Raw genomic sequence first — 45,699 nt, 5'->3', positions numbered from 1 at the left:
TGTAGCTGATAGCTGATAGCTGATAGCTGATAGCTGATAGCTGATAGCACCGTAGGTTGGGTTGAGTGAAACGAAACCCAACATTAACCAAGCACTAACCCAAAATATAAAATTGTTCTTATTACTGATTACTATTAATTGCCTGACCTTACTTACCCACATACGCTTTAATAAACAGAGAAGGATTTGTTTATGAAACTCGAAGACATCCGCCGTGAATACCTGCAAGACGCGCTAAGCGAAGATAACTTGCAAGATGATCCATTCAAACAATTTGAAACCTGGCTTGAGCATGCTGTGGGCAGTAATATCCCAGACCCAACGGCCATGGTTGTAGCAACGGTTGATGAAACCGGCCAACCTTCACAGCGTATTGTATTGCTAAAACATTTAGATGATAACGGGTTTGTATTTTTTACTAATACCGGCTCACGTAAAGCGCAAGAGCTAAAAGGCAATAACAAAATATCGCTGCATTTTCCGTGGCATCATATGGAGCGCCAAGTGATTGTATACGGTGAGGCAAAACCATTACCGACGGCTGCAGTCGCTAAATATTTTTTATCGCGCCCTAAAGAAAGCCAATTAGCAGCATGGGCCTCAGCGCAAAGCAGGCCAGTCTCATCGCGTAAAGTGCTTATGGAAACCTTTGCCAATATGAAGAGTAAATTTGCTAATGGTGAAATTCCATTGCCTGATTTTTGGGGCGGTTACTGCGTAGTGCCTACTAAAATAGAGTTTTGGCAAGGCGGCGCACACCGTTTACACGACCGCTTTATATATCAGCGCCAAACCGATAATAGCTGGCAAATAACACGTTTAAACCCTTAACCGGTTTACGCTGTGAAGTTTATAGACTCCCACTGCCACCTCGATTTTACTGAGTTTGACGCAAACCGCGGATCACTCATAAAAGAGTGTATGGCTAAAGGTGTTGAGCGCTTTGTTGTGCCAGGTATTAGCTTGGCGCAATCTCAGCAGCTAATTGAATTTAAAGCTAAATACCCACAAGTACATATTGCCGCAGGGCTTCACCCTTACTTTTTAGATGAGCATAAAGATGCTCACTTAGCGCAGTTATTCGATTTTGCAAAAGCCAATAAAAAGCAGCTGGTGGCAATAGGGGAGTGCGGGCTTGATAGAAGTATTGATGACCTTGAAAAACAAACCAGCCTATTTGAGCAACACATCACCCTTGCTAACGAGCTCCAGCTGCCGCTTATTGTGCATCACAGGCAAAGCCATGATTTAATTGCGCATGCGTTTAAGCGCTGCAAGCCAAAATATGGCGGCGTGATACATGCATACTCAGGCTCCATGCAACAAGCACAGTATTATATTAAACAGGGCTTTAAATTAGGTGTAGGTGGCGTTATTACTTATGAACGAGCAGCAAAAACCCGTGATGTAATTGCTCAAATAGAACCGCAGCATTTAGTGCTTGAGACGGACGCGCCCTCAATGCCATTAAGTGGCCATCAGGGAGAAATTAACACCCCTGCGCATATTCCTGCTGTATTTGAAGTTTTATGCAGCTTAAAGCCAAATAGTAATAAAGCCGAACTTGTTCAGCAGCTTTACGATTCTTGCTCTGAGGTTTTTTGCATATAGCGATTTACCTGCCAACGTTTTAGGCCTCGCCCTAGCTGCCATGTAAAAATACAGGCTATTACTAGCATTAATAAAACTTGCCTGCCTAAATCATGAAAGTGATTGTGGCTGTCAGATATCGCCGCGCGGGTTAAATAAGTAATAGATACAAAGCCTAAAGGCTTATCTATGTCGCTTATAACAGGCTCAACAAATGGGGTTTTTAGTTTACTAATCCCTGGGGTGGACTCTGGCAATTGGCCAAATATATGGTGCGATTGCCAGTGATCGCTGCTGGCTATAAGTACGCCTTGCTGATCGTATATTGTGGCTGAAAGTACAAACTCGTCTTTGCTTATATCATTACACAAAGCTCTAAGCTGAGGCTTATTTTTAGCAAGCAATGGCTCTTTAGCATTAAGAGCCATAAATGAGGTTAAGCTTTTGGCAGTATTATCGGCACTATTATAAAGTAGTTGGTGGCTTTCAAAGCTACTGTTAACACCTACAAAACTCAGTAATACAAAACAGCCCGCAGCCAATAACAAGCGAACGATTCGCTTTCTTTGTGATGCAGACAAAGGGCTTTTTATATGGTTATTTTTCATAGTCACCGTATATGCTACTGACAGCATTTTGATTTGATGTTACAACTACGCTAACTATAACCTTAAATCTACCCCGATGGCGAATTTAGCGTTATGAATACCCTAATTGATACGCCAAATTAGAAAAATAAATAACAAACACGGAGAACCCATGTCGCAAATGAACATGGCACAGCCAGCTGCTGAGCAAGCATTACATTCTTTAACGCTAAACACATGGTTTGATTACAAAGAAGGGAGTTTTACTCCTGCTCAAACAATACCAGATAAAACCGTTGGGTTATTTAGTATTGCGTTTGCGGGCGATTTTGAACTGAAGCATGTAACGAGTATTATCGACTTTCTAAAAACGCACGCGCTTAAAGTAACCGCTGTATGTCAATATCAGCCCGACTTAGGGTTAGCCCCAGCTCTGTGTTTTTATAGCCCAGAGGCAGAGCAAAAAATTAACCCGCTTGCGCTAAGAGAGTTTGCAAACACGCTTGATTTTCAGCTAGTGCAAGTTACAACGCCACCTAACCTATATGAGCCAGGGTTGCTGGTTATGGATATGGACTCTACCGCCATCACCATAGAGTGTATTGATGAAATTGCACGTTTAGCAGATGTATATGACGATGTGGCTTCGGTGACCGCGCTTGCAATGGCGGGCAAACTAGATTTTAGCGAAAGTTTAAATCAGCGTGTAGCAAAGTTAGCCGGCATAGAGCAAAGCTTAATTGAAGACTTAAAAAACACCTTACCATTAATGCCAGGTATTAAAGCGTTATGCCAAATTTTAAAGCAGCATAATTGGTATCTTGCTATAGCATCAGGCGGGTTTGTACCCTTTGCCGAGCGTGTGCAGCAGCTGATTAATTTAGATGAAGTACACGCTAATGTGCTTGAATTTGCAAACAATAAACTCACAGGAAAAGTCTCTGGTGCCATTGTTGATGCGCAGCAAAAAGCGGTTGTTTTAGAAACACTGCAGCAAAAGCTGGGCTTAGCAAATACGCAAACGGTAGCCATTGGCGATGGTGCAAACGATTTGCTAATGATGGAAAAAGCAGGGTTAGGTGTTGCCGTACATGGTAAACCAAAAGTGGTGGAGCAAGCTCAAGCGGCTATATGTCAGGGCTCGTTACTGCAATTGTTGTATATGTTGGCTATTCCCTTAAAGAAGTAACCTGAGAATAACCACCAAAATAAGTTATACCAATCGGGTTAAGTTATTTAGAGCGACAGATAAATAGCGTGATAACAAGGCATAAATTTCGACATGTAGTTGTTCTACATGAGAAATTTATAACGCCGCTAACGCTTTATTTAGCACGCTATAAACTTTTAAGTCGATTGGTATTAAGCCGCTTAGCGCAAGCGGTTTAACCATAACAGCTTTCTGCGGCCCATTTGAGCGACCTGCTTTTGATCTAACTCTAAATGGCTAAGCGCTTCGTCGGTTATATCTACAATATCACCCACCCCAGATACTGCCCACAGCGCTTCTTCTATGTCTTTTGCTTTGTGCATTGCATATTGGCTTACATATTTAAGTTCGTTTGATAGGTAGTCTGTATCTGGGCGACCCGTTCGCGATAAGTACAAGCGCATAACAAATACCAGCTCAGATTTAACGCCTGCGCTAATTTGCTCACTAAAGCTTGAATAGTTTTCGCCTAGTACGCATTGGCTCGTCACAGCCTTTTCAATGTTATCTTGTTTAGGGTCAAAATTAATTGCGAGTGTAAACGGCAAAGGCGGGTCTTGTCGGCTACGATCTTTAATGCTTGGAGTGATCACATCAATAATTTGTTGCTGCGTTAAAATATGGCTTAGGTCAGTTTTATTATTTAATAAGCCAAAATTTTGTAAAATCACGTGAATTGGGCTGGCATATAAACCAAAACCTATGGCTCCTGGAATAAAGTGGTTTGCTTCTTTATGTAAATAAAGCGGGAATTGGCACACACTTTTGGTCACCATATTTCTCAGTGCGGTAGAAAGGCCTTCTATTTTAGGGGCTTCTTCAGACACTTTTAATTTATCTTTATTACTTTGAATTAATTGGGTAAAAAAGTTAACCCCTGCATGTGGTAAGTCAGCAACTCTGTTGGCTTTTAAATTAATGGTCGTTAACGACTTACTAATTGCCATCACTTCGTATTTAAGCTCACTTAAATTATGCTTTTTAGTTATTTTTTGTAAATCGGGGAAAGACAGTAAAACAATATCGCCTTTTTTAAAGCTAACCGGCGAGGCTGACTCTAATTGCAAACCCATAACCGAAAAATCCCGAGTATGAGCCTGATACTGCTTATCCTCAAACGAAAGCTCGGCAGGTGTTTTATATAAGTATCGTTTGTGAGAGCGTAAGTTTACATACTCTAGTGGCACAATATCTAAATAAGGAGGCTTATTATGCTTAGCGTGGCCAAAATGTTTAAGCTGGTTAACTAACGCCCTATCGTAGGGATGCTTCTTATAATGCGCTTGTTCTTCACTGTTGCCAATGGCGGTTAAAACCGCAATATATTTTACATCTTTTATAAGGCCTGCCACTCTTGGAGAAGGTGGCTTATTAAGCTTTTCTATGTTTTTACCCGCCGAATTAGGCAACGATAATGGAATAAACGAATCATCAGGGTGGCTTGGCATAACTTGTAACTTAAAGCATTGCCAGCTGTCTTTTTGGCTACCAAACCCTAAAAACAGGTTTCTTAATTTAGGGTTGTTATTAAGCTCTGTACGCGTGGCTGAGTAGTAATAAGTTTTTCCTGCAGAAACATGTGTAAACGTATATAAGTAATCTTCTTTTACTGCGTTTACTTGGGTAAGCATTTGGCTAATACGTTGATTATTTAAAATGCTATATAAGCAGGGCACTTTTCGTTCATCAGTAAAATAGCGCTGAATAAAAATATTATTTTCAGTGGTTAGGCTTAAACTAGGAACAATTTGTTCGCCTTTTTTACTTAAAAACACGTATAAAGAGGTAACGCGCGGAATATAATATTGCTCATAACCCTTTGAAACAACAGCATCTAGGGTGTTATCTAAGTTCACTTTATAGCGGCGTTTATTACCGTTTATAAAGCTATCTAAAAAATTATCGAATGCTTCATTTTTTTCTATAAAAGTACGCTTTAAACGAATGTGGTTATATTCACGAGATATGTTTTCAACTGCAACTACTTCATATTGAATGCCATTTTTAAGGCCTAGCTCAAAATCTTGCTCAAGCCCTACTAGCCGCATGGCAATTAGCTGCCCTTTTTTTATAGTTTGGCGGGTAGGAAGCTTAATTTTACAACCACTCAAAGAGATATCTGAGGTACTCGCGGCAATGTTTTTCTTATCGTTGTACTCAATTTTAACTTTAATCGAGTAGTTCATTCGCTCCTCAGAGCGGCTTTCATAAGAGGCAAATTTTATTACGCTGGTAGTCAGAGTGTCGTTTTCAACTTGTGTATCACTTTGCTCTTGTGCTTGTTTTTGTAGTACGCGATGGTTGTTTTCGGTATTCATTACCGCTTCGTATACCGCTAAAGTATAACCGCCGTGTTGTTTTAAGGCTGCCTCAAATACTTCTATGGCGGTGTCATCCATAAAGTGTTGTTTACCATTGTGCTCATACGGGCGAACTTGGCCTGTTACTAAGCCTCGCAGGTCAACAAAACGGGCAACTGGCTGAGATAGGCGCGACATTTCCATTTTCATTAAAAACTGCTCAGGCTTTGTTAAACCTGCCGTTTTAGATTTGAAAATTAGGTCGAACTTTGCGTTACCTAAATAGGTTTTTAGCTCATTTACGAGGTCTTCGTGTTTGAGCAGTATGTCTTCAGCCATTTATAAATCGTCACCGTCTAATTGAAAAGTAGGTATACTGTAAAGTCCATTTATTTGAAAAATTCAATAAACGTAACATCGTGCTATGTTATTAATATAGGTACGATTTTTCGTGTAAGTACAGTTTAACTCTTGTTATTATGTGTTAAATGCCAATTTGTTGGCAAGTTACTTTAAAGTATTTAAAAGCAATAAGTATGCCCTAACTTAAAGTAAAAGAGAAAATTACATGTGTTTGTTTCTAATATAGATCCTTGATTGGCTTTAGCAATGTAGCGCTGCTATGTCGTTCTCCCCATGATAAAATAAACAACTAAATGTATGCATTTTAAATTAAAGAATAGTAGGTAAGGTTATAAATGGCTAAGGCGGCAAAAGTAGAATTTGTTTGTACAGAGTGTGGTATGAACTACCAACGTTGGCAAGGTCAGTGTCGCTGTGGTGCGTGGAACACGTTGGCAGAATTTAAACCCTCTGCAGGGCAAAGTAAAAAAGCCGCTGCGCGAGCAACCGTTGGTGGTTATGCAGGTGGCATTGGTGGCGGCTCTAAAAAAATTGATGATGTAGCCACCACCGAGGCCGAAAAGCAGCTAACAGAAATAGGCGAGCTTGACCGTGTACTAAGCGGCGGCGTAACCACGGGCTCGGTTAATATTATATCGGGCGACCCAGGGGCGGGTAAAACAACGCTGTTATCTGATTTAGTAGCCAGAATGTCGCAGCGTATGCCATCACTTTATTGTACTGCTGAGGAGTCGTTGTCGCAGTTTAAAAACCGTGTAAACCGCTTAAAGCTTAACTATAACGCCGATGAGCTTTATTTACTTTCTGAAACTAGCGTAGAAACCATTATTGAAGAGCTTGATAAAAATAAAATTAAGTTTGCTGTTATCGACTCTATTCAAGCTGTTGTAACCGACACTGCAAATGGCAGCCCTGGTTCGCCTTCGCAAGTAAAAAGTGCCGCGCAAGCGCTTACTCAGTATTGTAAGCAAAACGATGTCACTATGTTTATTATTGCCCATGTAAATAAAAACAACGAAATTGCAGGGCCGCAAACATTAGTGCATATAGTGGATGCCTTATTGCACATTGACACGAATGATGGGCAGGTACGTACGCTTAGAGCTAACAAAAACCGTTTTGGTGATATTGATACCGTAGGCATTTTTAAAATGTGCGAACGCGGCATGCTAAGTGTTGATAACCCCAGCGAGATTTTTTTATCGGGATCAAGTACTGAATCACCAGGCTCTACTATTACGTGTATCCGAAAAGGTAACCGTAATTTATTGCTCGAAATTCAATGTTTAACCACCGAAACTGAAGCCGAATTTCCGCAGCGTGTGTGCGTGGGTTTAAACATGAACCGAATAAAAATGCTCACTGGTATTTTACGCAAACACACCAAAACTAAAATATTTCACGATACGTTTTTTAATATTGTGGGCGGCTTACGAATCGATGAAACCGAAACCTGTATTGATTTAGCGTTAGTAACTGCGCTTTTAAGCAGCTTAAACGAGTTTGTTGTACCGCGTACAACCTGCATTATGGGAGAGCTTAGTTTAAACGGCGATGTGCGCCCAATCGACAGCGGTGTACCACGGGTTAAAGAAGCGGCTCAGCATGGGTTTACTGAAATATTTATCCCGTTTCGTAATTACCATAAATCGATGGAAGGACTAGGGGCTAAAATTACGCCAGTAAAAACCGTGCACGAGTTACTGAGTTTAATTAATTAACGCTTACAGCGGCTGCTGTGCAATGTTACTCTTGAGCAAACACAATTTATATACAGAACAAAATAAGGAAATAGCATGAAAAAACTCGTAATAGCCATAGCCATTGTTGCAGCTGGCGTAGGCGGTGTTAGCTACGCAAACTATGTAGCAACTCAAGAAGTACGTACCGAAGTAGACAAGCAGCTTGCTTTAGTGAGCGATCAAACCGGTGCGACATTTAAATACGCGGGTTTATCGGCAAGTGTTATTTCTCAAAGTGTTGAAATTACTAACATGGAAGTAATTAGCCCTGAAGGTGATAACGTAGCGCATATTCAAAGTATTGAAGTAACCGGTTACGAAACCGATAAAATATCGCCACATACATCGTTTACAGTAAAAAGCTTTCAGTTCGATAAAGACTTTGTAGCAAAACTACCTGCTGATACAAACGAAATGCTTGCCTCTGCAAGTTACGACTTAAGCTCATCGCTCGATTACGATGAACAATCTGGCGACAGCGACGTAGTTTTAAAGCTTGATGCAAAAGATATTGCTAGTTTTAATATGGATGTAGGCCTTGCCAATTCTAAAGCATTAATGGACGCATCCCTTGCGATAAGCAAAGCACAGCAAGAAGCAGGTGACACGCCGCTTACGTACGAGCAAGAGTTACAACAGCAAACCTTAGTTATGCAAGCTATGAGTAAGCTTGAGCCACGAAATATTAATTTAGTACTTAATAACCAAGGCAAATTAAAAGAGCTATTTGTGAGCGAGCTTGAAAAACAAGGAATGACGCTTGAGCAAATGCAAATGACGCTACAGCAACAGTTACAGCAAGCTCCCGTAACTGAAGAAATTGCACAGGCGCTGACTGATTTTGCCAAAGGTTTAAACTCATTAAGCATATCGGCAAAATTGCCTGAAGGTAAAACCATGATGGAAGTAAACCAGCAAATAATGATGTTAGCTGGCCAGCCTGAAGAGCTAGTTAAATTTGTTAATTTAGAAGTTAAAGGCGAGTAATAGCGAACAGCTCTCACCAGCCAGTTTAATACAAAAAAGCCGTACTTGATTAATCAAGTACGGCTTTTATTATTTTAGCTGATAGCTTAGTGAAGAATACGCGCTCTAATTGTACCTTCTACTGCACTTAGCTCTTTAAGTGCAACTTCTGACTGATCGGTATCTACGTCAATAACTACATAACCAATTGATTCATCAGTTTGTAAGTACTGAGCGGCAATGTTAATACCGTGCTGGGCAAATGCTTGGTTAATTTGCGTAAGTACGCCAGGGCGGTTGTGGTGTACGTGCAATAAGCGGCTACGGTTAGCAAGCTCTGGTAGCGAAACCTCAGGGAAGTTAACCGCTGTAATAGTTGAACCATTATCTGAGTATTTAGCTAATTTACCGGCTACTTCAATACCAATGTTTTCTTGCGCTTCTTGGGTTGAACCACCAATGTGCGGCGTTAAAATAACGTTGTCGAATTCACGCAGTGGCGATACAAATTCTTCTTCGTTAGATTTTGGCTCAACAGGGAATACATCAATAGCTGCGCCGCTTAGCTTTTTCTCGCTAAGTGCTTCGGCAAGTGCATCAATATCCACTACAGTACCGCGTGAAGCGTTAATTAGTATTGATCCTTGCTTCATTACGGCAAGTTCTGCTGTGCCAATTAGGTTTTTAGTTTGCGGTGTTTCTGGTACGTGTAAACTAATAATATCAGCGCGCTGTAAAAGCTGTGTTAGGTTATGAATTTGTGTTGCATTACCTAAAGAGAGCTTATCTTCAATGTCGTAATACTCTACGTTCATACCTATGTTTTCAGCCATAATACCAAGCTGGGTACCTATGTGGCCGTAACCAATAATCCCGAGCGTTTTACCGCGCGCTTCAAACGAGCCGGTTGCTGTTTTTAACCAGCCGCCACGGTGCGCTGCTGCATTACGCTCTGGAATACCACGTAATAGTAATAGTATTTCGCCAAGTACAAGTTCAGCCACTGAACGAGTGTTTGAAAACGGTGCATTAAATACTGCAATACCGCGCTCTCGAGCTGAGTTTAAGTCAACTTGGTTAGTACCAATACAAAAACAACCAATGGCTACTAGCTTTTCAGCTGAGTCTAAAACTGCTTGGTTAATATGAGTACGAGAACGAAGCCCTACAAAGTGCACATCTTTAATACGCTCTTTAAGTTCGTCCTCAGGTAGCGATGTTTTTACGTAGTCGATGTTGCTGTAACCATTACGTTTAAGCGTTTCTACAGCGCTTTGGTGAACACCTTCAAGCAAGAGAATTTTAATTTTGTCTTTTGCTAACGATACCTTACTCATAACCTCATCCTATTTAATTTGTGGCCCATTTTTAGTGCCGATAATCACTTTATCAGCGCCGCGCATCGCAAATAGGCCGTTGGTAACTACGCCAACAATTGAATTAATTTGTGTTTCAAGTTGTTTGGCATTACTAATACTTAAATTGTGTACATCTAAAATAACGTTACCGTTATCGGTTACTACGCCTTGGCGGTACACAGGGTCGCCACCAAGTTTTAATAATTCACGCGCTACGTAGCTGCGTGCCATGGGTATAACTTCTACCGGAAGCGGAAAATCACCCAATGTATCTACTAATTTTGTGTCATCAACAATACAAACAAATTGTTTTGCAACGGCTGCGACTATTTTTTCGCGGGTAAGTGCTGCGCCGCCGCCTTTGATCATTTCGTTTTGGGCATTAATTTCATCTGCGCCGTCTACGTATACATCAAGAGCATCTACATCGTTTAGCTCAAACACTTCAATACCTAACGCGTGTAAACGCGCTGTTGAAGCCTCAGAGCTAGATACCGCACCCGTTATGGTGTCTTTTACTGTGCCTAGGGCATCAATAAAATGATTTACGGTAGAGCCTGTCCCCACACCAACAATGGTGTTTTCTTTTACAAACTCGAGTGCAGCCCACGCAGCTGCTTTTTTTAATTCGTCTTGCGTCATTGTTATGCTCATATTTCAAATGTGTAGTGGGTGTTTATTACCAGTGATAAATTTTATCGGGAGTAATAATGGTTTTAAGTGGAACATCCCACGATTCAATTGGCAGTGCATCTACTTTTTGGCAGCTATGTGCTAAGCCTATAAGTTGCGGTTTTTGCCAATTGTAAGCGTGTAATTGCGCCAGTGTTTTATCGTAAAATCCACCCCCCATTCCTAATCGATTACCTTGATTATCAAATGCTACAAGTGGCATCAGTAAGTAATCTAAATCAGTTAATGGGCATATTTGAGAGCAGTTCAGCTTAGGCTCCAAGATACCATAGCGATTTGCCCTCATGGGTGAGTTTTTTTCATAGCGTTGAAACAGCAAAGTAGCCCCATTAAATGGGTGTATAACGGGTAAGTAAAGGGTATGGCCTTGTTGCCATAACTCATTAATTAACAATGATGTATCTAATTCTCCATCGTTACTAAAGTAAATGGCTATATGTTTTTGTGAGGCTGTTTTATCGCTATTTAGCTGTTGAGTAAAATTCAACTTTAACTGTGCCGCGGCTTTTTCTTGCTGTTTTTTTGATAGATTATTGCGTAATTGGCGAATAGATTGGCGTATGTGTGTACGTTTATTGCTCATTGTAATTACGCACCTTTGATTAAATAGACACTAAATCAGGAAAAGCTAAGTAAACAGCAAGCACAATAAGTAGTAAAACGGCGGTGGCAATCAGTGAATATAACAAAATATTGCTACGCGTTTTAACAGGTTCATCGAGCTGCTCGTCAAGCATAAGCTCATCTTCTTGCCAGTCATCGCTTTCGTCTGTAGGGCTTTTTAGCTCATTGGTTGGAAGCCTTTGTTCTAGCTCTTCTAGCTTTTCTTCTAGGCGGATCAGGCTGCTCGTTATGTAATCAAGGGCATCAAAAATCCGTTCATCACGCTGACTAGCTGCGCTAGGGCTTTGAGTGGGTAGCTCACCAGTGGCTTGTAACTTACTTTTAATGCCTAGGCTTGCCAGTAATTTGGCCTGCTTTAAGGCTTTGTCTTTATTGCTAGGTGCAAAGAGTGCTTTGCCATTAAAAAACTGAGTTACTTTATCTTCAGACGTTTTTAGCTTACTTGCTAAATTTACGCAGGCCGTTTTAGCCTCAGTGCCCTCGGCGAGTCCTACAAACATAACGCGAAAATTATTGGCCATTTACTTATCCCTTAAGCTTTTATTATACAAAGAGTATATACCTAAAACCGTGCGAAATTCGAGGGCTAGCTAATACCAATTTAATTCAAAACACGATTAGTTTAGCGTATTAAATAGCGCACTGACTGCGTTAAAATTATTTATATAAAATAACTGTACGCCGTAAATTGCTTTGTTATTGCACTATTTTTTGGGTGCTATCATAAACAACTAAATTAATGCAATTGATATAAAGCGCATAATTAGTCTTTGCTTTAGATATAAAAACGGCCCTTAAAAGGGCCGTTTATTATTTAATGCATTTTGGCTTATAGGCCAGCAGCTGCGCGAAGTGCGTCTGCTTTATCTGTACGTTCCCATGGGAATTCGTCACGACCAAAGTGACCGTATGCCGCTGTTGGTTGGTAAATTGGACGCTCTAAATCAAGCATTTGAATTAAGCCGTAAGGGCGTAGGTCAAAGTGCTCACGAATAAGCTCAATTAAACGACCTTCTTCAAGCTTGCTTGTACCAAAGGTTTCAACGCTGATAGAGGTAGGCTCTGCTACACCAATTGCGTAAGATACTTGTAGCTCACACTTATCAGCAAGGCCTGCAGCCACTACGTTTTTAGCTACGTAACGTGCAGCGTATGCAGCTGAGCGGTCAACTTTTGATGGATCTTTACCTGAGAAAGCACCACCACCGTGACGTGCCATACCACCGTATGTATCTACGATGATTTTACGACCCGTTAAACCACAGTCGCCCATTGGTCCGCCAATTACAAAGCGACCCGTTGGGTTAATGAAAAATTTAGTCGCGCTAGTAATAAGCTCGGCAGGAAGTACTGGCTTAATGATGGTTTCCATCACGGCTTCTACTAAGTCATTTTGCGAAATTTCTTCTGCGTGCTGAGTAGAAAGCACAACTGCATCAATACCTACTGGCTTGCCGTTTTCGTATGCAAAAGTTACTTGAGATTTTGCATCTGGGCGTAACCAGTTAAGCTCGCCGCTTTTACGTACTTGCGCTTGGCGCTGTACTAAACGGTGTGAGTAAGTAATTGGCGCAGGCATTAGTACTTCTGTTTCATTACATGCATAACCAAACATAAGGCCTTGGTCGCCAGCACCTTGTTCTTCTGGGCTAGTACGGTCAACACCTTGGTTAATATCAGGAGACTGCTTACCAATTGTGTTTAAAATTGCACACGAGTCTGCATCGAAACCCATGTCTGAATGCGTGTAGCCAATTTCACGTACTGTTTTACGTGTAATTTCTTCAATATCAACCCATGCGCTAGTGGTAATTTCACCACCAACCATAACCATACCGGTTTTTACGTAAGTTTCGCACGCAACACGGGCATGAGAGTCTTGCTCTAGGATAGCATCAAGTACCGCATCAGAGATTTGATCGGCGATTTTATCCGGATGACCTTCAGAAACAGATTCAGAAGTAAATAAATGTTTTGCCATTGTATTTCTGCTCACAAATATTGCGCTTCACAAACGTCGGTATTAGCGCTAAAAAATTAAGGGGCGTATTTTATCTAAAACAAAACACCTTGCATAGTGTTTTTACGCCTAGACGTCTAAATAAAATGAGTAATAACTTTTTGGTCTTAAAAAATATTCATAATAGCCCATTTTTATAGGGTTTTTAATTGCACACTGCACCTACATTAAGTAAGAATGGTTGCTATAACAGCTCTTAAGTTACTTAAGGGTATTAACGAACACATAAGTACCCGCGCAAATACACATAAAGGTAGGAGAATTCATGCCATCTCGCAAAGAACTTGCAAATGCTATTCGCGTCTTGTCAATGGACGCAGTACAAAAGGCCAAATCTGGCCACCCTGGAGCCCCAATGGGCATGGCCGATATCGCAGAAGTATTATGGCGCGATTATCTAAAGCATAATCCAACTAATCCAGAGTGGGCTGACCGTGACAGATTTATTCTTTCAAATGGCCACGGTTCAATGCTTATCTATTCTCTATTGCACCTAACTGGTTACGACTTACCACTTGATGAAATTAAAAACTTCCGTCAAATGCATTCTAAAACGCCAGGCCATCCTGAGTACGGTTATGCACCAGGAATTGAAACTACTACGGGCCCACTAGGTCAGGGGATCACAAACGCGGTAGGTATGGCGATTGCTGAAAAAGCGCTTGCTGCACAATTTAACCGTGAAGGCCACGACATTGTTGATCACTACACGTATGCATTTATGGGTGATGGTTGTTTAATGGAAGGTATTTCTCATGAAGCATGTTCACTTGCTGGCACATTAGGCCTTGGCAAGTTAGTGGCTTTTTGGGATGACAACGGTATTTCAATCGATGGTGAAGTAGAAGGTTGGTTTAGCGACGATACACCGGCACGCTTTAAAGCATACGGCTGGCATGTAATAAGTGACGTTGATGGCCACGACAGCGATGCTGTTAGTGCTGCAATAGCAGAGGCTCAAAGTGTTACTGACAAACCATCACTAATTTGTTGTAAAACAGTGATTGGTTACGGTTCACCTAATAAATCTGGTAGCCACGATTGTCACGGCGCGCCATTAGGTGATGACGAAATTACAGCGTCTCGCGAATTTTTAGGCTGGTCTGGTGGTGCATTTGAAATCCCTGATGATATTTACGCACAGTGGGATAGCAAAGAAAAAGGTCAACAGCTTGAATCTAGCTGGGACGAAAAATTTGCAGCATACGCAAAAGCATACCCAGAGCTTGCAGCTGAATATAAGCGCCGTATTAACAACGAACTTCCAGGCGATTGGGCTGAAAAATCTCAAGCATACATAGAGCAACTACAAGCAAACCCTGCAAATCCTGCATCTCGTAAAGCGTCGCAAAATGCATTAAATGCATTTGGCCCGTTATTACCAGAATTCATGGGTGGCTCAGCCGATTTAGCTGGCTCAAACTTAACAATTTGGGATGGCTCTAAAGGGCTAACTGCAGACGATGCAAGCGGTAACTACGTTTACTACGGTGTACGTGAGTTTGGTATGTCGGCAATTATGAATGGTATTGCCCTTCATAAAGGCTTTATTCCTTACGGTGCAACGTTCTTAATGTTTGTTGAATACGCAAAAAATGCGGTACGTATGGCTGCACTAATGAAGCAACCAAGCATTTTTGTTTACACGCACGATTCAATCGGCCTAGGTGAAGATGGTCCAACTCACCAACCGGTAGAGCAAATTGCGAGCATGCGTTTAACGCCAAACTTATACAACTGGCGCCCGTGTGACCAAGTTGAGTCGGCAATTGCATGGCAACAAGCTATTGAGCGTAAAGACGGTCCTACGTCACTTATCTTTACTCGCCAAGGTCTTGAGCAACAAGCGCGTGACGCTCAGCAATTAGCAGATGTTAAAAAGGGTGGTTACATCCTTAGCTGTGACGGCGAGCCAGAGCTAATTATTATGGCAACAGGTTCTGAGGTGCAACTAGCACAAGACTCTGCAACAGAGCTACGCAGCCAAGGTAAAAAGGTACGTGTTGTATCTATGCCATGTACTGATGTATTTGAAGAGCAAAGCGCACAGTACAAAGAAAGCGTACTACCGGCAGCCGTTACACGCCGCGTAGCAGTAGAAGCAGGTATTGCTGATTACTGGTACAAGTACGTGGGCCTAAATGGCGCAGTAGTAGGTATGACTACCTTTGGTGAGTCGGCACCTGCTGGTGAGCTGTTTGAGCACTTTGGCTTTACAGTAGAGAACATTGTAAATAAAGCAAACGAACTGTTTTAATAGTTAGCTTTAATATTTAAAAGCCCGCCCTGTGTAAAACAGGGCGGGCTTTTTTGTTTGCTAACTGAGTTATAAAGTGGCGTAGTAGCCTTAAGATACTTGAATCACACTGCTTGAAATACGTAGTACTTTTTTGGCTTAAAGCCTTTTGAGTTTTAATTTCAGATGAGTAATTTTCACAGCGCTTTTCTTGCAAGGCTATGACCTATCAGGCAAGGTGGTGGCCGATTAAATAAAATAATACAACAGGAGTGAGGATGTCTCAGTTTGAAAATGTAAGCGTAATTAAAAAAGCGAACGTGTATTTTGACGGTAAAGTATCAAGCCGTACCGTGGTATTTAACGATGGCACAACCAAAACGCTAGGTTTTATGCAACCAGGTGAATTTGTATTTGACACCAGTAAAAAAGAATTAATGGAGCTATTAGGCGGCCAGTGGGACATTTTATTACCTGGAGAAACGCAGTGGAAAACATTTATCGCAGGCGAATCATTTAATGTTGATGCCAATGTGAGCTTTAAAGTAAAAGTGAGTGATTTTGCTGACTATTGCTGTTCGTACACAGACTAAACGCTAAAGGCTAGACGTCTGAAAGCCCATACTTTATGGGCTTTGCATAAACTTTGCACAACTTATAATTTAAATCAGTTTAAGTAACAAATTAATTTCAAAAATCAGTGCTTTTTCCTTGTGTTAATCTAAATAGCCCCCAATACTATTTATGAGGTAACAAATAAAAGGATACCCTATGAAAATTAATCTTTCTGGTCACCATGTAGACGTTACTAACTCTATTAGAGAGCATATCAACGAAAAGTTTTCAAAAATCGAGAGCCACTTTCCATCACTTATCGCACTCGACATTATATTGTCTAAAGAGCATCACAAAATCCAAGCAGAAATTAGCACAAATTACGAAGGTGCGCGTATATCGGTAAAAGGGGAAAACGAAGTTATGTACCCGGCGATTGCAAGCGCAGCTAAAAAACTCGATGCAGCACTAAAACATCGAAAAGGGCAAATAAAAGCAAATTTACACGAAAAGCCTGTAAGCACAACGCCAGAGATAGCGCACGAAATCATCCAAGAGATGGAACTAAAATAAGATTTAGTCCCAAAGTACTATAAAAAAGAGCCTTACGGCTCTTTTTTATTGCCTTTAATTTAGGTAAGTTATGCAGCCTTCGGTGTTATTAATTATGAAAATTAATAACCAGAGCGAATAACACACATAATTTGAGAAGTTAATGCAGCAAACACACACCTCTTGGAAATCTCGATTGGGCGCACTAGGCCCTGGTATCTTAATGGCAACCGCAGCAATTGGCGGCTCTCACTTAGTTGCATCTACTCAAGCTGGCGCGCTATTTGGCTGGCAACTGTTTTGGCTAATTCTCGTTGTTAACGTATTAAAGTACCCATTTTTTCGCTTTGGTATGGAATACACCCTAGCAACCAAAAACAGTTTAGTAGAAGGTTATAAAAATAAAGGCCCTGTCTATTTTTATAGTTTTATTGGCTTAAATATACTGGCCGCCATAGTTAATACCGCAGGGGTGTTATTACTGACTGCAAGCTTGCTGCATTATGCGCTGCCAATAGTGATAGAAGTCACGCTACTGTGTTGGATATTGCTCGGCGTGTGTTTAGCTATTTTATTACTTGGGCACTTTAAAGCGCTCGACAGCGTTGCTAAAGGCATTATGGGGCTATTAACGCTTGCTACTGTTATTGCGCTGGTTATCGCGTTTAGTAATGGCCCAATGGCTCCTGCTGACTATATTGGCCCATCACCTTACGAGTTGGCTATGCTGAGCTTTATGGTCGCGTTAATGGGCTGGATGCCAGCACCCATTGAAATTTCAGCCCTTAGCTCGCTATGGCTTAAAGAAAAACAAACTCAGCAAACGGTTACTAAAAGCCAAGGCTTATTCGATTTTAACGTAGGCTATTGGCTAACAGCCTGTTTAGCATTGGTATTTTTTAGCTTAGGTGTGCTGGTGCAATACGGGCAAAGCAGCAGTATTGAGCTTGGCGGTGTTGCCTTTGCTAAACAGCTTATTGATATGTATGCACTGACTATTGGCGAGTGGGCAAGGCCGCTTGTATCAGCCATTGCTTTTTTATGTATGTTTGGCACTACACTCACCGTTCTTGATGGCTACGCACGTACACTTAACGAGTCACATAAATTACTTGGTTTTAAGCAATCTAAACACAGTTTAAATATTTGGTTAGTACTGCAGGCCTTTGCCGGTATGGCAGTTATTTTATTTTTTAAATCGGCCCTGGGGCCAATGCTTACCTTTGCCATGACACTTGCTTTTGTCACCACCCCCGTTTTTGCATGGCTTAACTTTAGTTTAGTGCGCTCAGAGCCGGCCATTAAACACAGCGTACTATTGCGCAGCTTAACCTGGTTAGGCTTAGTGTACTTGGTTGGTTTTGCTGTTGCGTTTGTGGTGTGGAAGCTAGCAGCCTAAATATAGCTATTTGCTTTAGGGCTTTAATTAAAGCCCTAAGCATTAAATTCAAGGATTAAATGGGGTGTAAATGGATATTAGAACAGACGCGCTTTCAAACCCACACATTATAAAGTTACTACAAGCGCATCATAACGATATGCTAAAACACTCACCTGTTGAAAGCGTACATGCGCTGGATGTAACTAAACTCACAAAGCCTGATATAACTTTTTATAGCTTATGGATTGATAATAATTTAGCGGGTGTTGGTGCTTTAAAAGCACTAAATACAACGCATGGCGAAATTAAATCAATGCGCACCTCAAGCAACTATTTACGCCAAGGCATAGCCGCTAAGTTACTCACGCATATTATTGAGCAAGCAACACTGCTAGGGTATAAAAAGTTAAGTTTAGAAACGGGCACTGCAAAGGCGTTTTTACCCGCGCAAAAGCTTTACACTCAGTTTGGTTTTAAAAAATGCGAACCATTTGGGAATTATGAGCAAGATCCGTATAGCTTGTTTATGAGTAAAGTGCTTTAAAGTGAGTAGGGGATATTATGGTTTATAACGTTGAACTGAAAGCTCCAGCACAGGATGAATTTGCTAATTTACGTACACAAGTAAAGTGGCAAAACCCTGACGATAAAACATTAAAAGCAAGTATCGAAAACTCACTGTTTTGGGTCACTGTATACGACACGGATAATTTAATAGGCACTGGCAGAGTGGTTGGTGATGGCGCAATGTATTTTTATATTCAAGATGTAATTGTTGCGCCAAGTTATCAAAAGCAAGGCATTGGTCATTTAGTTATGACCCATATTGAAAACTACCTAAGCAACACATGCTCTAATAGCGCGACAATAGCTTTATTAAGCGCTAATGGTAAAGAAAGCTTTTATACTCAATATGGTTATGTAAAGCGTGATGGCGATGGTTTAGGGTTAGGAATGTGTAAGTTTATTAGCAAGTAATAATAAATATTGCTGAATTTTTTTATATTTTCCATTAACGCGGTAAGTCGGGTTGTTTCTAGTTTATTCATCATTATCGTCGGATGGCGTGGCTTCGCCACTTATCCGACCTACGTCAAAGGTAGGTTGGTTAAGCCAAAGGCGTCACCCAACAACGCTATAGGTTCACGCCTGAAGCCCCGCCGCTAGCGCTGAGCTGAGGTAAATTAATATCTAACTCAGCTCTTTTATCGCGTTACTTATTCCATCTAAACTCAGCGGGTACATTCTGTTGTCCATCAGCTGCTTTATAAAATCAATTGATTGATAGTACGGCCAGTGTTCAACCGGTTGTGGGTTGAGCCAGGCTACTTTATCGAAGTGATTGGTAATTCGTTGTAACCATGCACTGCCGGGCTCTTCATTGTAGTGCTCTACCGAGCCGCCGGGGTAGGCTATTTCGTATGGGCCCATAGTAGCATCGTCCACAAAAATTACTTTGTAGTCGCTGGTAAATTTATTAATCAGCGTCATGGTGTCGGTGAGTTTGAGTGGCGCCGCGCATTGTCTTGCCATACGTGCTCGTATAAACAGTTATGAAAATAGTAAAAATTTAAATTCTTATCTTTCTAATAGCTGATTTTAATCTTTCTATTTATTAGTCTAAATTAAACATGAATCCATGGTTAGTGTTAGATTTAAAAATTATAAAGATTAGATACCTAGTTACAAATGTTATATTTTTGTTGTGTTTTTAGTGCTTTATACTTATTATTCTAACCGTTGATAAATATAGGGAAATATAATGGAAAATCAATTTAAACTTAAACCTCTCCTTGTTCTACCTCTTATAAGTGTATTAACTGCATGTGGCTCATCAGATTCTGACAGTGAAACGGCGGTTGTAGGTGTAAATAGCGTACCAGTTATCACCTCTCAGGCTGTTATTACGGCAACAGAAGATACACAATATACCTATGACTTAGTAGTACAAGATGATGACAGTAATTTAACTTATTCATTGAATTCTGCCCCTGAGGGTATGACTATTTCTAGTGATGGTTCTATTCAGTGGGTACCCACTGAAGGAGTAGTAAGCTCAGGAAATGTAGTTGCAGCAGTAAATGATGGTGTAAATGATAGCGTATTGCAGTCTTTTGAGATTGAAGTTACCCCTGTAAATGATTCACCGGTACTAACTGAAGTAGCAAATCAGGTGGTTAAAAGCGGAGATAATTTTACTTTTCAAATTAATGTAACCGACCCTGATGATACTGCTGAGTACGGTGATCTAAACTTTACTCTAACCTCAGCGCCTGAAGGTATGAATATTGATCAAACAGGCTTATTGACATATGCAGCTAGCGCTTCTGAAACGTCTTCCTACGTAGTGACAGTTAGTGTAAGCGATGGTGGAGAAGATGGTTCTGTCCCTTCGACAACATCGTTTACACTTGACGAGCAATACTTTTTAAATATTTCAGCGGTGATTAAAAACTATTACACTGAAGATGTGATTGAAAATGCGACAGCTTATTTAACAAATGGAGATGAAATCGTTGACGAGGCAGTATCTAATCAAGATGGTATCGTTTCATTTTCTGTACAAGATATAGATATGACATCCCGTATGTCTGTTATCAGTGATGCTGAAGGCTTTGCTGAGATGGGTATTGGTTTAAACGAAAACCAAATAAACTTAGCCAACAATATATTACTGCAACCTGTTCATGCAGAACTGTCATTTGACCCAACAGTAGAGACGCAGCTTTCGGTAGAGGATACTGTTTTAGTTGAATTACCAGCTAATAGTTTGGTAAGACCAGATGGTACATTGGTCACAGGGATTGTGAATGCCGAGTTAACTATCATAAATCCAGCGATAGATATTAATCTTATGCCAGGCGATATGATTACTAAAAGTGAAAACGGAGAGATCAAACCAATAGAATCATTTGGTGCAATTACAGTTACGTTTAAAGATACTGATGGATTGGATCTTAATTTAATAGAAAATGCACAAGCTAAAATTAATATCCCAGCTGTAGGGCAACTTGAGCCGACAATCCCATTATATTACTTTAATGAGAATACTGGGTTTTGGGCTGAAGAAGGTGAAGCTGAATTAATATCAAACTCTCAAGGTAACTTCTATACGGGTATGGTGTCTCATTTTACAACGTGGAATGCAGATAGAATCTACGATACAGTATTTATAAATGGCTGTATTGAAGATGAAGAGCAAAACCGTATTGCAGGAGCGCAGGTAAACTCAGAGGGGCGTGACTATATAGGCTCGTCTTCGGCAGTAACAGACGAAAATGGTATGTTTTCGATACCTACTAAAATGAATAGTACTGTTTTAATTTCATCTACAGTTGGTGCTCAAAGTCGAACTTCTTCTATAGAAACAACAGATGTAGATTTAAACTTAGGCGAGTGCATCGTTTTAAATGAAGCGCTTACAAGAATAAAGTTAAATTGGGGTTTAACTCCTTCAGATTTGGACTCTCATTTATGGGGCCCATCAAATAGTGATGGTGGGCAGTTTCACATTTATTATATAAATAGAGAAATTGTTGTAAACGATGTCGTTATGTTTTTGGATGTCGACGATGTGACAAGCTATGGTCCTGAGGTCATTTCAATTCCAGAATTTGCTTTACCTGGCACTTATACTTATAAAGTACATAATTATTCTCAAACTCCTGATATAGATACTGATACAGCTAAAGTTGAGCTCATCGTTAACGATAGGCGTTATATATTTACTCCACCAAGTGATGGAGTTGATGATATGTGGTACGTATTTGATTTAGTCGTGAGCGAGTCTGGAAATGTAGACATTAATGAAGTGAATACATTTGAGCCGGATTATCGTTTTTCAAGTAACGTTAATCCTTCAAGTTATAATATTCCTAGAGTTAATTTGTCATCAAAAGCTCAATCTTATGAGCTAATATATAAAGACTTGGTTAAAGGAAAATATTACTCCTATTAATCTACAAATAAGCCTCCATATTTGGAGGCTTATTTTTTTAACTCAGCTCTTTTATCGCGTTACTTATTCCATCTAAACTCAGCGGGTACATTCTGTTATCCATCAGCTGCTTTATAAAATCAATTGATTGATAGTACGGCCAGTGTTCAACCGGTTGTGGGTTGAGCCAGGCGACTTTATCAAAGTGGTTTGTTATACGTTGCAACCATGCACTGCCGGGCTCTTCATTGTAGTGCTCTACTGAGCCGCCGGGGTACGCTATTTCGTATGGGCCCATAGTAGCGTCACCGACAAATATTACTTTGTAGTCGCTGGTAAATTTATTAATCAGCGTCATGGTGTCGATGATGTTTGAATGGCGGCGCGCGTTATCTTGCCACACGTGCTCGTATAAACAGTTATGAAAGTAGTAAAACTCTAAATGTTTAAACTCGCTGTGGGCTGCGCTAAATAACTCTTCGCAGGTATGAATGTAGTCATCCATTGAGCCGCCAATATCAAACAGCATTAATACTTTTACCGCATTGTGGCGCTCGGGTGCCATTTTTACATCCAGCATGCCGCCTTGTTTGGCGGTAGCGCGAATGGTCTCGTTTAAATCAAGGGTGTCACTTGCGCCTGTGCGGGCAAATTTACGTAATTTTTTAAGGGCGAGTTTAATAGTACGAGAGCCAATTTCGCGATCAGAGTCTAAATTGCGGTATTCGCGCTTATCCCACACTTTTACCGCTTGGCGATTACGGTTACCCTCTTGCCCTATACGCACGCCTTCTGGATTATAGCCGTATGCACCAAAAGGTGATGTACCACCAGTGCCCACCCATTTATTGCCGCCTGCGTGGCGTTTTTGTTGCTCTTCTAAACGCTCTTTTAGGGTTTTCATTAGCTCGTCGAGCCCACCCATGGCTTTTAGCTGGGCTTTTTCTTCATCGCTTAGGTGTTTTTCAAACTCTTTGCGCAACCAGTCTTTAGGTAAGCTGTGCTGTTGCTTTAAACTTTCAAGCAAATCAAGGTCGGCAATACCGCTAAAATAGTCGCTGAAGGCTTTGTCGAACCTGTCAAAATGGGTTTCGTCTTTTACCATTATGGTGCGCGCTAAATGGTAAAAGCCATCTACATCGGCAAATATAACGCCTTTTTTTAAGGCGTTTATTAAATCGAGTAGCTCGCGCAGGCTTACCGGTAAGCGGTATTTGCGCAGCGTGAAAAAAAACTGTACTAGCATGTTAGCGACGACTCATAAACGCAAGTTTTTCGATGAGGCTTATATCTTGCTCATTTTTAAGCAGTGCGCCAAACATCGGCATTAAGCCGCCTTTTTGGGCTTTATCGTGCAGTGTTTTAGCGTCTATATCTTCGGCCATTAAAAGCTTTAACCAATCCAGCAGTTCGCTGGTGGAAGGTTTCTTTTTAAGACCGTTGGCTTCACGTAAGTTAAAAAATACTTCGAGTCCTTGGCGAACTAAATCTTGTTTAACGTTAGGGTAGTGCACATCAACGATTTGCTGCATTTCTTCGCTGCTTGGAAAATCAATATAGTGAAAAAAGCAGCGGCGTAAAAAGGCATCTGGTAGTTCTTTTTCGTTGTTTGACGTGATGATCACAATAGGGCGTTCTTTCGCTACAATGCGCTCGTTAGTTTCGTAAACATGAAACTCCATTTTATCAAGTTCGAGCAGTAGGTCGTTCGGGAACTCGATGTCGGCTTTGTCTATTTCGTCGATTAAAAGCACTGGGCGTTTGCCGTTAAGTTCAGCGTAGTTAAACGCTTGCCACAGCTTACCTTTAACAATGTAGTTGCCAATGTTATGTACGCGCTCATCGCCTAATTGGCTGTCGCGTAGGCGCGATACCGCGTCGTATTCGTACAAACCCTGTTGTGCTTTAGTGGTTGATTTAATGTGCCACTGAATAAGCTCGGTATCTAAGCTTTTAGCAAGCTCTTCAGCCAGCATGGTTTTACCTGTACCTGGCTCACCTTTAATTAATAAGGGCTTTTCAAGCATAATAGCGGCATTTACAGCCTGTTTAAGCGAGCTGCTAGCGATGTAGTTGTCGGTAGAATTAAATTGCACGGGTTCCCCTTGCCTGGTCTGATCAGTGTTGTATGTGATTATAATGCCATAGTTAATCTGCAGCTCCAAGGTAGGCAAAGCGTGGAATAGTGTGTCCATCTTTTTCAACGGTTTCTAAAAACATACTTAGTGGACGTGCCCACATGCCGTACTCGCCATACAGGGCTTGGTATATAACAAGTTGTTCGTCGGTTTCGCTGTGTGTTGCTACGTAAAATACTTTGTATTGTGGACCTTTGTAGTGTTGATATATGCCTGGTTTGAGGGAAAGCGGTTTTATTGCTGTAGTCATGTTTTGATCTCTTGTATAATTGCGTTTGCTTTTTATTATGCCAAAGAATACACCAACACTATGAATTATATTTCGCTCGATGATCACAAAAAAGCCTGGGTTTTTCGTCATAAAGACCTTCCTGTATCTGAAGAAGACGCTGCGCGTATTAAGCCAATGACCAGCGAACGTGCTGCGGTGCTTTGGAGCACTATGGTGAGCCGCGAGTTCGACCACCCCGATTTTTTTGATAAAACTGATTGGTGCGGTAAAGAAGAAAGCTTTAGCGATGAAGTAAATTGGGAAGATGCGTGGGAAAATGGCGACGAAAGCTTACCACAAGCCATTTTGGATCATTTAGATTGGCAGGCTAATACCACTGTTTATTTTTGTATGGCACGCGATAACGTTATAGAAACCACCTTTGATGTATTTAAACGTAATTGGCAAAACTTTATGTTTTTAGCTGATGGCAGTTTATTAATTGGTAAAAAGCGTAATACCGTGGTGCAATTTTTAGAAAGCGGCATTGCTAAATTAGGTGAAAAGCCAAGCGCTTAAATTGCCTAGTGCGCTTAAAAAATAGCCGCTATTGTGCTATAAAACAGCTACCTAATTGTTTTTTGAGTATAACTATTGGTAGCGAAGAGTCAGCCACTTGCAGCTCAGCAGCAAGAAATATGGCAAAGTGATGCGCAAAAAGTGCTGTATGCACAATTGTGCAATGCGTTTTATCAGCGAGAGGTACAGCGCTTAGTTGCTGAGGCTAATGCTGATAAACTACGCCGCCAATTAAAAAGCTTACCGTATTATATAGAACGGGCGGCAACTTTGGTTGCCAATGGGAGTTCGCCGTTTACGCTCGACTCACAAAATGGCTCTTGGCTTGAAAAACAAAAGCCAACACCGCCAGAGGTTAACGCTCAGGCAAATGAACTTTTTTATAAAAAATATGCCCAAGTGGGGCTAATAGTGCCGGTGTTAATAAATAGCCATGACCAAGTGAGGCTAAGAATAGACAGCATAGATCAAGTAAGCGACAATAAACTGCACTGTAATGAACTAGGCTGGTTTGATTTTTTTGGCAAGGGCCTAGAACAAGCAAATGCGCAGTTGGTAAAACCCAGTAAAATGAGTTTAACAGCGGCGTGTTGCGGGCATCAGTGGCAATTTTCAAAACGCTGCGCACCTAGGTTGCTTTCACTTAGAGAAATGCTATTAGCGGGTAATATTAATTGGCGTAATATAAAACGCCCACGAGCCTAATTTTATTTAAAAACGAATAGGGAGTGTTAAATGCGGTTTTTTCAGCTTGGCCTGTTGTGCTTAGCACTGTTTATACAATACCGACTTTGGTTCGGTCATAACGGTGTGCAAGACTATACACGTTTAAAAGCAGCCGTGGCTTCTCATCAACAAACTAATGAAAAACTAATTAAGCGCAATAAAGTACTTACCGCCGACATAGAAGATTTAAAGCTTGGTCAAGAAGGCATAGAAGAGCGCGCTCGTAACGAATTAGGAATGATTAAACCGGATGAAACATTTATACGTGTTTTACCGGGCAAACAACATGAAAAATAATAATTCAATAGCTGCCATTGTACCCGCTGCCGGCGTAGGCAGCAGAATGCAGCACAGTGCACCTAAGCAGTATATTAAATTGGCAGGAAAAACTATTTTAGAGCACACGCTCTGTAAGCTTTCGCAATTAAAAAGCTTAAGCCAAATAGTTGTAGCCGTTAGTCAAACCGACCCTTTTTTTGACTCGCTTGCGCACATAGACTCGCGAATTTTACGCGCGAACGGCGGGCAAGAGAGAGCAGACTCAGTGCTTAATAGCTTATTGTTTTTAGAAAATAACCCTCCTGAATGGGTGCTGGTGCACGACGCAGCCCGCCCCTTAGTCACTATTAACGATATTGAAACCTTAATAGCGCATTGTATAGCCGACGACGAAGGCGGTATTTTAGCAAGCAAAGTAAAAGACACCATAAAGCGTGGTAACACGCATAGCGAGCAAACCGTGCCTCGTGATGATTTATGGCAAGCGCTTACGCCGCAACTTTTTAAATATGACGAGCTTAAAAGTGCGTTGCAACGTGCGCTTTGTGAAGGCGTAACTATTACCGATGAAGCCAGTGCCATTGAGTGGGCAAATAAACCCGTTAAGCTAATTGCAGGGCGCAGCGACAATATTAAAATAACCACGCCGGAGGATTTAGACCTAGCGAGGTTTTTATTAAACAAACAACAAAACGAGCAAGCATTATGATTCGAATTGGCCATGGTTTTGACGTACACAAATTTGGTGGCGAAGGCCCAATAACAATTTGCGGCGAAAAAATAGATTACCCGCAGGGCTTTTTAGCACACTCAGATGGCGATGTTGCTATTCATGCATTATGCGATGCTATTTTAGGCGCGTTGGCAATGGGCGATATTGGTAAGCATTTTCCGGATACGGCGAGCGAGTATGAAAATATAGATAGCCGTATTTTACTTCGCCATGTTGTAGGCCTTGCCAAAGAGCAAGGTTATGTACTGGGCAATGGCGATGTCACTATTGTGGCGCAGGCTCCTAAAATGTTGCCACACATCCAAGCTATGCGCTCTAATTTAGCCAGCGATTTAAATTGCGAGCTTTCACAAATAAATGTTAAAGCGACCACCACCGAAAAGCTCGGCTTTGAAGGGCGTAAAGAAGGTATTTCTAGCCATGCGGTGGTTATTATGAGCAAAGCGCCTGAGAGTACAGCAAGCGCATGAGCGATTTAAATTACCTATACGGTGTACCGCTTTCAAAAGCAGACTTTAAAACCGTTGCTGAAGATTTTATGGTTGATGAAGACCTCGGCATAGAATTTACCGGCAGTGGTGAGCATGTATGCTTACAGGTCGTTAAAAAAGGTGAAAACACGCAATACGTGGCTAAGTTAATTGCACAAAAGGCTGGAGTGTCACCGCGCGAAGTAAGCTATGCCGGTATGAAAGACCGCCACGGCGTGTGTAGCCAATGGTTTAGCGTAAAAGTACCCATTAAAAAGCACATTGATTTTAGTGAACTCAATAGCGACAGCATTTTTGTGGTTTCGCAACAGCGTCACGAACGTAAATTACGCACCGGTTGCCACAAAGGAAACCGATTCACTATTACGCTTCGTAATGTAACCCAGCCGCTTGATATTTTATGCCGCATTAATGCCGTGCGTGCGGGTGTGCCTAACTACTTTGGCGAGCAGCGCTTTGGCCGCGACGGGCATAATTTAGTTATGGCCGAAAAAATGTTTGCCGGCGAGCGCATTCGCGATAAAAAACTACGCGGTATTATTATCTCCGCTGCCCGTTCACATGTATTTAATCAAATAGTGAGCTTACGTGTTAAAGAGCATGGGTTAGCTAAAACCATGCACCGTGAAGTATTTATGCTAAGCGGTAGTAACGCATTTTTTGAAGATGCAATAAGCGATGAAAACATAGCGCGTTTAGCCTCTGGCGATATTATGATGTCGGCTCCTATGGTTGGTAAAAGTGAAAAGGGCTTAACTGATCAAGAAAAAATATGGCTAAAACCATACCAAGCATGGTGTGAGGGCTTAGGCGAATTAGGCCTTAAAAATGAGCGCCGTATGCTGCGCCTCATTCCGCAAGATTTAACCATAGAAACACTAGACGAAACGACTTTAAAATTAAGCTTTGGATTGCCTAAAGGGTGTTTTGCTACCGCACTTTTACGTGAGCTGGTGGATTACACCGATGCAAGCCCTAATGAGCGAAAAGAAAAGGATAGTCAAAATGAAGATACTGCTAAGTAACGACGACGGTGTAAACGCTAAAGGGATTGCTGTTTTATACCAGGCTCTTACGCAAATTGCCGATGTAACCCTTGTAGCCCCTGATCGTAACTGTAGTGGTGCCAGTAACTCGTTAACGTTAATAAACCCACTGCGCTCTACCACGCTTGAAAACGGCTTTATATCGGTTAATGGCACGCCTACTGATTGTGTTCATTTAGGGGTTAATCAGTTAGTTGATGAAACGCCTGATTTAGTCGTAGCAGGTATTAACCACGGCGCTAATTTGGGCGATGATACATTGTATTCAGGCACTGTGGCTGCGGCGACCGAAGGGCGCCATTTAGGCTTGCCTGCTATTGCTGTGTCACTTTGCTCACACCATGGTGAGCACTTTGAAACCGCAGCAGCTGTGACCGTTAATATAATTAAAGGGCTGGCATCGCACCCACTGCCTAAAGATCAAATTATCAACGTAAATGTACCCGATATTCCTCTAAGTGAGCTAAAAGGGGTGCAAGTTACGCGTTTAGGTGCCCGACATAAAGCCGAAACCATGACCAAACAAACTGACCCATGGGGGCGTGATATTTTTTGGTATGGCTCGCTTGGTATTGAAAGCGATGCCGGTGAGGGTACTGATTTTTACGCTGTTAATAATGGCTATGCTTCAGTTACACCGTTGAGTGTTGATATGACAGCAAAAGAAAGTATTGAAGCGGTTGGGCAGTGGTTAGCTGAAATGGAGATAAACCGTGCTGGCTAATTACTCGCGCAGTGCTATTGCGCTTTCTAAGCTATTAGAGCAAGAAGGGGTAGAAGACAAACAGGTATTAAAAGCCATTGCTGATATACCACGTCATGCCTTTATTGATGATGTACTAAAACATAAGGCGTACGAAAACACGGCGTTGCCGATAGGGCAAGGGCAAACTATTTCGCAGCCTTATATTGTGGCGCGTATGACCGAGCTGCTTCATTTGGCTGGCGTACGCGACAAAGTGTTAGAAATTGGCACAGGCTCTGGTTATCAAACCGCAGTGTTAGCCAAGTGTTTTAATAAGGTGTATTCGGTCGAGCGTATAAAAGCACTGCAATGGCAGGCTAAACGCCGTTTACATCAACTTGATTTATACAATGTAACCATGAAACACGCAGATGGCTGGCAAGGTTGGCAATCGCAGGCCCCGTTTAATGGTATTATAGTTACCGCGGCCGCATCAAAAGTACCTCAAGACTTACTTGCACAACTAGCTGATGGCGGTGTACTCCTTGCTCCCATTGGTGAGCAAGAACAAAAATTAACCATGGTTATTCGCCAAGGCGATAGCTTCACAGAGCATGTTATTGCACCAGTACGGTTTGTCCCTCTCGTCCCTGGTGATATTGAATAGGAATTCACGTTGAAATTGTTTACTAAGTTATACGATATGGCCCTAGTGTGGGCAAAACACCGCTTTGCTGAGCGCTATTTAGCAGCCATGAGCTTTGCTGAGTCTGTTTTTTTTCCGGTACCACCAGATGTAATGCTTGCTCCTATGTCGCTTGCTCAGCCAAGTAAAGCGTGGCGCTTTGCAAGCTTTGCAACAGTTGCTTCAGTACTTGGGGGGATTGTAGGTTACTTTTTAGGTTACTGGTTATTTGAGCCTGTTGTACAGCCCTTTATTGAGCAGATGCACTGGCAAGAAAAATTTGAAACAGCGCTTACATGGTTTAAAGAGTATGGCGTGTGGGTGGTATTTTTAGCGGGCTTTTCACCTATCCCTTATAAGGTATTTACTATTGGTGCAGGGGTATTACAAATGGCATTTTTACCATTTTTAATAGCGTCTGCCGTTGGCCGTGGTGCGCGTTTCTTTTTAGTTTCTGCTTTAATGAAGTGGGGCGGGGTTAAAATGGAGCAAAAATTACGTCAATATGTTGAAGTACTTGGCTGGGGTTTAGTTATATTAATAGCGGTTGCTTACTTTTTATTACGCTAACTAGCAAAAGTAGTACTTTTTAAATTTCGGAGCAAAACACCTTGAATAGTCAGTACGTATTATATGTAGTTGTATTTATTGCTGTTTTGCTTCCGGGGTGTTCATCTCGCCATATTCCTGCTCCTGTTAGCAGCCTCAACACTAATGTTAATGACTTTCAAAAAGGCATTAACATTAATGGCAATAAATACACAGTACAAAAGGGTGATACATTATATTCCATTGCCTTTAGTGCAGGCAAAAATTTTAAAATACTTGCAAAAAACAATTCAATTCCATCACCTTATGTTATTTATCCTGGGCAAGTTATTTCGCTTGTAGCCTCCAGTGGCCATGCGCTTGCTAGCAATTCACCCGTTAAACAAAAAATAACACCCACTAAAATAAAACAAAAAACTAACAAAAAATTAAAGAAAAATCTTGATCAGCCGAAACAACGAGAGTATGTTCAAAAACAAGCCAATGAAATAGTTAGTAATGCTAAACCTTCGTCGAGCAGTAAAGTAAAGTGGTTTTGGCCTGCAAAGGGCAAAGTGACTAAACGCTTTTCTAATAAGGAAAACGGTTACAAGGGTTTACAGATTACTAACCGTACAGGGGCTTCAGTTTTAGCCGCAGCACAAGGAACGGTGGTGTATGCGGGTAATGCGCTTCGAGGGTACGGTAATTTAATCATTTTGAAACATAATGATGATTACCTAAGTGCTTATGCACATAACTCGAAACTACTTGTTAGAGAAAAGCAGAAAGTTAAGGCAGGACAAAAAATAGCAGAAATGGGCAAGTCAGAATCTTCGGTCACTGCGCTTCGTTTTGAAATTCGCTACCGTGGGCAAGCTGTCAATCCTGCTAAATACCTTCCCTAATTTTTAGGTATTGATAATTGCTCGGGAGAAGGCTTATGGCTAACGCAGCAAAACTTGACAAAAACACCACCGACGAAAAATTTGATGACACCGCAGTAGAAGAAACTGCAGCATTACTTGAAGAGGTTGATAACGAAGAAGAGATATTTGCAAAAGAGGAAGTAACTAAAAACCTTGATGCAACCCAACTTTATTTAGGAGAAATTGGTTTTTCTCCCCTACTTAGCGCTGAAGAAGAAGTCTTTTTTGCCCGCAAATCGCTACGTGGATGTGAAGCATCTCGCAAGCGTATGATTGAAAGTAACCTACGTTTAGTTGTAAAAATTGCCCGCCGTTATAACAACCGAGGATTAGCACTTCTAGATTTAATTGAAGAAGGTAACCTAGGTTTAATTCGCGCTGTTGAAAAGTTTGACCCAGAGCGCGGTTTTAGATTTTCGACTTATGCAACGTGGTGGATACGCCAAACAATTGAACGCGCCATTATGAATCAAACGCGCACAATTCGCCTGCCAATACATGTAGTTAAAGAATTAAATGTTTACTTGCGTACAGCACGCGAGCTGACACAAAAGCTAGACCATGAGCCAACTGCTGAAGAAATTGCTGAAAGCTTAGGTAGACCCGTAGAAGACGTAACTAAAATGTTACGCTTAAACGAAAAAATTGCCTCAGTTGATATGCCAATTGGCGGTGAGAACGACAGCGCACTGTTAGACATTATTGCCGATGAAAAAAGCGCAGGCCCTGAGGGCGAAGTTCAAAATAATGATATTAACAAACATATTGTTGATTGGTTAGGTGAGTTAAACCCTAAACAACGTGAAGTATTAGCGCGTCGCTTTGGTTTACTTGGCTATGAGCCATCAACACTTGAAGATGTTGGCCGTGAAATTGGTTTAACGCGAGAGCGCGTAAGACAAATTCAGGTAGAAGCATTACGTCGTTTAAAAGATATTTTACAACAAGAAGGGTTAAGCACAGAAAGTTTGTTTGACCAGTTCTCGTAACTCCCTTTTATACTGTCTATGTGTTTAAAAGCTGAAGGATAAAACCTTCAGCTTTTTTTATGTCTTACGATCCCCAAGAAATACTATTCACTGTGTTATCAGCTTCTTAACCACCGCTCAAGTTATCTATATTTAAAGCAGAGCCTTTAATTTATAAAGAAGTTCGTGTGCTTGACGCGGCGATAGGTTATCAGGGTCAATGGCACTGAGTTGCTCCTCAACCTCTGAAGGCTCAGGCGCAGGTAACTCATTAGCAAATGAAAACGCCTGCTGCTCAGCATTAGGCGCTGTTACACTTTGGTGGTTTTCGAGCAGTTTAAGCTTTTGTTTTGCTTGGGCTATCACGGCTTTTGGCACGCCGGCAAGCGCTGCGACCTGTAAGCCAAAGCTTTTACTTGCTGCACCATCAAGCACAGTATGCATAAATGCAATGGTGTCGTTGTGCTCTATGGCATCTAAGTGCACATTCACCAGTCCAGTTTTTTGCTCGGCAAGTTCCGTTAATTCAAAGTAGTGCGTAGCAAATAATGTTTTAGCAGATATTTTTTGTGCCAGATGATCAGCCGTTGCATAAGCAAGTGACAAGCCATCGTAGGTACTGGTACCTCTGCCAATTTCATCCATTAATACCAAAGATTGCGCAGTTGCATTATTTAATATTGTGGCGGTTTCTGTCATTTCTACCATGAAAGTAGAGCGACCAGAGGCTAAATCGTCGCTTGCACCAATGCGAGTAAATATACGGTCAATATTACCAATTTTTGCACTATCAGCAGGGACATAACAGCCAATATGTGCCATCAATACGATAAGTGCTGTTTGGCGCATGTAGGTTGATTTACCACCCATGTTTGGACCGGTGATAATCAACATTTTACGCTGGCTATTTAGCTCCACAGGGTTGGCAATAAAAGGTTCTTTCATTACTTGCTCTACCACGGGGTGGCGACCTTGTTTAATGCTTATATTGTCATCATCGCATAGCTGTGGTTTAGCATAGTTAAGCGTTTGTGCTCGCTCTGCTAAGTTATTCAATACATCTAAATCAGCTAATGCGCCAGCCATCATTTGAAGCTGTTCAATATGCGGGGCTATAAACTCAAATAGCTCTTCATATAATTGTTTTTCAAGCGCAAGGGCTTTTGATTGGCTGCCAAGCACTTTGTCTTCGTGCTCTTTTAGTTCAGGTATTATGTAACGTTCATTATTTTTAAGCGTTTGGCGGCGAATATAATCAGCAGGTACTAAGTGTGAATTTGCACGACTTACCTCGATAAAAAAGCCATGCACCTTGTTATAGCCAATTTTTAATGTGCTGATCCCGGTGCGCTCGCGCTCTCTAAGCTCTAGTTGCTCAAGTATATCGGTAGCGCCTTTACTCAAGTTTCGCCATTCATCGAGTTCGCTGTTGTAGCCTGGTGCAATAACGCCCCCATCGCGAATTAGTACTGGTGGGTTATCAATAACAGCACGCTCAAGTAAAGCTTGTAGTTCAGGCAGCTCTGGAGAATGGCGAACAATGCTAGCGATACGCTCATCATTAGCATCGTTTAATAATGCGTGCAGTGGTGCGAGTGCTTGTAGGGCACTGCGCAGTCGGGTTAAATCGCGCGGGCGTGCCGTGCATAAAGCAAGTCGTGCTATTACGCGCTCTATATCACCAATTTCTTTTAATGAGTCGTGTAACTCGCCATATAATTGCACATCTAAAATAGCGCTAATGGCATTTAAACGTGAGTTAAGCTCATTTTTATTACGCACCGGTGTATGGATGCGGCGTTTAAGTAAACGCGACCCCATGGCCGTGGCGGTTTTATCAAGTACCTGCGCTAAGGTGTTTTCAAAGCCGCCCGATAAATTAACGGTTAGTTCTAAATTTTTGCGCGTTGCTGCATCTAATATAACTGCGTGCTCGTTATGCTCAAGCGTAATAGCGCGAATGTGGGGTAGCGCAATACGTTGTGTATCTTTTACGTATTGCATTAAACAACCCGCAGCGACCAAAGCAGCATGCGCTTTATCTACACCAAAACCAACTAAATCTTTGGTGCCAAACTGCTCGCACAGTAAGTGTTGCGCGGTGTCTAGGTCAAACTCCCACTCAGGGCGTCGGCGTGCCCCTTTTATATGCTCAATTAAATGTGTGTTTTCAAAGCTTTCACAGTATAAAAGCTCAGCGGGTGCTAAGCGCTGTAAGGTTGAAGTAAATGCTTCGTCGGTGTTAACTTCAACTACGTTGAAGCGCCCTGAATTTATATCAAGGTAGGCAATACCGTATAGCCCTTTTTTATTTTGCCATACGCTAGTGAGTAAGTTATCTTGGCGTTCTTGCAATAGCGCTTCATCTGAAATAGTACCCGGTGTAACGATACGTACGACTTTGCGCTCTACTGGCCCTTTACTGGTTGCAGGATCGCCAACTTGCTCACATATAGCAACCGATTCGCCCATTTGCACTAAACGAGCTAAATAGTTTTCTACTGCATGATAAGGGACACCCGCCATAGGGATAGGATCGCCGCCGGCTTTACCACGATGCGTTTGCGAAATATCGAGTAGTTGGGCCGCGCGTTTAGCGTCGTCAAAAAAGAGTTCATAAAAATCCCCCATACGATAAAACAATAAAATATCGCGATGCTCTGATTTTATTTTTAGATACTGCTGCATCATAGGGGTTTGTTGTTTTATAGTGTGCGGTGCATAAAGATCAAACGACATGTATTTACCCAAAGGCTGAATATGGAATTACATCAAGAGATTAAAACACTTGCTGCGCAATTGGGCGTTATTTTAACGGATAAACGCTTATGGATCACTACCGCTGAATCATGTACTGGTGGCGGAGTGAGTTATGCGCTTACAGATACGCCAGGTAGCTCAGGTTATTTGGGCCGCGCATTTGTTACTTATAGTAATGAAGCTAAGCATGAACTGCTTAATGTGGCCAATACTACGCTAGAGCAATTTGGTGCGGTGAGTGAGCAAACAGTAAAAGAGATGGCTTTTGGTGCCGCAAGCGTTGCCAAAGCTGATGTTGCCGTGGCAATTTCGGGCATTGCTGGGCCAGGTGGCGCTACGTCCGATAAACCAGTTGGCTTTGTGTGGTTTTGCATACAAATTGCCAATGAACAATTTACGTTTAAGCAAATATTTAACGGCGATAGAGCGCAAGTTAGAATGCAAGCTATTGAATTTGCATTGAAAAGTACGATCGAGAAGATAAAATTATAAATTTCACTTGATACTGTGATTTCATACAGTATACTTGTTCGCATTAGCCGGATTTGGAGAACAGAATGAACGATAATAAACAAAAAGCGCTGGACGCTGCACTATCACAAATTGAGCGTCAATTTGGTAAAGGATCAATTATGAAACTGGGCGATAACAAAGCCCTAAATATTGATGCTGTATCTACAGGCTCACTTGGGATTGATATTGCTTTAGGCATAGGCGGTTTGCCTATGGGGCGTATTGTTGAAGTGTATGGCCCTGAGTCTTCAGGTAAAACAACGCTTACTTTGCAAGTTATCGCGCAGGCTCAAAAAGAAGGCAAAACATGTGCCTTTGTTGATGCTGAGCATGCTCTTGATCCGGTATACGCACAAAAGTTAGGTGTTAACATTGATGAGCTGTTAGTTTCTCAGCCAGATACCGGTGAGCAAGCACTAGAAATTTGTGACATGTTAGTACGTTCAAGTGCTGTAGATGTTGTTATTGTCGATTCTGTTGCAGCGCTTACACCAAAAGCTGAAATTGAAGGCGACATGGGCGACTCGCACATGGGCTTACAAGCACGTTTAATGTCGCAAGCACTACGTAAGCTTACAGGTAATATTAAACGCTCAAATACGCTATGTATTTTCATTAACCAAATTCGTATGAAAATTGGTGTAATGTTTGGTAACCCTGAAACAACAACCGGTGGTAATGCACTTAAGTTTTACGCGTCAGTGCGTATTGATATTCGTCGAATTGGTTCTGTAAAGGAAGGCGATGAGGTAGTCGGTAACGAAACCCGCGTTAAAGTAGTTAAAAACAAAGTTGCACCACCGTTTAAACAAGCTGAGTTCATCATTATGTATGGTGAAGGTATTTCTAAACAAGGTGAGTTAATTGATTTAGGTGTTAAGCACAAAATTGTTGAAAAAGCAGGTGCTTGGTACAGCTACAATGGCAATAAAGTAGGCCAAGGTAAATCAAACTCTATTAAGTTTTTGAAAGAAAACGTAGAAATTGCAGATGAAATTGAAGGTAAGTTACGTGATATGTTGCTATTAAAAGCAACGGTTGAGCCAGAAGATGGCGAAGACGTATTAGGCGCTGAGTCTGACCTTTAAGTGTAAACGTTCTCTAAGCTTGATTTGACCCGAGCTTTAAAAGGCGCTAATCAGCAATGGTTAGCGCCTTTTTGTGTTTAAAGCACGCTAAAACTATAACCTTACAGGCTTTAATAGATGCAGTTTAAATAGCACTTAGCCATATTTACAGTGAGGCTGGCTAACAAGTTCGCGTTTTAATTGAGGCGCGTAATAAAAGCATGCTATTGCAATTACTTTGCATAAGATAGATAGCGCAAGGAGGGGGATAAGCGCTTTAACTTAAGGGGGCTTAAAGCAAAAACGGCACTAAAAAGTGCCGTTTAAATTTAAAAGCCGTACTTTAAAAAGCGACTTATAGCTGCCAGTTTACAGATAGCGCGTAGTTACGTGGCGCACCGTAATAACCTTGAGCCCAGTATAGGCTGTGTAGGTATTTTTCATCTGTGGTGTTATTAACGTTAAAAGTAACCCCAACGTTTTCTGTAATTTTGTAGTTAGCCATTAAATCAAGAATACCGTAAGCATCTTGGTTCGTGGTTACAAGTGCAGCGCCGGTTGCATCTTCAACTTGTACGCGGCTAACCGAGTCTTGCCAACGATAATTTGCACCAAAAGTTAAGCCTTCAACAAAAGGTACTTGGTAAGTTGCAGCCAGTTTTAGCTGATTCTCTGGCGTGTAATCTTCAACTAAATCATCACCATCAATACTTAAATTACTAAAGCTGATGCTTGCACTTAAATCCTCGGTTACTTTACCACTTAATTCAATTTCAAAACCGTCGCTGGTGATACCATCAGCACCATAATAACGAGTATCGCTTGGTAATGAATCAGGTAATGCAACCGCTAGGTTTTCTTGTTTTGCATCAAAGTAAGCAAAGGTTACAAATACTTGATCGTCTAAAAGCTGTGCTTTTAAACCAATTTCGCTACTTTTACCTGTAATTGGCGCCAATTGCTCGGCATTAATATCAAGCTCTTTTTGTGGCACAAAGGTCTCTGTGTAACTTGCATAGGCTGAAAGCGATTCATTAAAGTCATACACAGCCCCCACATACGGGATAACTTCGCTGTCGTTACGTGTTTGTTCTACACCATAAGCAGTGCCGGATGTTTCCCAATCAGTGTAACGTACACCTGCTAATACGCTTAGCGGAGCGCTTAATTTAATGCGAGTAGACATATAAGCTGATTGCTGTTTGTTTTCTATATCACTGCCATTTAAGCCATCAGCAAGGGTTGCTTCAGGTACTACGCCATCCCACGTATCAAGCGAAGGCATGGCTGGGAAGCCGTTGCCCGTGGTGTAATCGTAAAGCGACTGCTCGTTGTAATCCATTTTTGCTTGGCTAACACCAAATGACAGGTCGTGTTCTTGGCCAAATAAATCAAATTTACCGCTGGCGTATAAATCAAATAAATCGTGCTTATCTTCGTAGTCGTAACGGCTTGCGTAACCTGTTAAACCAAGGCCAGTTTCGCTATCTGGTGTGCCATATACGTAAAATAGTTCTGAGTCTTGCTCGTTTTCTATGTGTGCGTAACGCGCTGTTGCAACCCACGTAGCCGATAGGTTTTGCTCAAGTGTTACATATACTTGCTCTGCGCTGTTATCCCAGTAAGACCAATCAGATGCCGTACTTGTAGAGGCGTCGTAGTTTGTTGCTGTGCCATCGGTGTAATAAAGAGGGAGTGCGCCCCAAAGTGGGCTATCGGCATCTTTTTGTTGGTTAACATAGTTGATGCTTAATGTCGTGTCGTCGGTTAGCTTGCCTTCGTAAGCAAGATAAGCAATTGTTTTATCTGTTTCGTAACGATCTAGGTATGACTCCGCTTTTTGCTTGGTAAATACGGCGCGTACAGCGTGGTCGTCGTTAATTGGCGTTGAAACATCTACTTCTAAACGCTTGTTGTTCCATGAACCATACGATGCAGATGCATGCGCTTGAGTTATGTAAGTTGGTTTTTTTAATACCATATTTACGGTTGCAGATGGGTTACCTGCGCCAGTCATAAGGCCGTTTGCACCACGTACAATTTCTACACGGTCGTAAATAGACGTATCTAAAGTGCCCTGAATAGAGCCTGAGCTTTGTGGGATGCCTAAACCATCAACCTGAAAGTTTGTTATTTCAAAACCACGGGCTTTAAAATAAGTACGGTCAGTTTCTATTTGTTCTACAGTTACACCGGGGGTGCTCTCTAGCACTGAGTTAATATCATCTAATGAAAAATCATCCATTAAAGCGCGAGAAACAACAGAAATACTTTGTGGGGTTTCTTTGATTGTTAGGCCTAATTTTGTAGCAGATTGCGCATCTTCGGTGATGTAGTTTTTATGATGCTGGCCATATACTGCTATTTTTTCTAATGAGTCATCTGTATTTGTTGTAGTTTCTTGTGCAAGTGCATGACCAGATAAAACAAGTGAAGTAATAAGGCTTAGCTTAGATAAACGCAAAATTTGTTGGGACGACATGTGTTTTTCCAATAGGTTCAAAAAAGAAGTGCATAACATAATCTAAATGAGAGTGATTTTCAATAACATGTTTGTAGTTTGTGCAAAATAATTAATAGTTATCCGAAATTGTGGGAATTTAGTGGATTTTAGCAACTAAATAGCCGCTTAGTTTAGCGCTAAGGTAATATTCCTTAATCGCAAAGAGGGTGTTATTTCTGTACAAACTTTTATCTGAGCTCTTCCAAATGCTGCTATTTAAGCTTATTTAAGCGCTAACCGTGTTTAATTTACTGAAAATCTCAGACAAAAAAGCACCCTTAAATACCATTACTATCACAGTATTATTAAACCTTTTAAACAGAGTTCAAGTTGTATAGCTAAAAAAAGCGGCCTAAGCCGCTTTATTGTGATCACTATGTTTAATTAAAAATTGTATTTTACAGAAAATTGTAAGCGCTCTAAATCACCGTCAATACCACTTTCTGTTTCGCGCTCGGCATGTTTAAACTCTGCACCAAATGTTAAACGCTTAACCGGTGAGTATAAAATGTTTGCACTAAAGCTTTGGCTTGATTCAACAGGGTCGCCTGATATTGTTAATAGATCGGTGTTGTTGTCAGCACTAAAGAAAGAATATAAGAAGGTTGAGCGCCACTGGCTTGCCCATTTATGTTGATAAGCAACAAAACCAGATGTTGAGTCTATTGCATCAAGCTCATCGCCATTAAGCACTGCACCATGGGCAACATTTAAGCCCACGTAACGACCAAGGCCTTTACCTTGAGTAAGCATAAATTTAAGGTAATCTTCGCCAAAATTTACACGGCCCGAAGCGCTAATACCAAACGAGGTTTCATCAGCGTCAACATCGCCTACTTTATAAGTAAGTTGGCGAGCAAGTGCTGCAACTACAAAGTTACCCCAATCGGCATTGTGTGTGTAGCGCGCAGTAAAATCAGGAAGTGACGCATCATCTGTTTCTACACGTGCGCCACCTTGAGTGGTAATTGTGCTTTCTGGGTTTTCTAGTGAGAACGACCAAGCACCGGTCGTGTACTTAATTTGCGTTTGGCGAACAAAAACAGTGCCTTCAGCAGGGCCTACAAAATCAAGTGTTTCTGCCAGTGCACCCACGTTTTGAAAGTTTGACCATGTTTGACCAAATAACCAGCCATCGTAAGTTACAAATGCATGGCGAATACGTGGTGCATATGAGTTTGATACACGCTCGTTACCGCCAGGTGCCGATGCTAAAAAGTCTAACTCTATTTTAGTTTTAACTGTTTTACCGTTATCCATTAACGTTGACGTACCAAAGTTAAAACGTGACTCACGTGCATGCATATCAAATACGGCATCCGAATCATCGTCATCGCCTACTGGCAGTGTACTTGGTACGTAAAAATCACGCCCTACATTTGAGCCATCAGGAGCGCCTGCAGAGTAATCACTCCACATTGTATCTAGCTTAATGTATCCGCCGTAAGTAAATTCGGTGTTACCTACTTTAGCTGCAGTTGCCGCATAAGCCGTGCTTGTTAAAGCACATAATACAGCACTCGCTGCAAGAGTTTTTAATGGGGTAAATTTCATTGTGGTGTCCTTTAAAGGCTACTTGTTGTTTGTTGCTTTTTAAACGTTCAAATGTATTACTTGCTACAGGTATTACTTACGAATAAAAATTTATTTATCTTGCATCACGCTACGATTTCGTTAAATAAGTGTTTAACTTGCATGGCTGCATCATTATTTTAATGTCCGAAAACCACTTTTAAATATGTGCAAAATTTACTCAATTACCTATTGGTCTATAAGACGAAGGTTTAAGAGTAATTCAATGGCCACTTACTTATATTTAACATACTGTATTTCTATGTAAAAAAGTCATGAGCGGCGAGATTATAAACCACAAAACGTTAATTAGAAGGGTTGTACAACTAAGGTCTAATACTTAATAAAGTACTGCTGAGTAATCCTTTAATCATGGCAAGTTATTAAAATGGAGACTGAGATGTCACAAAGTATCTATCCTGTTCCTGCACATATTGAAAAAACGACGTTAGTTGATAACGAAAAATATAATACACTCTACAAACAGTCGATTGATGACCCACAAGGGTTTTGGCGTGAACATGGCCAGCGCTTAGATTGGTTTACTCCGTATACTAAAGTAAAAAACACCTCATTTGATAAAGGCCATATCGATATAAAATGGTACGAAGATGGAGTTTTAAATGCCTCTTATAACTGTATTGACCGCCATTTAAAAACCAAAGCCGATAAAGTTGCGCTTATTTGGGAAGGAGACAACCCAAACCAAAGTGAAAACATTACCTACCAACAATTACATGATGAAGTGGCGCGCTTTGCTAATGGTTTAAAAAAACTGGGCGTACAAAAAGGTGACCGAGTTGCTATTTATATGCCGATGACGCCGCAAGCCATTTACGCCATGCAGGCCTGTGCACGTATTGGTGCTATTCACTCGGTTGTATTTGGTGGTTTTTCTCCCTCTGCCATTGCAGATCGAATTAAAGACTCTGGCGCTAAAGTGGTGATCACATCCGATGAAGGTCGCCGAGCTGGCAATTGTGTTCCTTTAAAAGCGAATGTTGATGAAGCCGTAGCGCAAGAGTCGGTGACAAGCATTGAACACGTTATTGTACATCAGCTAACCGGTGGCGAAGTTGATTGGAACGAGCACGATATTTGGTGGCATGAGCTTGTAGCTGACCAACCTGCGCAGTGCGAACCGGAGCCAATGAATGCAGAAGATCCACTCTTTATTTTATATACATCGGGCTCTACTGGCCAACCTAAAGGGGTTGTGCATACTACAGGGGGTTACTTAGTTTACTCATCAATGACCCACGAATACGTATTTGATTTACAAGAGGACGACGTATATTGGTGTAGCGCCGATGTAGGTTGGATCACCGGCCACAGCTATATTGCTTATGGCCCACTGGTTAATGGCTGTACGCAAGTGGTATTTGAAGGCGTGCCGACCTACCCAACCGCAGGGCGCATGGGGGAGGTGATTGATAAGCACGGCGTAACCATTTTATACACTGCACCAACCGCTATTCGAGCGTTAATGGCTAAAGGCGATGAGCCAACCGCGTCATCAAATCGTCAAAGTTTACGCATTTTAGGCTCGGTGGGTGAGCCCATCAACCCTGAAGCATGGACGTGGTATTACGAAAATATTGGTAATGCTAACTGCCCAATCGTAGATACGTGGTGGCAAACCGAAACGGGCGGCATTATGATCACCCCACTGCCTGGTGCCACCCAAACTAAGCCAGGTTCAGCAACGCATCCGTTTTTTGGTATTGCGCCGGCTCTATTTGATGCAGAGGGTAATACACTAGAAGGTGCCGTTGACGGTAATTTAGTGATATTAGATAGTTGGCCTTCACAAGCGCGTACTGTTTATGGCGACCACGAACGTTTTGAACAAACCTATTTTAGTGCTTACCCCGGTGTTTACTTTACAGGTGACGGCTGTCGTCGTGATGAAGATGGCTATTACTGGATAACAGGGCGTGTTGATGACGTGCTTAATGTATCAGGGCATCGTTTAGGCACCGCTGAAATAGAAAGTGCGCTAGTAGCTCACGAAGCTGTAGCAGAGGCCGCCGTAGTAGGTTATCCGCATGATATTAAAGGCCAAGGTATTTATGTTTACATTACGCCAAATGAAGGCGTTACTGTAAGTGATGAGCTGACAACTCAAGTACGTAATTGGGTACGTAAAGAGCTAAGCCCAATAGCTTCCCCTGATATGATTCAATGGTCGCCAGGCCTACCAAAAACGCGTTCAGGTAAGATTATGCGTCGAATTTTACGTAAAATAGCCGCAAATGAACACCAACAGCTAGGGGATACATCAACACTTGCAGACCCAACCGTGGTAGATGAGCTCATAGAAAACCGATTAAATCGTTAAATGCGCGTTAAAAACTTGATTACAAGTTGATTCTAAACGTAGTATATCGGCTGTCAGTAAGTACTTTATACCTTATTGGCAGCCGAATTTATTAGGAGCGAACCATGAGTCAGTTTTTAATAGCGGATGATCATCCGTTATTTCGCGAGGCACTAAAAGGAGCATTAAGTGCTAAGTTTGATGATTTAGAGGTATTTGAATCATCAGATTTTGACAGCACACTGCAAGTACTTAGCGAACAAGAAGATCTTGATATATTACTGCTAGATTTACACATGCCAGGTAATGGCGATTTATATGGCCTGATCCGCATTCGCGAAGACTACCCAAGCTTACCCATAGCGGTTGTCTCAGGAAGTGAAGACATCAACATAGTGTCTAAGGTAATGGGTTATGGCGCAATGGGCTTTATTCCTAAGTCATCATCTTCAGATGATATTGCTAATGCTATAAACCAAATACTAGAAGGCGATACGTGGCTTCCAAAAGAGTTAAAAAATAAAGTAGCCGAAATAGAAGGAGAAGACAGAGAAATTGCCGCGCAGGTTGCATCGTTAACGCCGCAGCAATATCGTGTATTGCAATACCTTCATGAAGGGTTACTAAACAAACAAATAGCCTACGAACTACATATTTCTGAGGCAACAGTCAAAGCACACATTACTGCAATTTTTAGAAAACTTGGCGTTTATAACCGTACCCAAGCCGTTCTTATTGCAGCTAAATTACAGCTAGAACCAATAGAGCAAGCTTAAAATATTAAAAGCGCTAAAATCTGTTTATCGTTTAAAAATAAATTTACAGCCGTATGTTTGGTGTTTAGGCAAAGCCGTGCCTGGCTAATGTGCTTATTGCCTGTTTATAGGTGATAAGCGCTTACAAATACCAGATATTCGCTGCTCTAGGTAATATGGCAAGACTGAATAAACTTCAATCCACAAAAGCCAATACACTCAAGCAGCGCTTTTTAAACTTAAAACCTACACGTCATTTACCTTTTATACATGATCTCTTTTGCAAACAATGCTAGGTTAGCGCAATTTTGTAATTTATAGAGCCAAGTATGACAGACTCCACACACTCACCTAATAATCAACCTAAAGACAATAACGGCTTATTTAATCGCTTTTTAGCAACCGTTGAGTTTTTAGGAAATATGCTTCCTCATCCCATTACTTTATTTGCGATATTTGCGGTTTCAATTGTGCTAATAAGTGGTATTGCCGATTGGTTTGGGCTAAGCGCAATTGACCCAAGACCGATTGGGGCAGCAGGGCGTGCGCCTGATGGAGTAATTGAAGTTGTTAGTTTACTCAGTGCTGAGGGGCTACAGCGTATTATGGCTGGCTTGGTTACTAACTTTACCGGTTTTGCGCCTTTAGGCACTGTTTTAGTGGCACTACTTGGGGTAAGTGTTGCAGAGCATTCAGGGCTACTCTCTGCTGCTATGCGAGGCATGGTTATGGGCGCGTCAAAGCGTTTAGTTACCTTTATGGTGGTGTTTGCGGCCATAATGTCTAACACAGCTTCTGAGCTTGGCTATGTGGTTTTAATTCCGCTTGCAGCCATGATATTTCATAGTTTGGGGCGCCACCCTTTAGCTGGCTTAGCGGCTGCCTTTGCCGGTGTTTCTGGCGGCTATAGCGCTAATTTACTACTTGGCACAATAGACCCATTATTAGCAGGTATAACTACGCCTGCAGCACAAATGATTGACCCAACGTACGAGGTTGGCGCCGAGGCTAACTGGTATTTCATGATGATATCAGTATTACTTATTGCCGCACTGGGTACACTCGTAACCGAAAAAATAGTAGAGCCGCGTTTAGGTAAATATAACCCTGATGAAGCCAGTATCGACTTGTCACAAAACAATATTGATACACTTACCGCGTTAGAAAAAACCGGTCTAAAATGGGCGGGTGTTGCTCTATTAGTGGTGCTGTCGTTATTTGCTTGGACGATTATTCCTGCCGATGGTATTTTACGCCACCCAGAAACAGGCCAAGTGGCAGGCTCGCCTTTTTTAAAAGGAATAGTCGCAATTATATTTGTAACTTTTAGTGTGCCAGGCTTTGTTTACGGGCGTGTTGTTGGCAGCATGAAAAACGATAAAGACGTTATTAACGCAATGAGTAAAAGCATGAGCTCAATGGGTTTATATATAGTATTAGTATTTTTTGCAGCCCAGTTTGTGGCCTTTTTTAAATGGACTAATTTAGGCACTATTTTGGCAATTAATGGTGCAGCACTATTACAAGCGTTAAACCTTACTGGCCCAGAAGTATTTGTATTGTTTATATTAATGTGTGCAATGGTTAACTTGAGTTTAGGATCGTCATCGGCGCAGTGGGCGATTACGGCCCCTATTTTTGTGCCTATGCTTATGCTTATTGGTTACGCACCAGAAACCATTCAAGCGGCGTATCGTATTGGTGACTCTGTGACTAACTTAATCACCCCAATGATGAGCTATTTTGGCTTAATTTTAGCGGTGGCAGTTAAATATAAAAAAGACATGGGTATAGGAACGTTAGTGGCCACCATGTTGCCATACAGTATTGTGTTTTTTATCGGTTGGGTCATTTTATTTTACGTATGGGTGTTTGCTTTAGGCTTGCCAGTAGGGCCTGAGTCACCTATTTATTACACACCTTAATGGTGGATGCCAATTTACAATTAATTACGGTGAATTAATTACGGTGTCGGATAAAACACAGCTACATCTAATATCTGACTCTAATTAAGCTGTTAGGCACAAAAAAGCCAGCATAAGGGGAGAGCCCTGTTGCTGGCTTTATTGTATGTAAAAAGGGGTCTTATACCAATCC

General features: G+C 41.5%; 41 protein-coding genes and 1 pseudogene. 28 read left to right on the top strand and 14 right to left on the bottom strand.

The genetic code is table 11. The features are described 5' to 3' along the window. Nucleotides 1-192: 192 nt before the first annotated feature. Complete coding sequence (gene pdxH, locus PAT01_RS13525; RefSeq protein WP_096739178.1) at nt 193-831, top strand: pyridoxamine 5'-phosphate oxidase; 639 nt, start codon at nt 193-195, stop codon at nt 829-831. 12 nt (nt 832-843) lie between these two features. Beyond that, nucleotides 844-1,611 carry a TatD family hydrolase gene (locus PAT01_RS13520; protein ID WP_154945618.1) on the top strand — a complete coding sequence of 256 codons (768 nt, stop codon included), beginning with the start codon at nt 844-846 and terminating at the stop codon, nt 1,609-1,611. Here the strand turns inward: PAT01_RS13520 and PAT01_RS13515 are convergent. Further along, nucleotides 1,578-2,198 carry an AhpA/YtjB family protein gene (locus PAT01_RS13515; RefSeq protein WP_096739180.1) on the bottom strand — a complete coding sequence of 207 codons (621 nt, stop codon included), beginning with the start codon at nt 2,196-2,198 and terminating at the stop codon, nt 1,578-1,580. The genes PAT01_RS13520 and PAT01_RS13515 overlap by 34 nt on opposite strands. 151 nt (nt 2,199-2,349) lie before the next feature. Here PAT01_RS13515 and serB point away from each other — a divergent pair, with 151 nt between their 5' ends. Continuing rightward, on the top strand, nt 2,350-3,366 hold the full coding sequence (gene serB / locus PAT01_RS13510; RefSeq protein WP_096739181.1) for a phosphoserine phosphatase SerB: 1,017 nt from the start codon (nt 2,350-2,352) through the stop codon (nt 3,364-3,366). 182 nt (nt 3,367-3,548) lie between these two features. Here the strand turns inward: serB and PAT01_RS13505 are convergent, their stop codons facing one another. Further along, nucleotides 3,549-6,026 (bottom strand): PilZ domain-containing protein, encoded by a 2,478-nt coding sequence (locus tag PAT01_RS13505; RefSeq protein WP_154945617.1) that lies wholly within the window; start codon nt 6,024-6,026, stop codon nt 3,549-3,551. Nucleotides 6,027-6,385: 359 nt separating this feature from the next. On the opposite strand from PAT01_RS13505, the gene radA reads away from it, so the two are divergent. Together radA and PAT01_RS13495 are read left to right on the top strand one after the other, a co-directional pair. Further along, nucleotides 6,386-7,771: a DNA repair protein RadA gene (gene radA, locus PAT01_RS13500; protein WP_004586161.1), complete on the top strand. Its 1,386-nt coding sequence runs from the start codon at nt 6,386-6,388 to the stop codon at nt 7,769-7,771. A gap of 75 nt (nt 7,772-7,846) precedes the next feature. Then, nucleotides 7,847-8,779 (top strand): hypothetical protein, encoded by a 933-nt coding sequence (locus PAT01_RS13495; RefSeq protein WP_029774278.1) that lies wholly within the window; start codon nt 7,847-7,849, stop codon nt 8,777-8,779. A gap of 86 nt (nt 8,780-8,865) precedes the next feature. On the opposite strand, the gene serA is transcribed toward PAT01_RS13495, so the two are convergent. The 5 genes from serA to metK form a co-directional block, all read right to left on the bottom strand. Beyond that, on the bottom strand, nt 8,866-10,095 hold the full coding sequence (serA, locus tag PAT01_RS13490) for a phosphoglycerate dehydrogenase (RefSeq protein WP_004586164.1): 1,230 nt from the start codon (nt 10,093-10,095) through the stop codon (nt 8,866-8,868). Between the two features lie 9 nt (nt 10,096-10,104). Next, a complete protein-coding gene (gene rpiA / locus PAT01_RS13485; protein WP_004586165.1) occupies nt 10,105-10,758 on the bottom strand; it encodes a ribose-5-phosphate isomerase RpiA in 654 nt (217 codons plus the stop codon). Nucleotides 10,759-10,795: 37 nt separating this feature from the next. Further along, the gene (locus tag PAT01_RS13480) at nt 10,796-11,392 is read right to left on the bottom strand and encodes a 5-formyltetrahydrofolate cyclo-ligase (protein ID WP_154945616.1); all 597 of its coding nucleotides are present in this window, start codon (nt 11,390-11,392) and stop codon (nt 10,796-10,798) included. A 19-nt stretch (nt 11,393-11,411) separates the two neighbouring features. Beyond that, complete coding sequence (locus tag PAT01_RS13475) at nt 11,412-11,954, bottom strand: hypothetical protein (RefSeq protein ID WP_154945615.1); 543 nt, start codon at nt 11,952-11,954, stop codon at nt 11,412-11,414. 308 nt (nt 11,955-12,262) lie between these two features. Next, nucleotides 12,263-13,414 carry a methionine adenosyltransferase gene (metK, locus tag PAT01_RS13470; RefSeq protein ID WP_004586168.1) on the bottom strand — a complete coding sequence of 384 codons (1,152 nt, stop codon included), beginning with the start codon at nt 13,412-13,414 and terminating at the stop codon, nt 12,263-12,265. Nucleotides 13,415-13,718: 304 nt separating this feature from the next. Here metK and tkt point away from each other — a divergent pair, with 304 nt between their 5' ends. From tkt to PAT01_RS13440, 6 genes are all read left to right on the top strand, one after another. Continuing rightward, nucleotides 13,719-15,710: a transketolase gene (tkt, locus tag PAT01_RS13465; protein WP_154945614.1), complete on the top strand. Its 1,992-nt coding sequence runs from the start codon at nt 13,719-13,721 to the stop codon at nt 15,708-15,710. 257 nt (nt 15,711-15,967) lie between these two features. Beyond that, entirely contained in the window at nt 15,968-16,282 is a 315-nt protein-coding gene (ppnP, locus tag PAT01_RS13460; protein WP_024033130.1) for a pyrimidine/purine nucleoside phosphorylase, read from the top strand. A gap of 178 nt (nt 16,283-16,460) precedes the next feature. Next, a complete protein-coding gene (hpf, locus tag PAT01_RS13455) occupies nt 16,461-16,817 on the top strand; it encodes a ribosome hibernation-promoting factor, HPF/YfiA family (RefSeq protein ID WP_024033129.1) in 357 nt (118 codons plus the stop codon). Nucleotides 16,818-16,959: 142 nt separating this feature from the next. Further along, nucleotides 16,960-18,195: an NRAMP family divalent metal transporter gene (locus PAT01_RS13450; protein WP_031289801.1), complete on the top strand. Its 1,236-nt coding sequence runs from the start codon at nt 16,960-16,962 to the stop codon at nt 18,193-18,195. Nucleotides 18,196-18,265: 70 nt separating this feature from the next. After that, nucleotides 18,266-18,721, top strand: a complete 456-nt coding sequence (locus PAT01_RS13445) for a GNAT family N-acetyltransferase (protein WP_138578998.1) — start codon at nt 18,266-18,268, stop codon at nt 18,719-18,721. A gap of 17 nt (nt 18,722-18,738) precedes the next feature. Further along, nucleotides 18,739-19,155, top strand: coding sequence for a GNAT family N-acetyltransferase (locus tag PAT01_RS13440; protein WP_154945613.1), 417 nt, complete (start codon nt 18,739-18,741; stop codon nt 19,153-19,155). A gap of 213 nt (nt 19,156-19,368) precedes the next feature. On the opposite strand, the pseudogene PAT01_RS13435 reads toward PAT01_RS13440, so the two are convergent. After that, nucleotides 19,369-19,757: pseudogene (locus tag PAT01_RS13435) on the bottom strand (hypothetical protein); the annotation flags it as partial. A 182-nt stretch (nt 19,758-19,939) separates the two neighbouring features. Between PAT01_RS13435 and PAT01_RS13430 the strand changes: the two are divergent. Then, on the top strand, nt 19,940-22,135 hold the full coding sequence (locus tag PAT01_RS13430; protein WP_138579000.1) for a YfaP family protein: 2,196 nt from the start codon (nt 19,940-19,942) through the stop codon (nt 22,133-22,135). Nucleotides 22,136-22,172: 37 nt separating this feature from the next. Here PAT01_RS13430 and PAT01_RS13425 read toward each other — a convergent pair whose 3' ends face one another. The 3 genes from PAT01_RS13425 to PAT01_RS13415 are packed head-to-tail and all read right to left on the bottom strand — an operon-like array spanning nt 22,173 to nt 24,502. Beyond that, nucleotides 22,173-23,360, bottom strand: coding sequence for a vWA domain-containing protein (locus PAT01_RS13425; protein ID WP_154945612.1), 1,188 nt, complete (start codon nt 23,358-23,360; stop codon nt 22,173-22,175). 1 nt (nt 23,361) lies between these two features. Continuing rightward, a complete protein-coding gene (locus PAT01_RS13420; RefSeq protein ID WP_154945611.1) occupies nt 23,362-24,210 on the bottom strand; it encodes an AAA family ATPase in 849 nt (282 codons plus the stop codon). 52 nt (nt 24,211-24,262) lie between these two features. Then, entirely contained in the window at nt 24,263-24,502 is a 240-nt protein-coding gene (locus tag PAT01_RS13415) for a DUF1653 domain-containing protein (protein ID WP_029774266.1), read from the bottom strand. A gap of 60 nt (nt 24,503-24,562) precedes the next feature. Between PAT01_RS13415 and PAT01_RS13410 the strand changes: the two genes are divergently transcribed. From PAT01_RS13410 to rpoS, 11 genes are all read left to right on the top strand, one after another. Then, a complete protein-coding gene (locus PAT01_RS13410; RefSeq protein ID WP_024033120.1) occupies nt 24,563-25,042 on the top strand; it encodes a DUF2947 domain-containing protein in 480 nt (159 codons plus the stop codon). Between the two features lie 75 nt (nt 25,043-25,117). Beyond that, complete coding sequence (locus tag PAT01_RS13405; RefSeq protein ID WP_138579004.1) at nt 25,118-25,747, top strand: hypothetical protein; 630 nt, start codon at nt 25,118-25,120, stop codon at nt 25,745-25,747. A 30-nt stretch (nt 25,748-25,777) separates the two neighbouring features. Further along, nucleotides 25,778-26,065 (top strand): cell division protein FtsB, encoded by a 288-nt coding sequence (ftsB, locus tag PAT01_RS13400; RefSeq protein WP_004586182.1) that lies wholly within the window; start codon nt 25,778-25,780, stop codon nt 26,063-26,065. Further along, nucleotides 26,055-26,756, top strand: coding sequence for a 2-C-methyl-D-erythritol 4-phosphate cytidylyltransferase (gene ispD, locus PAT01_RS13395; RefSeq protein ID WP_138579006.1), 702 nt, complete (start codon nt 26,055-26,057; stop codon nt 26,754-26,756). The genes ftsB and ispD overlap by 11 nt, the downstream gene beginning before the upstream one ends. Continuing rightward, on the top strand, nt 26,753-27,250 hold the full coding sequence (gene ispF / locus PAT01_RS13390) for a 2-C-methyl-D-erythritol 2,4-cyclodiphosphate synthase (RefSeq protein WP_004586184.1): 498 nt from the start codon (nt 26,753-26,755) through the stop codon (nt 27,248-27,250). Before ispD ends, ispF begins: the two co-directional genes overlap by 4 nt. Beyond that, nucleotides 27,247-28,296 carry a tRNA pseudouridine(13) synthase TruD gene (gene truD / locus PAT01_RS13385; RefSeq protein ID WP_029774262.1) on the top strand — a complete coding sequence of 350 codons (1,050 nt, stop codon included), beginning with the start codon at nt 27,247-27,249 and terminating at the stop codon, nt 28,294-28,296. Before ispF ends, truD begins: the two co-directional genes overlap by 4 nt. Next, nucleotides 28,277-29,041: a 5'/3'-nucleotidase SurE gene (surE, locus tag PAT01_RS13380; RefSeq protein WP_004586186.1), complete on the top strand. Its 765-nt coding sequence runs from the start codon at nt 28,277-28,279 to the stop codon at nt 29,039-29,041. The genes truD and surE overlap by 20 nt, the downstream gene beginning before the upstream one ends. Further along, on the top strand, nt 29,031-29,669 hold the full coding sequence (locus PAT01_RS13375) for a protein-L-isoaspartate(D-aspartate) O-methyltransferase (RefSeq protein WP_004586187.1): 639 nt from the start codon (nt 29,031-29,033) through the stop codon (nt 29,667-29,669). Before surE ends, PAT01_RS13375 begins: the two co-directional genes overlap by 11 nt. Before the next feature lie 9 nt (nt 29,670-29,678). Beyond that, a complete protein-coding gene (locus PAT01_RS13370; RefSeq protein WP_004586188.1) occupies nt 29,679-30,257 on the top strand; it encodes a YqaA family protein in 579 nt (192 codons plus the stop codon). A 41-nt stretch (nt 30,258-30,298) separates the two neighbouring features. Continuing rightward, entirely contained in the window at nt 30,299-31,123 is an 825-nt protein-coding gene (locus tag PAT01_RS13365) for a peptidoglycan DD-metalloendopeptidase family protein (protein ID WP_138579008.1), read from the top strand. 35 nt (nt 31,124-31,158) lie between these two features. Further along, entirely contained in the window at nt 31,159-32,133 is a 975-nt protein-coding gene (rpoS, locus tag PAT01_RS13360; protein WP_024033114.1) for an RNA polymerase sigma factor RpoS, read from the top strand. 132 nt (nt 32,134-32,265) lie between these two features. On the opposite strand, the gene mutS is transcribed toward rpoS, so the two are convergent. After that, nucleotides 32,266-34,851: a DNA mismatch repair protein MutS gene (gene mutS / locus PAT01_RS13355; protein ID WP_096041263.1), complete on the bottom strand. Its 2,586-nt coding sequence runs from the start codon at nt 34,849-34,851 to the stop codon at nt 32,266-32,268. 21 nt (nt 34,852-34,872) lie between these two features. Between mutS and PAT01_RS13350 the strand changes: the two genes are divergently transcribed. Together PAT01_RS13350 and recA are read left to right on the top strand one after the other, a co-directional pair. Next, nucleotides 34,873-35,364, top strand: coding sequence for a CinA family protein (locus PAT01_RS13350; RefSeq protein WP_004586192.1), 492 nt, complete (start codon nt 34,873-34,875; stop codon nt 35,362-35,364). 65 nt (nt 35,365-35,429) lie between these two features. After that, nucleotides 35,430-36,473: a recombinase RecA gene (gene recA, locus PAT01_RS13345; protein ID WP_004586193.1), complete on the top strand. Its 1,044-nt coding sequence runs from the start codon at nt 35,430-35,432 to the stop codon at nt 36,471-36,473. Nucleotides 36,474-36,807: 334 nt separating this feature from the next. Here recA and PAT01_RS13340 read toward each other — a convergent pair whose 3' ends face one another. After that, the gene (locus PAT01_RS13340) at nt 36,808-38,934 is read right to left on the bottom strand and encodes a TonB-dependent siderophore receptor (protein WP_138579010.1); all 2,127 of its coding nucleotides are present in this window, start codon (nt 38,932-38,934) and stop codon (nt 36,808-36,810) included. Between the two features lie 405 nt (nt 38,935-39,339). Continuing rightward, nucleotides 39,340-40,509, bottom strand: a complete 1,170-nt coding sequence (locus PAT01_RS13335) for a DcaP family trimeric outer membrane transporter (protein ID WP_138579012.1) — start codon at nt 40,507-40,509, stop codon at nt 39,340-39,342. Nucleotides 40,510-40,927: 418 nt separating this feature from the next. Here PAT01_RS13335 and acs point away from each other — a divergent pair, with 418 nt between their 5' ends. From acs to PAT01_RS13320, 3 genes are all read left to right on the top strand, one after another. Then, nucleotides 40,928-42,868, top strand: coding sequence for an acetate--CoA ligase (gene acs / locus PAT01_RS13330; protein WP_024033109.1), 1,941 nt, complete (start codon nt 40,928-40,930; stop codon nt 42,866-42,868). 104 nt (nt 42,869-42,972) lie between these two features. Then, nucleotides 42,973-43,623 (top strand): response regulator transcription factor, encoded by a 651-nt coding sequence (locus tag PAT01_RS13325; RefSeq protein ID WP_004586197.1) that lies wholly within the window; start codon nt 42,973-42,975, stop codon nt 43,621-43,623. A 308-nt stretch (nt 43,624-43,931) separates the two neighbouring features. Beyond that, nucleotides 43,932-45,527, top strand: a complete 1,596-nt coding sequence (locus PAT01_RS13320) for an AbgT family transporter (protein WP_138579014.1) — start codon at nt 43,932-43,934, stop codon at nt 45,525-45,527. The last annotated feature ends 172 nt before the right edge of the window (nt 45,528-45,699 follow it).

Origin of the sequence: Pseudoalteromonas atlantica (assembly GCA_007988745.1) — a bacterium.
GTDB lineage: Bacteria > Pseudomonadota > Gammaproteobacteria > Enterobacterales > Alteromonadaceae > Pseudoalteromonas > Pseudoalteromonas atlantica.
This window is presented reverse-complemented; position numbering and strand designations above follow the sequence as displayed.

Bases quoted from the DNA above. Each gene is read 5' to 3' on its own strand.
- pdxH (WP_096739178.1), top strand. From the start codon at position 193: ATGAAACTCGAAGACATCCGCCGTGAATACCTGCAAGACGCGCTAAGC.
- PAT01_RS13515 (WP_096739180.1), bottom strand. From the start codon at position 2,198: ATGAAAAATAACCATATAAAAAGCCCTTTGTCTGCATCACAAAGAAAG.
- serB (WP_096739181.1), top strand. From the start codon at position 2,350: ATGTCGCAAATGAACATGGCACAGCCAGCTGCTGAGCAAGCATTACAT.
- PAT01_RS13505 (WP_154945617.1), bottom strand. From the start codon at position 6,026: ATGGCTGAAGACATACTGCTCAAACACGAAGACCTCGTAAATGAGCTA.
- radA (WP_004586161.1), top strand. From the start codon at position 6,386: ATGGCTAAGGCGGCAAAAGTAGAATTTGTTTGTACAGAGTGTGGTATG.
- PAT01_RS13495 (WP_029774278.1), top strand. From the start codon at position 7,847: ATGAAAAAACTCGTAATAGCCATAGCCATTGTTGCAGCTGGCGTAGGC.
- serA (WP_004586164.1), bottom strand. From the start codon at position 10,095: ATGAGTAAGGTATCGTTAGCAAAAGACAAAATTAAAATTCTCTTGCTT.
- rpiA (WP_004586165.1), bottom strand. From the start codon at position 10,758: ATGACGCAAGACGAATTAAAAAAAGCAGCTGCGTGGGCTGCACTCGAG.
- PAT01_RS13480 (WP_154945616.1), bottom strand. From the start codon at position 11,392: ATGAGCAATAAACGTACACACATACGCCAATCTATTCGCCAATTACGC.
- PAT01_RS13475 (WP_154945615.1), bottom strand. From the start codon at position 11,954: ATGGCCAATAATTTTCGCGTTATGTTTGTAGGACTCGCCGAGGGCACT.
- metK (WP_004586168.1), bottom strand. From the start codon at position 13,414: ATGGCAAAACATTTATTTACTTCTGAATCTGTTTCTGAAGGTCATCCG.
- tkt (WP_154945614.1), top strand. From the start codon at position 13,719: ATGCCATCTCGCAAAGAACTTGCAAATGCTATTCGCGTCTTGTCAATG.
- ppnP (WP_024033130.1), top strand. From the start codon at position 15,968: ATGTCTCAGTTTGAAAATGTAAGCGTAATTAAAAAAGCGAACGTGTAT.
- hpf (WP_024033129.1), top strand. From the start codon at position 16,461: ATGAAAATTAATCTTTCTGGTCACCATGTAGACGTTACTAACTCTATT.
- PAT01_RS13450 (WP_031289801.1), top strand. From the start codon at position 16,960: ATGCAGCAAACACACACCTCTTGGAAATCTCGATTGGGCGCACTAGGC.
- PAT01_RS13445 (WP_138578998.1), top strand. From the start codon at position 18,266: ATGGATATTAGAACAGACGCGCTTTCAAACCCACACATTATAAAGTTA.
- PAT01_RS13440 (WP_154945613.1), top strand. From the start codon at position 18,739: ATGGTTTATAACGTTGAACTGAAAGCTCCAGCACAGGATGAATTTGCT.
- PAT01_RS13430 (WP_138579000.1), top strand. From the start codon at position 19,940: ATGGAAAATCAATTTAAACTTAAACCTCTCCTTGTTCTACCTCTTATA.
- PAT01_RS13425 (WP_154945612.1), bottom strand. From the start codon at position 23,360: ATGCTAGTACAGTTTTTTTTCACGCTGCGCAAATACCGCTTACCGGTA.
- PAT01_RS13415 (WP_029774266.1), bottom strand. From the start codon at position 24,502: ATGACTACAGCAATAAAACCGCTTTCCCTCAAACCAGGCATATATCAA.
- PAT01_RS13410 (WP_024033120.1), top strand. From the start codon at position 24,563: ATGAATTATATTTCGCTCGATGATCACAAAAAAGCCTGGGTTTTTCGT.
- ftsB (WP_004586182.1), top strand. From the start codon at position 25,778: ATGCGGTTTTTTCAGCTTGGCCTGTTGTGCTTAGCACTGTTTATACAA.
- ispD (WP_138579006.1), top strand. From the start codon at position 26,055: ATGAAAAATAATAATTCAATAGCTGCCATTGTACCCGCTGCCGGCGTA.
- ispF (WP_004586184.1), top strand. From the start codon at position 26,753: ATGATTCGAATTGGCCATGGTTTTGACGTACACAAATTTGGTGGCGAA.
- truD (WP_029774262.1), top strand. From the start codon at position 27,247: ATGAGCGATTTAAATTACCTATACGGTGTACCGCTTTCAAAAGCAGAC.
- surE (WP_004586186.1), top strand. From the start codon at position 28,277: ATGAAGATACTGCTAAGTAACGACGACGGTGTAAACGCTAAAGGGATT.
- rpoS (WP_024033114.1), top strand. From the start codon at position 31,159: ATGGCTAACGCAGCAAAACTTGACAAAAACACCACCGACGAAAAATTT.
- mutS (WP_096041263.1), bottom strand. From the start codon at position 34,851: ATGTCGTTTGATCTTTATGCACCGCACACTATAAAACAACAAACCCCT.
- PAT01_RS13350 (WP_004586192.1), top strand. From the start codon at position 34,873: ATGGAATTACATCAAGAGATTAAAACACTTGCTGCGCAATTGGGCGTT.
- recA (WP_004586193.1), top strand. From the start codon at position 35,430: ATGAACGATAATAAACAAAAAGCGCTGGACGCTGCACTATCACAAATT.
- PAT01_RS13340 (WP_138579010.1), bottom strand. From the start codon at position 38,934: ATGTCGTCCCAACAAATTTTGCGTTTATCTAAGCTAAGCCTTATTACT.
- PAT01_RS13335 (WP_138579012.1), bottom strand. From the start codon at position 40,509: ATGAAATTTACCCCATTAAAAACTCTTGCAGCGAGTGCTGTATTATGT.
- acs (WP_024033109.1), top strand. From the start codon at position 40,928: ATGTCACAAAGTATCTATCCTGTTCCTGCACATATTGAAAAAACGACG.
- PAT01_RS13325 (WP_004586197.1), top strand. From the start codon at position 42,973: ATGAGTCAGTTTTTAATAGCGGATGATCATCCGTTATTTCGCGAGGCA.
- PAT01_RS13320 (WP_138579014.1), top strand. From the start codon at position 43,932: ATGACAGACTCCACACACTCACCTAATAATCAACCTAAAGACAATAAC.